49 protein-coding genes and 4 pseudogenes (2 of these 53 running past the window's edge) are annotated in these 56,282 nt (G+C 70.9%); 22 read left to right on the top strand and 31 right to left on the bottom strand.

Annotation, left to right across the window (positions count from 1 at the left end; all coding sequences use genetic code 11):
- Both Aco04nite_RS18430 and Aco04nite_RS49655 read right to left on the bottom strand, forming a co-directional pair.
- Positions 1–93, bottom strand: the 5' portion of a protein-coding gene (locus tag Aco04nite_RS18430; RefSeq protein ID WP_280519354.1) for a siderophore-interacting protein. 306 nt of this gene lie to the left of the window's left edge; the window shows 93 of its 399 coding nt (coding positions 1–93); its start codon is at positions 91–93; its stop codon lies beyond the left edge, outside the window.
- Positions 88–237 (bottom strand): annotated as a pseudogene (locus tag Aco04nite_RS49655) (siderophore-interacting protein); the annotation flags it as partial. The gene Aco04nite_RS18430 and the pseudogene Aco04nite_RS49655, both read right to left, overlap by 6 nt.
- A 148-nt stretch (positions 238–385) precedes the next feature.
- Between Aco04nite_RS49655 and Aco04nite_RS18425 the strand changes: the two are divergent.
- Positions 386–709, top strand: a pseudogene (locus tag Aco04nite_RS18425) (TetR-like C-terminal domain-containing protein); the annotation flags it as partial.
- On the opposite strand, the gene Aco04nite_RS18420 reads toward Aco04nite_RS18425, so the two are convergent.
- Entirely contained in the window at positions 706–1,389 is a 684-nt protein-coding gene (locus Aco04nite_RS18420; protein ID WP_212998448.1) for a response regulator, read from the bottom strand. The pseudogene Aco04nite_RS18425 and the gene Aco04nite_RS18420 sit on opposite strands and share 4 nt — an antisense overlap.
- On the bottom strand, positions 1,386–2,969 hold the full coding sequence (locus tag Aco04nite_RS18415; RefSeq protein ID WP_212998447.1) for a sensor histidine kinase: 1,584 nt from the start codon (positions 2,967–2,969) through the stop codon (positions 1,386–1,388). Before Aco04nite_RS18415 ends, Aco04nite_RS18420 begins: the two co-directional genes overlap by 4 nt.
- Before the next feature lie 180 nt (positions 2,970–3,149).
- On the opposite strand from Aco04nite_RS18415, the gene Aco04nite_RS18410 reads away from it, so the two are divergent.
- Positions 3,150–5,918, top strand: coding sequence for a M14 family zinc carboxypeptidase (locus Aco04nite_RS18410; RefSeq protein WP_244876091.1), 2,769 nt, complete (start codon positions 3,150–3,152; stop codon positions 5,916–5,918).
- Positions 5,919–6,010: 92 nt separating this feature from the next.
- On the top strand, positions 6,011–7,378 hold the full coding sequence (locus Aco04nite_RS18405; protein WP_212998446.1) for a cation:dicarboxylate symporter family transporter: 1,368 nt from the start codon (positions 6,011–6,013) through the stop codon (positions 7,376–7,378).
- A gap of 93 nt (positions 7,379–7,471) precedes the next feature.
- Here Aco04nite_RS18405 and Aco04nite_RS18400 read toward each other — a convergent pair whose 3' ends face one another.
- Positions 7,472–8,035: an adenylyl-sulfate kinase gene (locus tag Aco04nite_RS18400; protein ID WP_212998445.1), complete on the bottom strand. Its 564-nt coding sequence runs from the start codon at positions 8,033–8,035 to the stop codon at positions 7,472–7,474.
- A gap of 140 nt (positions 8,036–8,175) precedes the next feature.
- Between Aco04nite_RS18400 and Aco04nite_RS18395 the strand changes: the two genes are divergently transcribed.
- From Aco04nite_RS18395 to Aco04nite_RS18380, 4 genes and pseudogenes are all read left to right on the top strand, one after another.
- Positions 8,176–8,811 carry a TetR/AcrR family transcriptional regulator gene (locus tag Aco04nite_RS18395; protein WP_212998444.1) on the top strand — a complete coding sequence of 212 codons (636 nt, stop codon included), beginning with the start codon at positions 8,176–8,178 and terminating at the stop codon, positions 8,809–8,811.
- 110 nt (positions 8,812–8,921) lie between these two features.
- The gene (locus Aco04nite_RS18390) at positions 8,922–10,112 is read left to right on the top strand and encodes a cytochrome P450 (RefSeq protein WP_212998443.1); all 1,191 of its coding nucleotides are present in this window, start codon (positions 8,922–8,924) and stop codon (positions 10,110–10,112) included.
- On the top strand, positions 10,109–10,309 hold the full coding sequence (locus Aco04nite_RS18385) for a ferredoxin (protein WP_212998442.1): 201 nt from the start codon (positions 10,109–10,111) through the stop codon (positions 10,307–10,309). The genes Aco04nite_RS18390 and Aco04nite_RS18385 overlap by 4 nt, the downstream gene beginning before the upstream one ends.
- Before the next feature lie 123 nt (positions 10,310–10,432).
- Positions 10,433–11,175, top strand: a pseudogene (locus Aco04nite_RS18380) (SDR family NAD(P)-dependent oxidoreductase).
- A gap of 247 nt (positions 11,176–11,422) precedes the next feature.
- On the opposite strand, the gene ligA reads toward Aco04nite_RS18380, so the two are convergent.
- Positions 11,423–13,582, bottom strand: a complete 2,160-nt coding sequence (gene ligA / locus Aco04nite_RS18375) for an NAD-dependent DNA ligase LigA (RefSeq protein WP_212998441.1) — start codon at positions 13,580–13,582, stop codon at positions 11,423–11,425.
- 64 nt (positions 13,583–13,646) lie between these two features.
- Positions 13,647–14,192 carry a hypothetical protein gene (locus Aco04nite_RS18370; protein ID WP_212998440.1) on the bottom strand — a complete coding sequence of 182 codons (546 nt, stop codon included), beginning with the start codon at positions 14,190–14,192 and terminating at the stop codon, positions 13,647–13,649.
- A gap of 141 nt (positions 14,193–14,333) precedes the next feature.
- Between Aco04nite_RS18370 and Aco04nite_RS18365 the strand changes: the two genes are divergently transcribed.
- Positions 14,334–14,882: a pyridoxamine 5'-phosphate oxidase family protein gene (locus Aco04nite_RS18365; protein WP_212998439.1), complete on the top strand. Its 549-nt coding sequence runs from the start codon at positions 14,334–14,336 to the stop codon at positions 14,880–14,882.
- 9 nt (positions 14,883–14,891) lie between these two features.
- Here Aco04nite_RS18365 and Aco04nite_RS18360 read toward each other — a convergent pair whose 3' ends face one another.
- From Aco04nite_RS18360 to Aco04nite_RS18340, 5 genes are all read right to left on the bottom strand, one after another.
- Entirely contained in the window at positions 14,892–15,698 is an 807-nt protein-coding gene (locus Aco04nite_RS18360) for a M15 family metallopeptidase (RefSeq protein WP_212998438.1), read from the bottom strand.
- Positions 15,699–15,738: 40 nt separating this feature from the next.
- Positions 15,739–16,617 (bottom strand): carbohydrate ABC transporter permease, encoded by an 879-nt coding sequence (locus Aco04nite_RS18355; protein ID WP_212998437.1) that lies wholly within the window; start codon positions 16,615–16,617, stop codon positions 15,739–15,741.
- 11 nt (positions 16,618–16,628) lie between these two features.
- Positions 16,629–17,555: a carbohydrate ABC transporter permease gene (locus Aco04nite_RS18350; protein ID WP_212998436.1), complete on the bottom strand. Its 927-nt coding sequence runs from the start codon at positions 17,553–17,555 to the stop codon at positions 16,629–16,631.
- Positions 17,552–18,889 carry an extracellular solute-binding protein gene (locus Aco04nite_RS18345; RefSeq protein ID WP_212998435.1) on the bottom strand — a complete coding sequence of 446 codons (1,338 nt, stop codon included), beginning with the start codon at positions 18,887–18,889 and terminating at the stop codon, positions 17,552–17,554. The genes Aco04nite_RS18350 and Aco04nite_RS18345 overlap by 4 nt, the downstream gene beginning before the upstream one ends.
- 247 nt (positions 18,890–19,136) lie before the next feature.
- Positions 19,137–20,123, bottom strand: a complete 987-nt coding sequence (locus Aco04nite_RS18340; protein ID WP_212998584.1) for a LacI family DNA-binding transcriptional regulator — start codon at positions 20,121–20,123, stop codon at positions 19,137–19,139.
- 244 nt (positions 20,124–20,367) lie between these two features.
- On the opposite strand from Aco04nite_RS18340, the gene Aco04nite_RS18335 reads away from it, so the two are divergent.
- Entirely contained in the window at positions 20,368–21,420 is a 1,053-nt protein-coding gene (locus Aco04nite_RS18335) for a hypothetical protein (RefSeq protein WP_212998434.1), read from the top strand.
- On the opposite strand, the gene Aco04nite_RS18330 is transcribed toward Aco04nite_RS18335, so the two are convergent.
- The 7 genes and pseudogenes from Aco04nite_RS18330 to Aco04nite_RS18300 form a co-directional block, all read right to left on the bottom strand.
- Positions 21,417–22,415, bottom strand: coding sequence for a LacI family DNA-binding transcriptional regulator (locus Aco04nite_RS18330; RefSeq protein WP_212998433.1), 999 nt, complete (start codon positions 22,413–22,415; stop codon positions 21,417–21,419). The two genes, Aco04nite_RS18335 and Aco04nite_RS18330, sit on opposite strands and share 4 nt — an antisense overlap.
- Before the next feature lie 91 nt (positions 22,416–22,506).
- On the bottom strand, positions 22,507–24,264 hold the full coding sequence (locus tag Aco04nite_RS18325) for a hypothetical protein (RefSeq protein ID WP_212998432.1): 1,758 nt from the start codon (positions 24,262–24,264) through the stop codon (positions 22,507–22,509).
- Positions 24,261–24,773 (bottom strand): GNAT family N-acetyltransferase, encoded by a 513-nt coding sequence (locus tag Aco04nite_RS18320; RefSeq protein WP_212998431.1) that lies wholly within the window; start codon positions 24,771–24,773, stop codon positions 24,261–24,263. The genes Aco04nite_RS18325 and Aco04nite_RS18320 overlap by 4 nt, the downstream gene beginning before the upstream one ends.
- Before the next feature lie 64 nt (positions 24,774–24,837).
- Entirely contained in the window at positions 24,838–25,659 is an 822-nt protein-coding gene (locus Aco04nite_RS18315) for an intradiol ring-cleavage dioxygenase (RefSeq protein WP_203835941.1), read from the bottom strand.
- A 174-nt stretch (positions 25,660–25,833) separates the two neighbouring features.
- Entirely contained in the window at positions 25,834–26,988 is a 1,155-nt protein-coding gene (locus tag Aco04nite_RS18310) for a HEAT repeat domain-containing protein (RefSeq protein ID WP_244876090.1), read from the bottom strand.
- A gap of 80 nt (positions 26,989–27,068) precedes the next feature.
- A pseudogene (locus Aco04nite_RS49650) lies at positions 27,069–27,191 on the bottom strand (MmyB family transcriptional regulator); the annotation flags it as partial.
- A 532-nt stretch (positions 27,192–27,723) separates the two neighbouring features.
- The gene (locus tag Aco04nite_RS18300; RefSeq protein ID WP_244876089.1) at positions 27,724–29,280 is read right to left on the bottom strand and encodes a DHA2 family efflux MFS transporter permease subunit; all 1,557 of its coding nucleotides are present in this window, start codon (positions 29,278–29,280) and stop codon (positions 27,724–27,726) included.
- Between the two features lie 96 nt (positions 29,281–29,376).
- Here Aco04nite_RS18300 and Aco04nite_RS18295 point away from each other — a divergent pair, with 96 nt between their 5' ends.
- The gene (locus tag Aco04nite_RS18295) at positions 29,377–29,925 is read left to right on the top strand and encodes a TetR/AcrR family transcriptional regulator (RefSeq protein ID WP_212998428.1); all 549 of its coding nucleotides are present in this window, start codon (positions 29,377–29,379) and stop codon (positions 29,923–29,925) included.
- Between the two features lie 41 nt (positions 29,926–29,966).
- Here Aco04nite_RS18295 and folP read toward each other — a convergent pair whose 3' ends face one another.
- Positions 29,967–30,848 (bottom strand): dihydropteroate synthase, encoded by an 882-nt coding sequence (gene folP / locus Aco04nite_RS18290; RefSeq protein WP_244876088.1) that lies wholly within the window; start codon positions 30,846–30,848, stop codon positions 29,967–29,969.
- Between the two features lie 120 nt (positions 30,849–30,968).
- On the opposite strand from folP, the gene Aco04nite_RS18285 reads away from it, so the two are divergent.
- Entirely contained in the window at positions 30,969–32,624 is a 1,656-nt protein-coding gene (locus Aco04nite_RS18285) for an ABC transporter transmembrane domain-containing protein (RefSeq protein WP_244876108.1), read from the top strand.
- Positions 32,621–34,351 (top strand): ABC transporter ATP-binding protein, encoded by a 1,731-nt coding sequence (locus Aco04nite_RS18280; protein WP_212998427.1) that lies wholly within the window; start codon positions 32,621–32,623, stop codon positions 34,349–34,351. Before Aco04nite_RS18285 ends, Aco04nite_RS18280 begins: the two co-directional genes overlap by 4 nt.
- Before the next feature lie 2 nt (positions 34,352–34,353).
- On the opposite strand, the gene Aco04nite_RS18275 is transcribed toward Aco04nite_RS18280, so the two are convergent.
- A complete protein-coding gene (locus tag Aco04nite_RS18275) occupies positions 34,354–34,908 on the bottom strand; it encodes a hypothetical protein (protein WP_212998426.1) in 555 nt (184 codons plus the stop codon).
- Positions 34,909–34,993: 85 nt separating this feature from the next.
- Between Aco04nite_RS18275 and Aco04nite_RS18270 the strand changes: the two genes are divergently transcribed.
- The 3 genes from Aco04nite_RS18270 (at position 34,994) to Aco04nite_RS18260 (ending at position 38,926) form a co-directional block, all read left to right on the top strand.
- The gene (locus tag Aco04nite_RS18270; protein WP_212998425.1) at positions 34,994–37,657 is read left to right on the top strand and encodes an AfsR/SARP family transcriptional regulator; all 2,664 of its coding nucleotides are present in this window, start codon (positions 34,994–34,996) and stop codon (positions 37,655–37,657) included.
- Between the two features lie 33 nt (positions 37,658–37,690).
- Positions 37,691–38,251, top strand: a complete 561-nt coding sequence (locus Aco04nite_RS18265; protein WP_212998424.1) for a hypothetical protein — start codon at positions 37,691–37,693, stop codon at positions 38,249–38,251.
- Positions 38,252–38,431: 180 nt separating this feature from the next.
- On the top strand, positions 38,432–38,926 hold the full coding sequence (locus tag Aco04nite_RS18260; protein WP_212998423.1) for a hypothetical protein: 495 nt from the start codon (positions 38,432–38,434) through the stop codon (positions 38,924–38,926).
- A 467-nt stretch (positions 38,927–39,393) separates the two neighbouring features.
- On the opposite strand, the gene Aco04nite_RS18255 is transcribed toward Aco04nite_RS18260, so the two are convergent.
- A complete protein-coding gene (locus Aco04nite_RS18255; protein WP_212998422.1) occupies positions 39,394–40,911 on the bottom strand; it encodes an MFS transporter in 1,518 nt (505 codons plus the stop codon).
- Between the two features lie 77 nt (positions 40,912–40,988).
- The gene (locus tag Aco04nite_RS18250) at positions 40,989–42,659 is read right to left on the bottom strand and encodes a flippase-like domain-containing protein (RefSeq protein ID WP_212998421.1); all 1,671 of its coding nucleotides are present in this window, start codon (positions 42,657–42,659) and stop codon (positions 40,989–40,991) included.
- A 123-nt stretch (positions 42,660–42,782) separates the two neighbouring features.
- Between Aco04nite_RS18250 and Aco04nite_RS18245 the strand changes: the two genes are divergently transcribed.
- The 4 genes from Aco04nite_RS18245 to Aco04nite_RS18230 all read left to right on the top strand — a co-directional run bounded on the left by Aco04nite_RS18245 (position 42,783) and on the right by Aco04nite_RS18230 (position 46,156).
- A complete protein-coding gene (locus Aco04nite_RS18245; protein WP_244876087.1) occupies positions 42,783–43,421 on the top strand; it encodes a TetR/AcrR family transcriptional regulator in 639 nt (212 codons plus the stop codon).
- Positions 43,422–43,498: 77 nt separating this feature from the next.
- Positions 43,499–44,092: a hypothetical protein gene (locus tag Aco04nite_RS18240; RefSeq protein WP_212998420.1), complete on the top strand. Its 594-nt coding sequence runs from the start codon at positions 43,499–43,501 to the stop codon at positions 44,090–44,092.
- On the top strand, positions 44,089–45,372 hold the full coding sequence (locus tag Aco04nite_RS18235) for a VWA domain-containing protein (protein WP_212998419.1): 1,284 nt from the start codon (positions 44,089–44,091) through the stop codon (positions 45,370–45,372). Before Aco04nite_RS18240 ends, Aco04nite_RS18235 begins: the two co-directional genes overlap by 4 nt.
- Position 45,373: 1 nt before the next feature.
- Positions 45,374–46,156, top strand: a complete 783-nt coding sequence (locus Aco04nite_RS18230) for a peptidase (protein WP_212998418.1) — start codon at positions 45,374–45,376, stop codon at positions 46,154–46,156.
- Here the strand turns inward: Aco04nite_RS18230 and Aco04nite_RS18225 are convergent.
- The 3 genes from Aco04nite_RS18225 to Aco04nite_RS18215 all read right to left on the bottom strand — a co-directional run bounded on the left by Aco04nite_RS18225 (position 46,143) and on the right by Aco04nite_RS18215 (position 49,217).
- Positions 46,143–46,874 (bottom strand): DUF899 domain-containing protein, encoded by a 732-nt coding sequence (locus Aco04nite_RS18225; protein ID WP_212998417.1) that lies wholly within the window; start codon positions 46,872–46,874, stop codon positions 46,143–46,145. The genes Aco04nite_RS18230 and Aco04nite_RS18225 overlap by 14 nt on opposite strands.
- A gap of 34 nt (positions 46,875–46,908) precedes the next feature.
- Entirely contained in the window at positions 46,909–47,466 is a 558-nt protein-coding gene (locus Aco04nite_RS18220; RefSeq protein WP_212998416.1) for an NADPH-dependent F420 reductase, read from the bottom strand.
- 197 nt (positions 47,467–47,663) lie between these two features.
- On the bottom strand, positions 47,664–49,217 hold the full coding sequence (locus tag Aco04nite_RS18215) for a tetratricopeptide repeat-containing diguanylate cyclase (protein ID WP_212998415.1): 1,554 nt from the start codon (positions 49,215–49,217) through the stop codon (positions 47,664–47,666).
- A 78-nt stretch (positions 49,218–49,295) separates the two neighbouring features.
- Here Aco04nite_RS18215 and Aco04nite_RS18210 point away from each other — a divergent pair, with 78 nt between their 5' ends.
- Positions 49,296–49,916: a TetR/AcrR family transcriptional regulator gene (locus tag Aco04nite_RS18210; protein WP_212998414.1), complete on the top strand. Its 621-nt coding sequence runs from the start codon at positions 49,296–49,298 to the stop codon at positions 49,914–49,916.
- On the opposite strand, the gene Aco04nite_RS18205 is transcribed toward Aco04nite_RS18210, so the two are convergent.
- From Aco04nite_RS18205 to Aco04nite_RS18195, 3 genes are all read right to left on the bottom strand, one after another.
- Positions 49,903–50,931, bottom strand: coding sequence for an LLM class flavin-dependent oxidoreductase (locus Aco04nite_RS18205; RefSeq protein WP_244876086.1), 1,029 nt, complete (start codon positions 50,929–50,931; stop codon positions 49,903–49,905). The two genes, Aco04nite_RS18210 and Aco04nite_RS18205, sit on opposite strands and share 14 nt — an antisense overlap.
- A gap of 35 nt (positions 50,932–50,966) precedes the next feature.
- Positions 50,967–51,995, bottom strand: coding sequence for an LLM class flavin-dependent oxidoreductase (locus Aco04nite_RS18200; protein ID WP_212998413.1), 1,029 nt, complete (start codon positions 51,993–51,995; stop codon positions 50,967–50,969).
- A 69-nt stretch (positions 51,996–52,064) separates the two neighbouring features.
- Entirely contained in the window at positions 52,065–52,700 is a 636-nt protein-coding gene (locus tag Aco04nite_RS18195; RefSeq protein ID WP_212998412.1) for a winged helix-turn-helix domain-containing protein, read from the bottom strand.
- Positions 52,701–52,863: 163 nt separating this feature from the next.
- Between Aco04nite_RS18195 and Aco04nite_RS18190 the strand changes: the two genes are divergently transcribed.
- On the top strand, positions 52,864–53,052 hold the full coding sequence (locus Aco04nite_RS18190; protein ID WP_212998411.1) for a hypothetical protein: 189 nt from the start codon (positions 52,864–52,866) through the stop codon (positions 53,050–53,052).
- Between the two features lie 25 nt (positions 53,053–53,077).
- Positions 53,078–54,382: a radical SAM/SPASM domain-containing protein gene (locus Aco04nite_RS18185; RefSeq protein ID WP_244876085.1), complete on the top strand. Its 1,305-nt coding sequence runs from the start codon at positions 53,078–53,080 to the stop codon at positions 54,380–54,382.
- A gap of 8 nt (positions 54,383–54,390) precedes the next feature.
- On the opposite strand, the gene Aco04nite_RS18180 is transcribed toward Aco04nite_RS18185, so the two are convergent.
- Positions 54,391–55,665: a helix-turn-helix domain-containing protein gene (locus Aco04nite_RS18180; protein WP_212998410.1), complete on the bottom strand. Its 1,275-nt coding sequence runs from the start codon at positions 55,663–55,665 to the stop codon at positions 54,391–54,393.
- A 317-nt stretch (positions 55,666–55,982) separates the two neighbouring features.
- A protein-coding gene (locus Aco04nite_RS18175; protein ID WP_244876084.1) for a GAF domain-containing protein crosses the window boundary here: on the bottom strand, positions 55,983–56,282 show its final stretch. The gene runs 333 nt beyond the window's last position; 300 of the gene's 633 nt are visible here — the last part of the coding sequence; its start codon lies beyond the right edge, outside the window — the gene reads right to left on this strand; the stop codon is at positions 55,983–55,985.

Here is a 56,282-nt window from a genome sequence, read left to right as displayed (position 1 = left end):
GATCATCGCACCGAACGCGACCGAGGCCGTCTCGTCCCCGGCGAACAGGTGGTACCCGCTGGGCCGGCAGACGAAATCGCCCTGCGGCTTCATCAGGTGCACGACGTCACCGGCCCTGGCCTCGCGGGCCCACCGCGCACCGGGGCCGTCGCCGTGGTCGAAGACGCGCAACTCCATGCTCTCCCGTCGTATTCCCAGATCGAGTACGTCCGCAGCATCCCGCCGAGGCGGTCGACGACCCGGTTGGGGGCGGGCACCTGGATCCGTACCTGTTGACCGGGCCTGGCGCTCAGCCCCGCGAGAGCGGGACCGCCCAGGGTGACCGCCCGCATCCGGCCCCCGAGCGGGCCGGCCCGCGCTCCCGCCGGTCGACGACCCGCTCGAGGACGTGACCCGCTACCTCGAGGCGCTGTACCACTTCCTGACCCGCTCGCACGCCGGGGCCGCCTACCGGGCGCTGCTCGGCGAGGCGCAGCACGACCCGGAGATCGCCGCGCTGCTCGCCGGCCGCGACATCCTCGGCGACACCGCGCGGGCCGTCGTCTCCCGGGTCGCTCCGGGTGCCGATCCCGACCGGGCGACCGGGCTGCTGATCGGGCCGATGTTCTTCTGGGTGCTCAGCGGGCGCGACCCGGCCCGGCTCGACCCGCCCGACCTGGCCCGCATTTTCCTGGCGGAGGTCAGCCCGGGAAAGACAGCCTGCGGCTAAGCGGGCCGGTATTCGACTTCGGGGCGTCCTGGGCTGCCGTAGCGCGGATTTCTGATCACCTGGCCGGCGTCGGCCAGGTGCTCGAGGTAGCGCCGCGCGGTGACCCGGGACGCGCCGATCCGGGCGGCGACCTCGGCGGCGGAGAGTCCGGCCGGAGCGGCGAGATCCCGCAGGACACCGAGCACCAGATCGAGGGTGTGCTCGTCGAGGCCTTTCGGCAGGCTGTCGTGCGGGGATCCGCGCAGGGTCGCGAACGCCCGGTCGATCTCGTGCTGCGCGGCGACCTCGCCCGTGCCGGGGAGCTGGCTGCGGTAGCGGGCGTAGCGGTCGAGCTTGTCGCGGAACGCCGCGAACGTGAATGGTTTCAGCAGGTAGTGGGTCACGCCGAGGGCGACTGCCTGGCGGACCGTCGCGACGTCCCGGGCGGAGGTCACGGCGAGCACGTCGGTGCCGCTGCCCGCCGCCCGTAACGCGCGGGCGACCTCCAGGCCGTGCTTGTCCGGCAGGTTCAGGTCCAGCAGCACCAGGTCGACCGGCCCGGCCCGGAGTGCGGCCATGGCGTCCCGCGCGGTGTGCGCCACCCCGACAACCTCAAAGCCGGGCACCTTCTCCGTGTACGCCCGGTGCGCCTCGGCGATCAGCGGCTCGTCATCGACCACGAGGACCCGGATCGCCGTCACGGGGTGCGCACCGGGAGGCGTACGGTCAGAATCGCCCCGTGGTCGTCGGTGCCGGACGTGATCGCGTAGCTGCCGCCGTACCTTTCAGCGACCTGCCGGACCAGTGACAGGCCGACGCCGCGTCCCGCACCCGGTTTGGTCGACCACCCGCGCCGGAAGGCGGCAGCCGCCTGATCGGGCGTCAGCCCGGGGCCCGTGTCACTCACCCGCACCAGCACCTCGTCCTGCTCCTGCCGCACCAGAACCCGCACCCTGCGCGGCGGATCGGCCAGCGCGACCGCTTCGAGGGCGTTGTCGACGAGGTTGCCGACGACCGTGAGCAGGTCCCGGCTGGGCAGCATGTGCTCGCCCGCGAGCCGGGAGTCGTCGGAGACGGTCAGCTCCACGCCGCGCTCGCTGGCCTGCGCCGACTTGCCGAGCAGCAGCGCCGCGAGCGCCGGTTCGTCGAGGGCGCCGACGACCTGGTCGGTGAGCTGCTGCGCCAGGGCCAGCTCGGCGGTGGCCAGCTCGATCGCCTCGTCGGCGCGCCCCAGCTCCACCATGGTCAGGACGGTGTGCAGCCGGTTCGCCGCCTCGTGGGCCTGCGCCTGCAGGGCGGCGGTGAGCCCGCGTACCGAGTCGAGCTCGCCGGTCAGCTCCCGCAGCTCGGTGTGGTCGCGCAGCGTGAGGACCGTGCCCAGGGTCCGTCCCTCGAACCGGGTCTCGCTCTGGCTGGCCACCAGGACGCGGTCGCCGGCCAGGACCGGCTCGTCCACGGTGGGGCGGCGCGAGGCGATCAGCTCCGCGGCCTCCGTGGGCAGGTCCAGCTCCGCGACGGGCCGGTCGACCCGAGAATCGTCGGGTACGCCGAGAAGTCGTCTTCCCTCGTCATTGATGAGCGCCACGCGTCCGTCGCGATCGACGACCACCAGGCCCTCGCGGACGGAGTGCAGCACCGCGTCGTAGTACTCGTACATCCGGGTCATCTCCGCCGGTCCGAGCCCGTGGGTCTGGCGGCGCAACCGGCGGCTCAGCAGCCAGGCGCCCGCCCCGGCGAGCAGCAGCGCGACCGCCGTGCTCCCGGCCACCGCCGGCACCTGGCGCAGCAGCCCCCGGTTGATCGCCTCGGTGGTGATGCCGACCGACACCAGCCCGATGATCGCGCCGTCCGGCTCGCGCACCGGCACCACCGTGCGCACCGAGTCGCCGAGGCTGCCCCTGTACTGCTGGATCACGGTGCCCCCGCGCAGCGCGGCGTCGACGTCCCCGGCGAACTTCTGCCCGATCAGCGACACGGTCGGGTGCGTGTACCGGGTGCGGTCCGGGGCCATCACCACGATGAAGTCGGTGCCGGTCGCGAGGCGGGTCGATTCGGCGTACGGCTGCAGCTCGGCGGTGGGGTTCCCCGTCCGCAGCGCCTCGGCGACACCGGGGGAGCGGGCGATCGCCTCGGCCACCGCCGTCACCTCCCCGACCGCCGCGTTGTGCGCGTCGCTGCGGGCGAGCAGGAACGCGCCCGCCGTACCGATCGCCACCAGCAACGTCACGACGAGCACCTGCAGCGCGAACAACTGCCCGGCGATACTCCAGCGTGGCGACATCACTACCTTCGGTTTCCTTGTTTCCCCGGCGAGAGCACCGTGTTTCGGCCCGGTGCCGGGAGTGTCGCCTGCCCCCCGTCGCGAGTCAACCGCAGCCACCCGTCACGCATTGACCATCCTGAATTAAAGGCCATAGGCTGCCGATGATCGGTACGGATGGCAGGGACGGGAAACGGGGACATGATGCGAGTTCCGAAGCTCGTGACCGGTGCTCTGGCGGTCGCGCTGATCGCCGCCCTGAACCCCCTGATCAGCGGGCCGCCCGCGAGTGCCACGTCCCGCGCAGGGTCGTGCGCCGGTGATCCTGCGGCCCACCTGGGCGGCGTACCCACTCCTGAGAAGTTTCTGGGCTTTCCGCTCGGCATCGGCCAGCAGCGCGTGGTCACGAACACGGAGATCAGCGGCTACCTCAGCGCGGTGGACAGGGCGTCCGACCGGGTGGTGAGCGGTGTCATGGGGACCAGCGTGCTGGGGCAGCCCCTGCCGTACGCCGTGGTGTCCAGCGGGCGCCAGGCCGACCGCCGCACCCTGGACGAGATCGCCGGCGAGATCCGCGGCCTGCGCGACCCGCGGACGCTGAGTGCCGCCAGGGCGCGCCGGATCGCCGCGGACCGCCCGGCCATCGTGTGGATCGCCGGGAACGTGCACGGCGGCGAGACCAGCGGCGCCGACGCGGCCCTCAAAACCCTCTACGAGCTGGCCGCGGGCGCCTCCTGCGCGGCGCGGGAGCGTACCGACAACCTGATCACGGTGATCCTGCCGACGCAGAACCCGGACGGACGTGACGCCGTCCGGCGGCAGAACGAGTACGGCTTCGACCTCAACCGGGACTGGTTCGCGCGGACCCAGCCGGAGACCGACAGCAAGGTCGAGCTGATCCGCAGGTTCCCGCCGCAGGTGTTCATCGACGCCCACGAGATGGGCGGTCAGCAGTACTTCTTCCCGCCGAACGCCGACCCGATCCACCACGAGATCGCCGCCGAACCGGTCGACTGGATCAACCGGATCGGGGCGGCGAACCAGGCCGCGTTCGGCTACAACGGCGCCTGCACCGCCACCGTGACGAGCGAGTGCTACTTCAACTACGACACGTACGACCTGTTCTACATGGGATACGGCGACACCGTGCCGTCCACGGGGTTCGGCGCGGCCGGGATGACGTACGAGAAGGGCAGCGCCTCAGCCGTCCAGGACCGGGTGCAGCAGCAGTTCACCACGCAGTGGACGACCCTCGGCTGGGCCGCCGCCCACAAGCGCGAGGTGCTGACGAGCTACTACAAGATCTGGACGGACGCGCTCGCCGAGGGCCGGGCCGGTGCGCTGGAACCCAACGAGGTCGTCCAGCCCGAGAACACCGTCCAGTTCCCGGTGCCGGACGTCACGATCAAGTCGTACTTCCTCATGCCCGGGCGCCAGCTCGCCGACGTGCGCCGGCTGGTCGAGCGGCTGCGGCGGATGGACGTCGAGGTCTATGAGATCAAAAAGCCGTTGACCGTACGCCATGCGCGTATCTTCGGCGGCCGGACGGGATCGAATGTCACCGTGCCGGCGGGGGCGTACTGGATCCCGATGGAGCAGCCGCAGAAGCATTGGATCCAGGCGACGCTGGGCGAGGACCCGTACGCCCCGTTCCCGTACTTCTATGACGTCTCGTCCTGGAGCAACCCGCTGCTGATGGGCGTCGATACGATCTACACCGGCGACGACGTGCGCCCGCGTGCCGAGCAGGTCGAGCGGATCGAGGGCGGCAGGTCCTCGGCGGCACCGCGCAACGGCTCCTACTCGTTCCGCGGCGACTCCGCCTCGGCGGCCCAGCTGACCTTCCAACTGCTCGGTCAGGGCGTTCCCGCCGTACGCGACGGCGTCCTGGTCCGGCTTCCGGCGGCCCGAGTGACGCCGGCGGTCGACCGGCTCGCCCGGTCCCTCGGTGTCACCCTGACCCCGAGCCGGAGTCCCGCCCGGGGGACCGCGATCGTGCTGCCCGACGTCGGGCTGTTCCGCGGCACCGGCATCACCACCACGTCCGGTTCCTACGGCGAGGCCCGCTACGTCCTGGGTGCGCGGTGGGGTCTCGACCTCACCCCGGTGACCACGGCGGACATCAACGACAACACGGCGGCGTTCACCGGGCGTACGGTGCTGATGGTTCCCGACGGCAGCAGCGCGACCGGCGGCCTCACCGCGGCCGGGCAGGCCAACCTGCGGAACTGGATCGCCCAGGGCCACACCTACGTCGGGTTGCGCAACGAGGGTACGAGGGTTGCCCGAGCTGCCGGCCTGACGTCCACCACCGAGAAGGCGAAGCCCGCCGACTACCTGGTGATCGGCTCGCACCTGCGGGTGGACGTCGACGGGAGCAGCCCGGTCGCGCTGGGCCGGCCGGCCGAGGACTTCGAGTTCAACAACGGCGACGCGATCCTCACGCCGAGCACCACCGGCGTCAACGTCCTGACCTATCCGGGCGGCGACACGTTCTGGTACAACGGCTACACCGTGCACGCCGACGCCCTGAAGGGCACTGCGGTGGTGGTGGACGAGCCGACCGGCGCGGGGCGGGCGGTGCTGTTCGCGTTCGATCCGCTGTTCCGGGCGTACAACGAGAGCGGTCTGCAGCTGGTGGCCAACACGCTGCTCTACCCGGCCTCGGCAACCCGGGCCCCGCTGGTCGCTCAGCCGGCGCGGGACGCGGCGGCAGCTCAGCCCGCCCCGGCAAACCTCGGCGGCGAATGGCGCCCGGGCCGCATCGAGGTGGCCACCGCCGATCTCGCCCGCACCCGGCTCGTGGTCGGCCGCTACACGAGCACCGCCACCGTGTCGACGGCGGGCGGTTCGGCGTACCTGACGATCCCCAACCCTGCCGGGCTCCCGTTCGACGAGCACCCGTTCCTGCGGAACCTGATCGCCGACCTGCGCGCCGCCGGCATCCCGCTGCGCTCGGTGGTCGGCTGAACGTTGCACCCGTGCTTCGGCCGCGAGTCGGGCCGGTGAACAGAATGAACGCAATGGTGCCCTGAGGTGAGACGCAGACCACAGTCTGCGGCATGGCAATCGAGACCACCGCTCCGGCCAGGCGGGACCGCACGCACTTCCTCTATCTGGCGGTGATCGCTGCCGTCCTGCTCGGCATCGCCGTCGGATTCCTCTTCCCCGACTTCGCCAAGGAGCTCAAGCCGATCGGCACGGGCTTCGTCAACTTGATCAAAATGATGATCGCCCCGGTCATCTTCTGCACCATCGTCCTGGGCGTCGGCTCGATCCGCCAGGCCGCCCGGGTCGGCAAGGTCGGCGGGCTCGCGCTCGGCTACTTCCTGCTGATGTCCACGGTGGCGCTGGCGATCGGCCTGGTCGTCGGCAACCTCATCCACCCCGGCTCGGGCCTGCACCTCACCCCCGACGCGGCAGCGGCCGGTCAGAAGGCCGTCGGCACCACCGGCGGCGAGGGCACGGCGGACTTCCTGCTCGGCATCATCCCCACCACCCTGGTGTCGTCGCTGACCGAGGGATCGGTCCTGCAGGCACTGCTGGTCGCGCTTCTCGTGGGCTTCGCCATTCAGGCCCTGGGTACGCGTGGAGAAGCCGTCCTGCACGCCGTCGGCACGTTCCAGCGCCTCGTGTTCAAGGTCCTGTCCATGATCATGTGGCTGGCCCCGATCGGCGCGTTCGGCGCGATCGCGGCGGTGGTCGGCGAGACGGGCATCGACGCCCTCAAGAGCCTCGCGCAGATCATGCTGGGCTTCTACCTCACCTGCGCGATCTTCGTCTTCGTCATCCTGGGCACGCTGCTCTGGCTGGTCGCCCGGATCAACCTGTTCGGGCTGCTGCGCTATCTCGGCCGCGAGTTCCTGCTGATCCTGTCGACCTCCTCCTCGGAATCGGCGCTGCCCCGCGTCATCGCCAAGATGGAACACTTCGGCGTCAGCAAACCGGTCGTCGGCATCACGATCCCGACCGGCTACTCCTTCAACCTGGACGGCACGGCCATCTACCTGACGATGGCCTCGCTCTTCATCGCCCAGGCCATGGACAAGCCCCTCTCCGTCGGCGAACAGATCTCCCTGCTCCTGTTCATGATCATCGCCTCGAAGGGCGCCGCCGGCGTCACCGGAGCAGGCCTCGCCACCCTCGCCGGCGGTCTCCAGAGCCACCGCCCCGAACTCCTCGACGGCGTAGGCCTCATCGTCGGCATCGACCGCTTCATGTCCGAAGCCCGAGCCCTCACCAACTTCGCCGGCAACGCCGTCGCCACCGTCCTCATCGGCACCTGGACCGGCGAATTCGACCGCGACCGAGCCCACCGCGTCATGAGCGGCCAAGAACCCTTCGACGAATCCACCATGGTCGACGAGGACCACCACGACGCCCCTGCCCCGGTCCCGGCCGCAGCCACCACCGACAAACCCGCCCCCTGAGACCACCACCCCGCCGCGCGTTCCCAACGCCCCCGCGCGGCGGGGTGGGCCCCTCAGCAGATCGACCGGCGATCCTCTGCTCGGTGCTCACCCTCACCGCGGCAAGCCGCGCAGACGAGGACCCGATGACCATTGAGCGACAACGATGACGCCTGCGGCGACCTCGGCGACGGCACGGCCGTCCGTACGAACCCTCACCACCCACGAGGGCGCGGAGGCCTCCAGCCGCCGGGACATCTCTGCACCACGGATCAGGTGCGCGTCGAGTTGGGTGCCGATCTCCCGCGCCTGCAACCGGCCCCGGGCCGTGGAGTCGTCGGCCGTCAGGAGCGCAGCGGTGATGCGTGGAGTGCCACCCACGGCCCTGCTGATCATGTCGGCCTCCAGAACGGAGACCGTGTTGGTGTAGACCAGTCTGCGATAGCCGAGCGCAGCGTAGTTGTGCCAGATCGCGGTCAGATTCGACTCCGTCAGCTTCCTGCGGGTGGGGTCGCCGGGCGGCGCAGGGTATGCCTGGTCGAGGTTGTCTCCCTCGACAAGACAGTGAGCGATCCCGGCGGCCTGCAGCTGTGCCGAGATCTCCCACCCGACGGTGGTCTTCCCGGCCCCGGCCCGGCCCGCGATGAGCAGGACCTCGGGCGGCACGATCTGCGTCATGGGGCCTCCTCGTCGGTGACGCGCTGGGACAATCGTGACCTGGTTGCCCGCAGCGTGCCTGTACGTTGTGATTCGCAGCCTCACCTGGGGTGACGGACCCGGCGGCGCCGGATAATCTTCCGGGAACCCGGGAGGAACCGATGGCCGAAACGACACGACTGCGGGCCGACGCTCAGCGCAACCGCGACCAGATCGTGGCCGTCGCCCGGATCGTGTTCGCCGAGGTCGGGCCCGGGGCGCCGATGGACGAGATCGCGCGGCGGGCCGGGGTCGGTGTCGGGACGCTCTACCGGCGGTTCCCCGACCGGGGGTCGTTGCTGCGGGCCGTGGCGCTGGAAAGCCTCTCGGTGATCCTAACCGACGCCCACGCCGCGATCGGTGAGGAGCCGACCGCCTGGGACGCGCTGGCGCGGATCGTCCGTCGGGCCGTGGGCCTGCGGTTCAGTACGCACATGACCATGATGGACGAGCACACGCGGCGGGCCTTCAAGGAGGCGCCCGACTTCCGGCGGACCCGCGCCGCGGTGATCGGCGTGGTCGAGCAGCTCGTCGAGCGGGCTCAGGCCGAGGGTTCGATGCGCTCCGACGTCGGCGCCGGTGATGTCTTCGCGGTGGTGTCGTTCCTGCTCAAGCCGCCGCCGAGCCGGTCCGCGGAGCTTTCCGACCTGCTGATGCGGCGCTGCCTGGCGCTCATTCTGGACGGTCTGCACTCCGGCGGGCGCAGCGTGCTCCCCGGCGAGCCGGTCAGCGTCGCCGATCTCCACCTGGATTCCTGAGAACCGGCACCGTCGACTCTGGACGAATGTCCGTATTGGGGGTTAGTGTCGGCGAGGAAACGGAAGGTTTTATTCCGTTTGTAATCGATCTTCAGCGATGGAGGCCCTCGATGACCGCTCCCGCCCTGCAGACCACCCGCCAATGCCCGTACGCGCCGCCAGAGGAGCACACCCGCATCCGGGACACCGACTCCGGGATCTCCCGGGTGACCCTGCCCAGCGGCCAGGTCGCCTGGGCCCTGAGCCGGCTCGAGCACATCCGGGCCATGCTCACGGACCCTCGGTTCAGCTCCGACCGCCGGGATCCGAACTTCCCCCGGTTCACCCGCGAGCAGCCCTCCTTCGACATCATGCGCCGGTCGATCATCCAGATGGACCCGCCCGAGCACGGTCCCGCCCGCAAGGCCGTGGTCGGCGAGTTCACCGTGCGCCGCATGGCCGGGCTGCGCCCGCGCATCCAGGAGATCGTCGACGAGCACATCGACGCGATGCTGGCCGGGCCGCGCCCCGCCGACCTCGTCCAGGCACTCTCCCTGCCGGTGCCGTCCCTGGTCATCTGCGAGCAGCTCGGCGTGCCGTACCACGATCATGATTTCTTCCAGGTCCGTAGCTCAGCCCTGCTGAGCCGCGCCACCACCGCCGAGGGCAGGAGGCAGGCGGTCACGGAGCTGTGCGACTACCTCAAGGACCTCATCGCCAAGAAGGCCGCCGAGCCGACCGACGACCTGCTGGGCCGTCAGCTCGCCCAGGGCAACGACCCCGAGGACGTCCTGTCGCTGGCCTTCCTGCTGCTGATCGCAGGGCACGAGACAACCGCCAACATGATCTCGCTCGGCGTCGTGACGCTGCTGGAACGCCCGGAGGAACTGGCGGCACTGCGTGCGGATCCTGCGCGTACGCTGCCCGCGATCGAGGAACTGCTGAGGGTCTACACCATCGCGGAGTTCGCCAACTCCCGCGTCGCCGTCGAGGACGTGGAGATCGGCGGCGTGACCATCCGCGCCGGCGACCCCGTCCTGGCCATGAGCAACGCGGCGAACCACGACCCCGCGGCCTTCGACGACGCGGACGAAATCAAGCTCGACCGGGGCGCCCGCAACCACGTCGCCTTCGGCTTCGGCATCCACCAGTGCCTCGGGCAGAACCTGGCCCGGATGGAGCTGCAGATCGTCTTCGACACGCTCCTGCGTCGGATCCCGGGGCTGCGGCTTGCCACGCCCGCCGACAAGCTGTCGTACAAGGATGATGTCCTGATCTATGGCATCCACGAGGTGCCCGTGACGTGGGAGGACCCGGCATGACCGCGATCGTGGCGGATGTCGGCCGCTGCGTCGGAGCGGGCCAGTGCGTCCTGACCGACCCCGACGCGTTCGACCAGAGCGAGGAGGACGGCACGGTCATCGTTCTCCAGGACAGCCCATCGGATGACGAGGCGCTGAAACGTGCCCAGGTCGCCGTCGACATCTGCCCGAGCCGCGCCCTGTCCCTGACGCAGTAGCCGTCCGCTCGGCCACTGTGGCTTTTGTCCGCTCTTATCGGCGGCCCGGATCAACGCGGCAGCAGAACGTCACGTCCGATCACCGCCAGACATGCGATACCCCGGCGCCGCAGGATTTGCGTCATGAGCAACGCACTTGAGGGCAAGGCAGCGCTGGTCACCGGTGGGAGCCGGGGTATCGGTGCGGCGGTGGCGGTGCGGCTGGCCCGGGACGGCGCCGACGTGATGCTGACGTACCGCGAGGACACCGCGAGCGCGGAAGCGGTCGCGGAGCAGATCCGCGCCATGGGCCGCAGTGCCGTGGTGGCGCAGGCCGACAGCGGTGATCCGGGGGCGGTGGTCGCCGCCGTGAACCGGGCCGCCGGAGAGTTCGGCCGGCTCGACATCGTGGTGAACAACGCGGGGGCGTTCCTGCTCGGCGCGCTGGAGGATCTGGGTCCGGAACAGTTCGAGCGGACCGTCGCGGTCAACATCCGGCGCCGTTCGTGGCCTCGCAGGCGGCGGTCCGCCATCTACCCGCCGGTGGGCGGATCATCACCATCGGCAGCAACGTGGCCGAGCGCACGGTCTTCCCGGGCTTCACTCTGTACGCGACGAGCAAGGCCGCGCTCACCGGCATGACCAAGGCCCTCGGCCGTGAGCTCGGCCCCCGCGCCATCACCGTCAACCTGGTCAACCCCGGCCCCACCGACACGGACGCCAACCCTGCCCACGGCCAGGACGCCGCGGCCATCAGCGCGCTCACCGCCCTCGGCCACTACGCCGACCCGGGTGACATCGCGGCAACCGTGGCATTCCTCGCCGGCCCGGAAGCCCGCTACATCACCGGCGCCACCGTCAATGTCGACGGCGGCTTCACCATCTGACGCCCTCGACCCCCGTCCCCGGCGGCCCGATCACCCAACCCACCCAGGCGGACGGCAGTCCGCCCCAATCAGCCGCCGCCCGCCCGGGAAAGCGCCCGCCCGGGAAGGTGCCCGCCCGGGAAGGTGCCCGCCCGGGAAGGTGCCCGCCCGGGAAAGCGGCCACCGGCTCACATCAGTGCAGCCCCGCCCGGAAGCGCCGCGGTCCGCCGGCCCGGGGAAGCGGAGGCCGGGCGGGCCCCCACAGTCGTTACGGCAGGAAGTCGGCGAGGGTGGGGTGGTCGCCGTTGGTGTGGGCGGTCAGGAGGGCGGCGAAGCGGTCGGCGGGCATGATGGTCAGGCCGAGTTCCTCGGCCTTGGCGGCCTTGGTGCCGGCGCCGTCGCCGACCACGACGAGGGCGGTGCGTTTGGAGACCGAGCCGGAGGATTTGCCGCCGAGGTGTTCGACGGCCTCGTTGCCCTCGTTGCGGGTGAGGCCCGGGACCGAGCCGGTGACCACGACGGTCATCGGGGTGCCGTCCTCGTTCTGGAGCGGCAGGCGGGGCCCGGCTGCCGCAGCGCCGGCTCCGTCGTCGGAAGCAGCGGCGGCTGCTGCGGCGGCGACTCGCTCCGCGTAGGGGGTGACGCCGGGCTCGGTCGTGGTGACACCGCGGGCGATCAGTTTGTCGATCACGGGGCCGAGGTCGGCGAGCTCGGCGTGGATCGTCGCGGCTCGTTCGGGGCCGACCGCCTCGACCTCCTGGAGCTGCTCGACGGTTGCGGCGCGCAGGTCCTGCATCGAGGCGAAGTGGCGGGCGAGGCGGCGGGACATGGAGCGGCCGGTCATCCGGACGCCGAGGCCGGTCAGGACGCGGGACAGGGGCTGGGTGCGGCTGGCATCGATGGCAGTGACCAGTTTCGTGGCGGAGGTGCGGCCGAGGCGGTCGAGCTGCTCCAGGGTTTCGACGTCCAGGTCGTAGAGGTCCGCGGGGTCGGTGACGTGGCCGGCGGCGACCAGGGCGCGGATCACCTTGTCGCCGAGGCCCTCGATGTCCATGGAGTCGCGGGCGGTGAAGTAGGCGAGGGACTCGACGGCACCGCAGGCCCGGCCCTGCACGCAACGCCAGCGTTTCTGCGACCGGTCGATGTCGCCGCCGCAGCGGGGGCAGACCTCGGGAGGGGTGAACGGCTCGGCGCCGTCGGGACGCACGTCGAGCTTGGCACCGGTGATCTCGGGGATGACCTCACCGGCTCGGCGCACGAAGACGGTGTCGCCGACGCGGACGTCACGGCGTACGAGATCGTCGAAGTTGTGCAGGGTGGCCGAGGTGACCACGACACCGCCCACCTGGACCGGCTCGAGCACCGCGACCGGGGTGATCACGCCGGTCCGGCCGACCTGGACCTCGATGCCCAGCAGCTTGCCGGTACGGGTGTCGGCGGGGAACTTGTGCGCGATCGCCCAGCGCGGCGCCCGGCTGGAGGAGCCCGCCGCGTCCCGGTCGGCCGGGTCGTCGGCCTTGATCACGGCGCCGTCGATGTCGAAGCCGAGCGTGCCACGGGCCGCCCCGAGCGCGGCGATGGCGGCGAGCAGCTCGTCAACCGTCGAGCACAGCGGCATCCCCGTGGGCGAACCCGCGGTCGTCGCCACACCGAGCTCCGCGACGGCCGCCATCGCCGCCGAGTGGAAGAGCCCCTCACCACCCGGCAGGTCGTGCACGCCGTACGCGAGGAACGACAGCGGCGCCACATACGCCCGGTCCTGCGCGCGCAGCGTCCCCGCGGCGGCGTTGCGCGGGTTGGCGAACGGCTGGCCGCCGTGCGCCGTACGCAACTCGTTGGCCCTGGTGAAGTCCGCGTCGGTCATGAAGACCTCGCCGCGCACCTCGACGGTCACCGCCCGGGCCAGCTCCCCGGGCAGCCCGGCCACCGCCGCGGCCTGACCCGTCACGTCCTCCCCGGCCCGCCCGTCACCACGCGTGGCGACCTGCACCAGCCGCCCGTCGACGTACCGTGCGGCGATCGCCATGCCGTCGATCTTCGGCTCGACCGTGTAACCCCGCGCGGGCCGGCCCAGCACCCGCTCCAGCCGCGCCGCCCAGGCGTGCAGCTCATCGGCGTCGAACACGTTGGCCAGGCTCAGCATCGGCGTGCTGTGCTCGACGTCCCCGCCGGCCACCGCCCCGGCGGCGACCACCTCGGTGGGGGAGCCGGCGACGGTCCACCCGGGCTCGGCCACCTCGGTCGCGGCCACCCGCGCCAGCAGCGCGTCATAGGTCGCGTCATCCATCGCGAGATCCTCACCCGCGTAGTACGACGCGGCCGCCGCCCGGATCTCCGCGATCGCGGCGTGATACTCCTCGGCGCCCGTGAACGGCGCTGCATGCGCGGCATCGACGACGGGGGAGACCGCCGGGGTGGTCGTGGACATGCGCACTCGTTTCCTCGATCTTGCGGGACCTGTCCTTTCTACGCCACGGGTACGACAGAACCGCTCAGCGCCGCCAGATCCGCGCCCACTGCGACGCCGCGCCCGGATCGCCTCGCCAGGTGCCGGGCCCACCCGCTTGCACGCCGCAAACGGCACACGCCCGGCCCAGCCGCCCGCCCACCGTCCCGCACGCCACACATTGCCCGTCCGGGTCGGCAGCGAGAACCCGGCGCACGACGGTCGCGAGCGGTGCCGTGGGATGACGCTCGGGATCGGGGCAGTACGCGATCGCCTGCCCGTCCGACAAATTCCGGGACCGGGGGACGCGCCGACCGGTCGCTTTCTCCCGGCGTCTTTCCTGCTCGTACGCCAGCCGCGCAGCAACCAGCACGTCCCGCGCCGCGCTCAGCTCGTCGATCGCGCGCTCCAGGGAAACGGGATCGTCCTCGAGCCGCCGCGGGATCCGGGCCGAGACAACAAGGTGATGCCACGTGGCACGGAATCCGTACGGCGCGAAGTGCAGGGTGCACTCCCGCAACGCGTGCAGCCTCCGTAGCGGCGCCGGCCCCGGATCGCGTACCCGTCGGGCCTGTGAAGGAAAGCTGGTCACCGAGCAACCGTGCCCGGATCCGTTGCCTGGCGCCAGCGGATTGCGATCGTCGTGACCGGGAGTGTGGTCCGCGTCCTGCCGGTGCCTGTCTTACCCGTGGGACCATCCGGTGGTTGCGGGCCATCGCCCGCTGTTGGGGGGATGAGTGCTGTGAAGTTGCATGACGCGATCACCGGGCGGCTGCGGGAGTTCATCGACGCGCAGCCGATGTTCTTCGTCGCGACCGCGCCGGCCGGGCCGCAGGGCCACGTGAACGTCTCGCCGAAGGGGATGACCGGGACGTTCGTGGTGCTGGGCGAGCACCGGGTGGCGTACCTCGACTATCACGGCAGCGGGGCCGAGACCATCGCGCACCTGCGGGAGAACGGCCGGATCACGATCATGTTCTGCGCCTTCCAGGGCGCGCCGAACATCGTCCGGCTGTACGGCACGGGCCGCGTGGAAGAGGCCACCGCCGAGAAGCTGGCCCTGTTCCCGGAGTCGCCGGACCAGCGCGCCGTGCGAGCGGTCATCGAGATCGACGTGCACCGGATCAGCGACTCGTGCGGCTATTCCGTGCCGTTCATGTCCTACGACGGTGACCGGGACACGCTCCTGCGCTGGAGCGAGCGCAAGAGCGACGACGACCTTGCCGACTACCGGCGCAAGAAGAACAGCACCAGCATCGACGGGCTCCCGGCGATGAGCTGAGGCAGGGCCTCAATGCGCGACCGGGAAATCGAAGTAGGTGTCCGGGTAGGGCTCGCCGGCGAGGGTGTAGTGCCACCACTCGAGGTCGAAGTTGGTGAAGCCGGCGTTGGTCATGGCCTGCTTGAGTGTGAGGCGGTTGGCGAGTGGGGCGCCGGTGATGCGGGGGTCGAGGGTGTTGGCGAGGGTGTCGAAGCAGTCGTAGCCCGTACCCATGTTGATGGAATTGTCGGGGAAGCGGGCGCTCACGGGGTTGGTGCAGGGCTGGAGCGGCTCGCCGGGGAGGTATGGGCGCTGCGGCTTCGGGGGGAGTTTGACCAGGGTGAGGTCGAGGGTGCTGCCGCGGCTGTGGCCGGAGCGTTCGGCGATGTAGCCCAGGTCGAACAGGACCGACTTGTCGAGCGTCGGGTAGAACTCCGCCTTTGTGAGGGTGTCGTCTAGGTCCTCGGCCCAGGCGATGAAGTCGTTGACCGCGCGTTGCGGGCGGTAGCAGTCGTAGACCTTGAGGGTGTAGCCCTGACGGCGTACCTCTCGCTGGGCCTTGATCAGAGCTGTGGCGGCCTCGCGGGTGAGGACGCAGAGGGGTTCCTGGTATCCCGCGACGGGGCGGCCGAGGAAGTTGTGGGCCGTGGCGTAGCGGATGTCGTGCAGGATCGACGGATCGCGCTGCGAGACCACCACGAAACCGGGTGGGAGCGACGACGGCCGGATCGATGACAGGCGGAGCGACGACGGGAGGGGAGCCGCACTGGCCGTGCTCACCGGGGCGAGCACGGCCAGGGCTAGGAGAACGGCTGCGGCGACGCGTTGGAGCCTCATGCGGACAGTTATACCGGAGATCGTCCGCTGTGGATGGTGGCTACTTGCTGAAGCCCGCGGTCAGGCCGCTGAGGAGCTGGCGGCGGCCGATGGCATAGAGGATGAGGATGGGCAGGGTGGTGAGGACGACCGAGGCGGCCACGGCGGGGACGTTGACGCCGTACTGACCCTGGAAGTCCCAGAGGGCGAGGGGCATGGTGCGCTGGTCGGCCGACTGGGTGAGGATCAGCGGCAGCAGGAAGCCGTTCCAGATGCCGAGCCCGTTGTAGATCGTGACGGTGACCAGGGCGGGGCGGGTCAGCGGGAACGCCAGGTGCCACAGCGTGCCCCATTCGGTCGCGCCGTCCATGCGCATGCTCTCGAACAGTTCTCGGGGCACGTCGCGGATGAAGTTCGACAGCACCAGGACCGACAGCGGGATGGAGAACGCGATCGAGGGCAGGATGATCGCGAGCAGGGTGTCGTACATCTGCAGCCGGATGATGATCAGGTAGACCGGGATGATCACCGCCTGCAGCGGGATCGCCAGGCCCATCAGGAACAGCGAGTTGGTCAGCCTGAGGAAGCGGCTGCGGCGCCCGGCGCGGATGATCGCGTACGCCGCCATGAAGCTGATCAGCACCGCCGGCAGCACCGCGCCGATCGTGACGATGACGCTGTTGACGAAGTACCGGGCGAAGTCCGACTCGATGACCAGCCGGTAGTTGGACAGGGTCGCCTCGGACGGCGGCGCCAGCGGATTCTGCACGTAGTAGTTGCTCTGTTGCTTGAAGCTGGTGATGACGATCCAGTAGACCGGCAGCATCACGACGAACAACCAGAGCCAGGACAGCGAGCCGCCGAGCCAGTTGAGGTTACGCGACCGGCGGCGCTGGGGCGCTGCGGTCTTCTTGTGCTGCGTGGGAACGACCGTGGTCATGGTGGCCAACGTCAGGCTCCTTCGAGCTGGCTGTCGTCGCCGCTGCCCCCGCCGAGGCGGCGCAGCACGAGGGCGAGGACGAGACCGGTCAGGACGAGGATCACCGCGATCACGCTGGCGGGACCCATCAGGCTGGCCTGGAAGCCGCGCTGGTACATGTCGAGCGCCAGCACCGAGGTGGCGTCGGCGGGCCCGCCTGAGGTCAGGATGAAGATGAGGTCGAAGAAGGTCAGCGAGCCGACCACCATCAGCGTGGACGAGGTGATGATCGTGTATTTGAGCTGGGGCAGCGTGATGCTGAGGAACTGGCGGAACCGGCCGGCACCGTCGATCTGCGCCGCCTCGTAGAGCGAGGCCGGGATCTGCCGCACGCCGCCCTGGTAGATCAGCGAGTGGAACGGGATGAACTGCCAGGAGACCACGAAGACGACGACACCGACCGCGAGTTTGCTGTCACCGAGCCAGTCCTGGGCCAGGATCGGCAGCCCGAGGCCGGCGCCGATCCCGAAGTTGGGGTCGAGCAGCGCCTTGAAGGTGATGGCGATGGCGGCGGAGCTGAGCAGCAGCGGGATGAAGTAGAGGACGGCGAGGAACTCCCGGTAGCGCTGGTGACCGGCGAGGAATACCCCGATCAGCAGGCTGAGCGGGGTCTGGAAGATCCAGGACAGTCCCATGATCAGGAAAGTGACGCCGATGGTGTGCAGCAGGCCGGGGTCTGCCAGCACCGCGCGCCAGCTGGTCAGCCCGCTCGGGTGCACGGCGCCGAGGCCGTCCCACGTGGTGAAGCTGAGGGCGAGCACGCCGAGCAGCGGCACCACGGCGAACGCGAGGAACATCAGCAGGGCGGGAACGGCCATCCAGGTGACGCGGCCGCTGCGCCCCCCGGTGTCGGTGGAGGGCGCAACCACCCGCACAGGGGGCGCAGCGAGCGACGTCATTTCCCGATGACCCCGTTCATGGTGGTGATGAACTGGTCGGGGCCGATGTTGAGCTGGAAGAACTTGGCGATGGTGTCCAGCAGCGTCTCGGCGGCGGTCGGGCTCAGCGCCTGGTCCCAGGACTGCGCGAAGACCTTCGCGTTGACCGAGGTGTCGTAGACGAACTTGAGGAACTCGGGGTCCTTCGACGCGGCGATCTGCGTCTCGGTGCCCTTGACGATCGGCACGGAGCCGGTGTCGAGGAACGACTTGATCTCGGTGTCGTCGAGCACAGCGCTCTGGAAGAACTTCTTGGCTACGTCCTTCTGCTCCGCGGTGGCCTTGGAGGAGATGGCGAGATACTGCCCGGGGTTGCCGACGGTGTCGCTCGGGTCGCCCTTGCCGCCCTCGACCGCGGGGAAGTTCATGTAGCCGAGCTTGCCGCTCTTGACGAAGTCGCCGCCGTCGGAGGCCATGCTGCCGTAGGTCCAGGTGCCGTGCAGCATCATCGCGGCCTTGCCGGTGTAGAGCAGCGCCTGGTCGGCGTTGGCGTCCGCGGCGATCGAGGAGAAGCCCTTGATGAAGCCGTCGGCCTTGATCAGCTCCTGCATCTTGGTGAGCGCGAGCTTGGCGGACGGGTTCGACCAGGCGTCCTTCTCACCCTCGAAGACGGCCTGGAAGACCTCGCTGCCGCCGATGCGGTCGAAGAGGAACTCCAGCCACATCATGTTGGTCCAGCGGGACTGCCCGGCCAGCGAGAACGGCGCGACCTTCTTGGCCTTGAAGACCTCGACGAGGTTCATGATGTCGGCCCACGACTGGGGCGGCTGCGCTCCGGCCTTCTCGAAGACCTCTTTGTTGTAGAACAGGACGATCGGCGCGACCGTCTCGGCGGGCATCGCGTAGATCTTGTTGTTGATCGTGGCGGCACCGAACGAGGTCGGGAACAGCCGGTCCTTGACCGCGGCGTTCTCGGTGAACCACGAGGTGAGGTCCTCGACCTGGCCGGCCTCGACCCAGCTCTTCAGGCCGCCGCCGCCCCAGCCCCAGATCAGGGTCGGTGCCTGGCCGGCGCCGAGGGCCGTCTTGATCTTCTGCTTGTACGCGTCGTTGGCGAAGGCGTTCGGAGCGATCTTGGTGTCGGGGTTGGCCTTGTTGAACCGCTCGACGGTCGCGGTGCGGATGCCCTCGTTGGGCTGACCGGTGAGGTACCAGTAGCTCGCCGCACCCTTGCTGTCACCGCCGCCGCCACCGGTGCTCGGACCGGAGCTGCCGCAGGCCGCCAGGGTGGCGGCAGCGCTGGTGCCTGCTACCAGGGTGAGGAAGTTACGCCGGGAATATGAGTTGCCTGCCACGTTGGTCTCCATGCTCTTTAGCCGCGGTAGTGCGGCGAAACTGGCACCGGAAGTTTCGAAATGAGGCCGTAAGTTATCGAGAGATTTCGTTAACGTAGGGTTTCGGCGCGAGTGTGTCAAGGGTCTCAACGGCCTTCGTGCCGACACACGAAAAGCCGACTTCGCGACCGGTGGGACCGCTCCCATGGAAGGGCCGAAGTTGATCACGCAGATGTTTCCGGATCACCGAGAATGCATCCCGGAAGTTTCAGATTCGGGCAGTCGTCCCACGCCTGATCAGCGAGGTCGGAAGCTCCATGCCGTGTACGGGCACCACGCCGTCGTCCCCTGCCAGGCGCAACACCGTCCGGGCGGCCAGCCCGCCCATCTCGAGCAGCGGCTGGCGCACCGTGGTCAGCGGGGGTGAGGACCACCGCGCCTCGGGCACGTCGTCGAAGCCGACCACGCTCACGTCGGCGGGCACCCGCAGGCCCCGCCGTCGCACGGCCTCGCAGGCACCGAGCGCCATCTGATCACTCGCGACGAAGAGCGCCGTCGGCGGGCGCGCCTGGGCCAGCAGTTCGGTGGCCGCGGAGAATCCGGACTCATGGTAGAAATCGCCTTCCCGGATCAGGGCGGGATCTGCCTCGAGCCCCGCGGCCTCGAGCCCGGCCCGGTACCCGTCGAACCGCGCCCGGCTGCACAGCACGTGCGCCGGCCCGCCGATGAAACCGATCCGCCGATGTCCAAGTTCGATCAGGTGTTCCGTGGCGCCCAGCGCGCCGGCCCAGTTCGTCGCGCCGATCGCCGGCACGCCCGCCCCGGCCGGGGTCACCGGATCGACCAGCACGAGCGGGACGCGCAGCCGCGACAGCTCGGCCAGGACCTCGACGCTGAGCACGGCGTTGGCGGCGATCACCCCGGCCGCCGACCGGGTCCGCAGGTTGCCCAGCCAGCGCTGCCACGCGATCGGGGCACGATGCACCGCCGAGACCACCGTGCCGATCCCGGCGGCCCGCGTCACGTCCTCGATGCCCCGGATAACCTCGACCGCCCACGGGCAATAAAGATCATCAAAGACCACATCGACCAGGAGGGTACGCCCGGAGCGCCGCGCCGCCCGCCGCCGGTAACCGTTCTCCCGCAACGCGGCCTCGACCCGGATCCGGGTCGGCGCCGACACGTCCGGGTGCCCGTTGAGCACCCGCGACACGGTGGGAACCGACACCCCGGCCGCGCGGGCGACAGCCGACATGGTGACGCGCCGCCCATCGTCCACTGTGCTCACCCGGGTTCCGGAAGTTGCGGTTCACCAGCTTTCCTTCCGGAAGGTATTGAACGAATCGATTGCAGTCAACCTGTTCACGTGCCACCGAAACTTCCGGCCGATCGTCCGGTCAGGTTCCATCCATGGATTCTTCGCCCGCCGGACACGCCACGGACCCGCTCGATCTCTTAGATTGCCATCGATCTATCTCTTCGATCCCGTGGGAGAACGCATGTCCGTCAAGGGCAGGATCGCCGCAGCCCTGGCCACCGCCGTGACCGTCGCGCTCGGGGGTGCGGGTCTGCTCGGGCCGGCCCCGGCACACGCCGCGGTCAGCCGCGCCGCGCTCGCACTGCGCTGGGCGCCCATCCACTACCAGGACGTGGACGCCACCGGCAGCCATGCGCTGGCCGGCAGGTCCGACTACCTCACCAAGGTCGACTACGACGGCGACCTGAACGGGCGCAACAACTGGGACCGCGCCGCGGACTCCGACGTGTCCTTCGCCGCCAACGTCTACTACTCCGTCGTGGAGACGAGCAGCCACTGGTTCGTCACGTACTTCTTCTTCCACCCACGGGACTGGGTCGACCACCCGTTCTTCGAGACGGAGCACGAGAACGACGGCGAGGGCCTGATGCTCTCGATCGAGAAGGACGGCACCGACTACGGCGTGCTGCGCGCGATGGTCACCGTGGCGCACAGCGACTTCTACTCGTACACCCCGTCAGGAAGCTCGTGGACCAACGGCCGGGAGACGATCGACGGCACCGTGCAGCTGCAGTCCTCACCGCACGACGCGTTCCAGCACCCGGTGACCGCCCAGGAGGTGCAGGGCCACGGCCTCAAGGCCTGGCCGCAGTACGACATCAACGGCGACGGCATCGTCTACTACCCGTCGGGCACGGCGGAGACCCCGAGCAGCACCAACGACCGCGACGTCCGGTACGCCCTGATCGACATCTTCGCCGACGGCGGCCTCTGGGCGCAGCGCGCCAACAGCAGCCTCTTCGCGTCGCTCGGCACCTTCGCCGGTGACACCTCGGGCGACTGCGGCGTGGGAACCTTCTCCTGCGGCACCAACTCCGCGAACGCCCCGTGGGGCTGGGACGACGGCAACGACCTGCCCGGCCGCGGCGAGATCGCCACCGACCCGGCGAAACTGTCGGCGGAGTACTACACGATCCCGGGCACACTGTCGCGGGCGTACGCGTACAACCCGTACGGCAGCGCGGCAGAGGCCCTGAAGAAGGCCGCCGAAACGCTGCCCCGCACGATCGACTAAACGGTTTTCGGTGGGGCTGTGCTGTCGCGGACGACGAGTTCGGTGGCCAGCTCCACCCGCGGGGTCTCGATGTCACCGCCCTGCGCGAGCCGCAGGGCGGTGCGGGCCGCGAGCCCGCCCATCTCGGCCAGGGGCTGGCGGACGGTGGTCAGCGGGGGAGAGGCCCAGCGCGCCTCCGGCAGGTCGTCGAAGCCGATGACACTCAGGTCGTCCGGCACCCGCAGACCCCGGTGCCGCGCCGCCTCGTAGACGCCGAGCGCCATGGTGTCGCTGGACGCGAACACCGCGGTGGGTGGCTCCGGCATCTCCAGCAGCGACATGCCGCTGGTGAAGCCCGACTCGTAGAGGAAATCGCCCTGCCGGATCAGGCTCTCGTCGGAGTGCTCGAGCCCCGCCCGGTACCCGTCGAGGCGCGCCCGGCTGCACAGCAGCTCCTTGGGGCCGGCGATGAACCCGATCCGGCGATGCCCGAGCGCGGTCAGATGCCGCGTCGCGGACAGCCCCCCGGCCCAGTTCGTCGCCCCGATCGTCGGGATGTCGAGCGGCGCGCCACCGGCCGGATCGACCACCACCACCGGGATGTTGAGCCGTTGCAGCTCGGCGTACACCGGGGTGGTCAGGTCGGAGGTCACGAAGATCACGCCGTCGGACTGCCGCGCGTACAGATTCTGCAGCCACTGCCGCGTCGCCGCCGACTTGCGGTGCACCGCCGACACGACCGTCCCCACCCCGGACGCGTGCATGACATCCTCGACCCCGCGGATCAGCTCCACCGCCCACGGACTGTCCAGGTCGTTGAACACCAGGTCGACCAGCGCGGCCCGCCCCGGCTGCTGACGAGACGCCCGCCGCCGGTACCCGTGCTGTTTCAGCAACTTCTCCACAAGCTCCCGGGTCTGCGGGGCGACGTCCGCCCGCCCGTTCAGCACCCGGGACACGGTCGGCACAGAGACGCCGGCCTCACTTGCGATCGCGGCGATGGTCACGCGGGCCACGGGCCCCTCCTCGTAACTTTCGGAACCGAGGACCGGAAGTATTCCACAGGTTGCGCCCCATGTCCGATCCCAGTTTCGGGCACTCACCGATTCACCCGGTGATCCGCTTCCGGCTGGCGGTCATCGCGGCGTGCACCCTCTCATCCGTACGCATCGCAGCATCGGCATCCCCGATATGGAACCCGGCCCGACGCCGCCCCGCCACCCACCGATCCAGCCGGTCGAGGACGGGCCGCGCGTACGGTTCCATCTCCGCGAACACCCGCAGCACCTCGGGCGCGTACACGTCGTCGGACAGGTATTCCGGCAGGACCTCCAGCAGTTCAGCGGCAACCCCGGGACCCTCGTGCATCCACAGTGCGCGGGCCGACTCCACCTGCCCGGCCCCGGGAACGCCGAACAAGCTCCGCAGCTGCCGGTGCTGGCGAGCGGTGAGCCCGGCGTGCCCGTGCTCGGCGATCCAGGTCAGCATCGCCGAGGCGGCCCGGCCACGGTGAGGCTGCTCCGGGCGCGCGGCGAGGTACCGGTCGGCCACCTCGCGGTCCGACGTGATGGTGAGCAGCGCGAACACCGCGCTTTGAATCGGATACCGCAGCAGCTCGGGAACGGCCGCCGCGGCACCCGGGCCGATCCGTCGCAGGACGTGGATCGCCCAGTCCGGGGTGTCGTTCTCCGCTCCCTGAAGCCTGGCGATGAGCTCCGGCACCGCGGCGGCCGAGCCCGGACCGAACGCGGCCAGCACCCGCATCGGCATTTCCGGCGCGCACGATGCCGGAAGCGCGGCGAGGATCTGCCGAACGGCTGCCACCGGTTCCCGCGGGTCGGCGCCGGCGGCGGCAACCGCCCGGAACGCTTCCAGCAGCCGGGGGTCGTCGCTGCCGGCGACCATCAGCCGTACCAGCTGGGGTAGCGCTCGGTGGTCGCCGATGCTGCCCAGCGCGACAGCGGCCACCGTGCCGAGCTGCGGGTCGTCCAGCGTCGCCACGAGGTCGTCGGCGGCCAGCCGGGACGCGGTCAACGATGCCGCCAGGGCGTGCAGAGCCGCCGGCCGTACGTCCTCCGCGTTCAGGAGACCGGTCAGCGTCGGCGTCAGCCGGTCCGGCGCGGCGCGCCACTGCCGCATCGCCTCGACCGCCATCCGTACGCCTTCGACCCTCATCGGGGTCCTCTCGGCCGGGCTCGTCAGACGTCCCACCCAGGCGTAACAGTCCTCCTCCCGGTCGAGGCCGTTCAGCGCCCGCGCCCAGCGCTGCCCCGGCGTCAGCGCGAGGCGCGATCCCGGCGCGTCCAGAACTCCGGCGCAGACCTCGAGGTCTGCGCGGACCGAGGCATCCAGCGCCGCCGAATCCTTGCCCATCATGGCGAGGGTGGCGAGCAGCCGGACACCCGGAACAGGATCCGACCGCAGGCGTTCCAGGACGTCGTGCCCCTGCGGGACGTCGTCCCAAGCAATGGCGTCCACGAGAGCGATCCGGACATCGGGGTCGGTCGAGGAGTGCAACGCTGCCATGGCTCGCGCGGGTTCGGCGGTACGCGCCGGTAACGTCGCTGCGGTACGGCGTACGGGTGGATCCACGTCTTTCAAAGCAAGCGCGACGTTGTCTGCCACCACGGGCCAGCCGGGTTCCTGGAAGGACAACTCATCCAGCAACGTCAGCGCGGTCCGGCGTACTGATGCGCGGTGGTGGGTGGTGAAGGTCAGCAGGCGATCGGTCAGCGGGCCGTTCCGGTCGGCCCGGATGAAGTGGAAGATGTGGGACCGCGACTCGCTGCCGGGGAGCAGGACCTCGCCCGAGGTGATGGCCGCTTCCAGCCATTCCCATTTCGTCGGCGATGCCGGCCGCGTCACGAAGGCTGCCGGGTCAGGCTGAACAGTTCGCAGGTCATCGAGTAGTAGCGGTCCGTCCGGCCCTGCCCGGTCATCCCGAGGCGGCGGCAGACGGCCTGCGAGGCCTCGTTGCCGGGGTGGGTGACGGCGAAGGTCTCCTCGAGGCCCGCCTCGAACGCGTAGCGCAGGACCGTCTGCGCCGCTTCGCCCGCGTAGCCGTTGCCCCACGCGTCGGGGTGGAAGAACCAGCCGATCTCGGTGTCGCCGGTGCCGTCCAGCTCCACGAGCAGCAGGGCGCCGAGCAACTGCCCACCCTCGAGACTCTCCACAGCCCAGACGCCGCGTACGCCGTCAGCGCGCCCCCGCCAGCGCCCGATCTGCGCCCGGGCCTCGTCGAGGTCGGCGAGCACCCGCGGCTCGGGTCCGATGTAGCGCTGGACCTCCCACCGTGAGCACATGTCGAGGACAAAAGGGGCGTCGTCGTCGTGCCATTCGCGCAGGAGCAGGCGCTTCGAGCTCAGGGGAAGCATCGACGAAGAGTATTGGGACGCGCGGCCCGTCACAGGACGGGCCGCGCCGTGGGTGTTCCAGGTTTCAACCGTTGACCGTGATGGTCAGCGCCGCCGTGTAGCCGGCAGTGGTCGAGCCGCTGACCGTGGCCATCTCGCGGGCCGCGAGGTCGTCGCCGAAGACCATGTCGGACGCGAGGGTGATCCGGCTGAGGTTCGTCACGCTGGCGCTGTACCCGGTGGTCTGGTAGACCGCCGCCGACACGTCGCGGGGCAGGGCGATCTGCGAGGTCTTGACGATCGGGCCGCTACCGCTGGTGGCCGCCGTCAGTGACGAGTAGACCTCGAAGTGGATGTGCGGCCACCGCCCCGAGTAGCAGCCGGGGTAGATGCTGGTGAAGCTGACCTTGCCGGTCGCGTCGGTGGCCTGGATGCCGCGCAGATAGTTCTGGTTGGTGACGCCGCTGGAGTACATCGAGTAGCGGCCCTCCCGGTCGCAGTGCCACGCGTAGACGGCGGCACCGACCAGCGGCGCGCAGCTGAGCTTGAGCACGGTGAGCGAGAACGTGAGCGGGATGCCCCCGGCCACGCCGCTGGCGGTGCCGAACGACGAGCGGATGTCGCTGCGCACGACACCGGAGACGGTCCGGATCTGCGGGCCGTTGCTGCCGTCCGCGGGGTACGGCCCGGCGGTCTCCGACTCGACCTCGGCCGCGCACGCCGCCTCGGCCGGGGACTGGTCGAGCAGCAGCCTGCCGCCGACCGCCGTCAGCACCCCGGCGCCCCCGAGCGCCGTCAGCATTCTGCGCCGCGACATCGTCCGCAGATCGAACTGCAGACCCTTGTCGTGTACTTCCCGGACGTACGCGTCGTTGTCGATCGTGGCTTCGGTGGGTTCCTCGATCATCGTCGTTTCTCCTGTTCGCCGTGGTTCCGGAACGAAGCAGGCAGTGAAACATCGAAATCTATGAATGGACTATGAATCGGGTGTCCCAGGCCACTTCTGGCAGATCCGGCACGTTTCAGGGGTGGCCGGCTCTTTTCAGGAGTGACCGGTTCTTTCGGGATTGACCGGCTCTTTTCAGGAGTGGGCGGTGGACAACTCCGACCAGACCGCCAGGGCGACCTCCTCGTGGGGCAGGTTGATGCCGGCGAAGGCGCTCGGCATCGGGTCCTCGACGAGCAGGTGGTGCCGCACCGCCAGCTCGACCAGCTCCTGCTGCTCCGGGGTCAGGGCGGCGAACCGGGCGTCGTCGCCCAGCGGGCCCTGCGGGAAGAGCGTGCCGATCAGCAGCTCGACGACGTTGTAGTAGAAGCCCTCCGCGCGGTGGTGGCGGAGCTGGTCGAGCAGGATGCCGGGCAGGGCGGGGTTGTCGGCCGGGGCGAGGGTCTCCAGGGACCAGCAGGCGCCGGCGGACGGCCGGCCGTGGAAGGGCCAGTCCTCGATCGGGTCGTCGGGCTCGACCAGGCAGACCGCGAGCTCGGTGAGCAGGGCGTGGTCGGGGGCATCGGTGAGCTGGGCGATCGCCATCAGGGCCGCGAGGTGGGCCAGGCGGTGCGGGGCGTCGCGCCACAGGGTCAGGGCGCTGAGCAGGGCCGGGTCGCCGGTCTCGCCGCACTGACCGGCCGCGACGCACAGCGAGGCCGCGACCATGGGGCTGGTCTCGGTGGTCAGCCGCGCGACCAGGGCGGGCACGGCCCCCGGCGCCGGGTGGGCGGCGATCAGGTGCGCCGCGCCGATCCGCAGGCGCGGGTCAGGATCATCAAGAAGCTTCACGTACGCCGTGAGCCCCGCCCCGACCGCCTCGTATGCCCGCAGCTGCCACCGCCGTCCATCGGTCTCCGGGGCGACGATCTCGCCGAACTGCCACGGATAACGCTCGGCCGGGTCGGCGGGCCGCCGGGTCAGCCGCCACTCGAAACGCTCCCGGGTCAGCTCGACCAGCGACGGCCCGGCGGCGCGCGTGCGGTGCCGGGGCAACTCGTCGTTGTCGGAGATGAGGGCGAGCAACTCGTACGCCTCGTGCCGCCCGGTTGTCTCCGTGTCTGCCAGGATCTCGATCAGGAACGGGACCGCCGCCGCGCTGGCATCGTATTTCGAGCCCTGATGGGCGAGCATGTGCCCGAGCTCGGACCGGGCGAACCCCCGCCGCGCCACGTCGGGCGAGCGCAGCGCCGCCAGCAGCTCGGGAACCTCGGTCGCAGGACCATACGCGCACATGAGCGAATCGAACACCGCGTGAACCTAACAGCCGGGTCCGACAGAAACCCGGCGCAGCGGACGACCACGGGCGACCACGAAGCGAGCAGCCCGAGCGCCTCGGCGCTCGGCGAGCCGGGCTCAGCCGTATAGATGGTCAGCATGAGCCCCGGCTCGGAGCGCAGATCGAGGCTCTCCCATGCAAGGGCCAGGTCTCCGACGACGCGGTGATGGGACACATGGCCAGTTCAGGACCTGCCCGCCCGCCTCAGAGCAGGCGGCCCGTTCAACATCCGCGACTTCACCTCAGCCTACGGCGGCGACCACCACGGCTACGCCGGCTACCCCACCCTCCCGTAACGGCTCACCCCGCGTGCCGTAACCGCTTTCGCCGCCCGCTGTGACCCGGTCATCCCGCTCCGCAGCGATCGGGCTTCGACTCTGCCATGACCGTTCGCCCGGTCTGCTGCGATCGGGCTTCGGCCCTGCCATGACCGTTCGCCCGCTCTGCTGCGACTGGGCTTCGGCCCTGCTGCAATCTGTGCGTCCTGCTCTGCCGTGAGCGGTTGGCCCGCGCTGCTATGGGGGGCATTCTCGCTCGGCCGTGGCTGGTCATCCCGCCCTGGTCGGACCTGCCATTCCACGTTGCCGTGACAAAGCCCCCGGCGGTCCAGTCCGTATGGGCCGCCGGGGTTGACGATGTTGATCCGGGTTGACTTGATGGGTTGACTCGATGGGTTGATTAGGTGGACCGCATTGACGTCCAGGGGTTCAGTCGCGCTGCTGACCCGTGCCGGTCGTGCCGGTCGAGTTGACCGTGCCGGTCGTGCCGGCCGAGGCGACCGTTGCGACCTCGGCGTTCGTGCTGGCCGCGGCGACCGGGGTGGCCGTGGCGACCGGGGTGGCTGTGGCGGTCTGGGCGGTGTTGCGGCCGGGGAGGAAGAGGGCGACCACAGCGCCCACGGCGATGACTGCGCCGCCGACGAGGACCGCGGGGACGAGGCCGTCCACGAAGGACTGCGGGCTGGAGTAGCCGCCGGCGGAGCTGAAGACCGAGGCCAGGACCGCGACGCCGATGGCCACGCCGGCCTGGCGGATGGTGTTGTTGGTGCCTGAGGCGACGCCTCGTTGGTCGGCGGGGGCGCTGGACAGGGCGAGGGCGCTGATCGGGGCGAAGCTGAGGCCCATGCCGATGCCGGCCAGGATGAAGCCGGTGACCATGTGGGGGTAGGTGACCGTGGTGGTCGTGGCGAGGGCCAGCCAGAGGACGCCCGCGGCGAGGAGGACCTGGCCGGCGACGATCAGGTTGCGTACGCCCAGGCGGTCGGCGTAGATGCCGGCGACGGGGGCGACGAGCATCGGGGCGGCGGTCCAGGCCAGGGTGCGTACGCCGGCTTCCAGGGGGGTGAGGCCCTGGACGACCTGGAAGAACTGGGCCAGGAGGAAGACGGCGCCGAACGCTCCGGCGGAGAATGTCAGGCTGACGACGCTGACCAGGCTGAACGCGCGGTTGCGGAACAGGATCAGCGGCAGCATCGGGGTGCTGTTGCGACGCTGCCAGACCACGAACGCGGTGAGCAGGGCTACGCCGCCGGCGAGCATGCCGAGCACTCGGGCCGAGGTCCAGCCGTGGTCGGGGCCGTCGGCGACCCCCCAGACGAGCAGGAGCATGCCGGCTGCTGACAGGACGAGGCCGAGGGGGTCGAGGCGGCGGGCGCCGCCGCGGGATTCGTCGAGGACGGTGGCCGCGAGGATGACCGCGATGACGCCGACGGGGACGTTGAGCCAGAAGATGAACGACCAGTCGAGGCCTTCGATGACCGCGCCGCCGACCACCGGGCCGATCGCGACGCCGAGGCCGCTGATGCCGCCCCAGATGCCGACGGAGGCGTTGCGCAGGCGGTCGGGGACCGCCTGGGCGAGCAGGGTCAGTGACAGCGGGGTCACCGCCGCACCGCCGATGCCCTGGATCGCGCGGGCGGCGGTGAGCTGCCAGGGCTCGGTGGCCAGGGCCGCCGCCGCGGAGGCGAGCGTGAAGAGCACGATCCCGCCGAGATACATCCGCCGCCGGCCGAGGCGGTCACCGAGGGCCGCAGCGGTGAGCAGGAAGGCCGCGAAGGGCAGGGTGTACGCGTTGACGAACCACTGCAGATCGGTGATCGAGGCGCCGATGTCCGCCTTGATCACGGGCAGCGCCGTGGTCACCACGAGGTTGTCGAGCGTGACCATGAACGTCGGGATGCCGACGGCGGCGATCACGGCTGCGAGAGGCCGGTTTCGGCGTGGTGCCGCGGCTGCGGCGGGTGCCGGTGAGGCGAGGGCGGTCATCGTGGCTCCCAGTTGTTATCGACTGATAACTAGCAAGGTAGTTATCCGCTGATAACTTGTCAATGCCGATTGGTCATCAGCTGATAACATGGGAGTATGACCAGGTCACGACTCACTGCCGAGGAGCGCCAGGACCAATTGGTCCGGGCCGCAGTCACCGCCTTCGCGACCGGTGGGTACGCCGGAACGACCACGGATCAGGTCGCGGGTCTCGCCGGGGTGTCGCAGCCGTACGTGATCCGGCTCTTCGGCAGCAAGCAGCAGCTCTTCATCGCGGCGGTCACCCACGCGGCCGCCCGGATCGAGGACCACTTCCGTGAGGCGGCGAAGGCCGAGCCGACCCTGGCCTCCCTCGGCTCAGCCTACGAGGAGCTGCTCGCCGAGCGGGAGCTGATCACCTGTCTGCTGCACGGCTACACCGCGAGCGCCGACCCGGCAATCGGCCCCGTCGTCCGCGACTGCTTCGGCACGATCTACCGGACGATCCGCGAACTCACCGGTGCCGGCGTCAAGGAAACGCGCCAGTTCCTCGCCATGGGCATGCTGATGACGGTCCTCGGCGCCATGCGCGTCCTCGGCCCCGACGCCGTCCCGCGCGACCCGTGGATGACCGAACTCATCGACTTCGACGACGAGGAAAGCTGATGCCGCCGGGTTCGTAGCGGAACTGCTGCGGCTCTGGCCGGTCAGATGTTGTGGCTCAGGTAGGCCGGGGCGCGGAGGCCGAGGAGGGCTTCGGTCATGTGGACGGCGTCGACGGCTGCCTTGACGTCGTGGACCCGGACGATGCGGGCGCCGTGGAGGATGGTGAAGACGAGGGCGGCGAGGGTGCCGGCGAGGCGTTCGTGCTGGGGGGCGTCGAGGGTTTCGCCGATGAAGTCCTTGTTGCTGACCGCGGCGAGCAGGGGGTGGCCGAGGTCGGCGATCTCGCGCAGGCGGCGGGTGAGTTCGAGGGTGTGCAGGGTGTTCTTGTTCAGGTCGTGACCGGGGTCGATGACGATCTGCTCCGGGCGTACGCCATGGGCCAGAGCGGTCTCCACCCGGGAGCGCAGGAAATCGGCGATCTCCTTCGCGACGTCCTGGTACTGCGGGCTGGGGTGCAGGGTGCGGGGCGCGGCCAGGCTGTGGGTGATCACCAGGGTGGCGTCGGAATCCGCCACGATCTCGGCCATCCGGACGTCGCGCAGGCCCGAGGTGTCGTTGATGACGCCCGCGCCGGCCTTGATCACGGCCTCGGCGACCTCGGGGCGGAACGTGTCCACCGAGACCACCGCGAGGCCCTGGGCGGCCTCGACCACCGGGAGCACCCGGTCCAGCTCCTCGGCGGCGGAGACCTCCGGGCCGGGAGCGAACGGTACGCCGCCGATGTCGATCCAGTCAGCACCCGCGCCCGCCGCTTTCCGCACCGCCTCGGTGGCTTTCTCGAGGGCGAACGTGCGGCCACGGTCGTGGAAGGAGTCCGGCGTGCGGTTGACGATGGCCATCACCACGACGCGCCGGGAGAAGTCGTACGACCGCCCGCCGATGAGCCGTTGCGCGCTGATCAGCGGGGGTGCGTAATCACTCACGTCGCGAGACTACCTGGGCCCTGAGGTGCGGTATTGGGGGGTTACCTCAGATGATCGGCGCGCAATAAGGTGCAAGGCGTGACGGAGACGGGACTCGCAGTTGCCGACTTACGAGGCCCGATGTGGTATCTGTGGTGGCTCGTGCGGCACCAGAAGTGGCGCATCGCCGTCGGCGGGCTGGTCGGGTCGGCGTGGATGGCCGGGCTGACGCTGCCGCCGTACCTGTTGTCCCAGGCTGTTGACCGGGGGTTGCAGCGGCGGGACCTGCCGGTGCTGGCCGTGTGGGTGGCCGCGCTGCTGGTAGCCGGGGTGGCCAATGCCGCGCTGGCGGTCCTGCGGCACCGGACGATGACGAAGATCAGGCTCGATGCGGGGTTCCGGACCGTGCGGGTGGTGCTCACCCATGCGGCGAGTCTCGGGTCGGCGCTGCCCCGGCGGGTGGGTGCGGGGGAGGTCGTCACCATCGGCGTGGCGGATGTGTGGGTGCTCGCTCAGGCGCTGACCGTGACCGGGCCGGGGTTCGGGGCGGCCGTGGCGTACGCGATAGTCGCCGTCCTGCTGCTGCACATCTCGCCGCTGCTGGCGGTGGTGGTGCTGGCGGGCGTACCCGTGCTGGCCCTTGTCGTCGGGCCGATGCTGCGCAGCCTGCAGCGGGCCGGGCTGAGTTACCGCGAGCGGCAAGGTGCGCTCGCCGACCGGCTCGCCGATGTGGTCGGTGGGTTGCAGGTGCTGAACGGGCTCGGTGGCAAGGACGGGTTCGCGCGGCGCTATCACCGCGAGTCGCAGGCGGTGGCGCGGGAGGGTTACCGGGTCGGTGCCGTGACCAGCTGGATCCAGGCGCTCGGGGTGGGCCTGCCCGCGTTGTTCCTGGCCGTGGTGATCTGGCTCGCCGCCCGGATGGCCGCCGCGGGTGCCATCACCGCGGGTGAGCTGGTCGCGGTCTGGGGGTACGCGGCGATGCTCGTCGTCCCGGTCGCGTTCCTGATCGAGGGCGGGTTCGACATCGGGCACGCCCTGGTCGCCGGGCGGCGGGTGCTGGGGTTCCTGCGGCTCCCCGTCCCGCCGGCGCAGCTGATGTGGTTCCCGTGCGCCCCGGCCGAGCTGAGCGATCCGCAGTCCGGGGTGGTGGTCGTGCCCGGCCGGTTCGCGGTACTCGCGACCGCGCGCGCCGCCGACGCCGCGGCCGTGGTGGACCGGCTCGGCGGGTACGGGCCCACCGAGGCGACCTGGGGCGGCGTACGCGTCGACACGCTCGCCGTCCGGGAGCGGATCCTGGTCGCCGACAACGAGTCGTACCTGTTCGCCGGGACCCTCGCCGAGGCCGTCGCCGGGCGGGCCGACCGGGGGCACGGCGAGATCGCCTACGCCCTGGCGGCCGCGGCGGCGACGGACCTGTCCGGCCGGCAACCCGTCGAGGACCGGGGGCGCAACCTCTCCGGCGGGCAGCGCCAGCGGGTACGCCTGGCCCGCGCGCTGCTGCACGACCCCGAGATCCTGCTCGCCGTCGAGCCGACCTCCGCGGTCGACGCGCACACCGAGGCCACCGTCGCCGAACGGCTCAAAGCGGTCCGGGCCGGGCAGACGACGCTGATCACGACCACGTCACCGGCGTTGCTGGAGCGGGCCGACTGTGTGATCTACCTGGTCGGCGGCCGGGTAGCCGCCACCGGGACGCACCGCGAGCTGCTGCGCACCCAGCCCGGATACCGCGCCCTGGTGACCCGGACAGCGGGAGAGACCGCGGGAGAGGACGCGGCCACCGGGGCGGTCCGGTGATCCGGCTGCCGATCGCGGACCGGGCCGGGGTCCGCCGCGCGGCGCTGGACCTGATCCGGGCCGACAAACGGGCCGTGGTGGCGATGGTCGCGCTGAACGCCGTCGCCGCCGTCGCCGGGCTGACGGGGCCGTGGCTGCTCGGGCACATCGTCGACGCGGTCGCCGAGAACAGGGCGTCAGTGCACCTGGTCGACCGGCTCGCGCTCGGCATCCTGCTCTGCACGCTCACCCAGATCCTGCTGGGCCGTTCGGCGATGGCGATCGGGTACCGGTTCGGGGAGCGTACGGCGGCCCGGATCCGGGAGAGCTATCTGGACCGGGTGCTCGCCCTGCCGCCGGCGCTCGCCGAGCGGGTGCCGGCCGGGGACCTCACCGCCCGCGGGACGGCCGACGTCAACGCGGTCGCCACCACCCTGCGCGACGCGGTGCCGGAGGTGCTGATCGCCGCGGCCCAGGCCGTGTTCGTGCTGGTCGCGGTGTTCTTCCTGGACCCGGTTCTCGGCGGGGTCGCGGTGCTCGGGCTGTCCGGGATCGCGGTGGCGACCAGGTGGTACCTGCGGCGGGCGCGGACGGCGTACCTTGACGAGGGGGCGGCCGGGTCGGCGCTGGCGGACGAGCTGACGGCGGCGGTCGCCGGTGCGCGTACCGTCGAGGCCCTGGGTCTGCTGGAACGCCGCGCCGAGCATGCCCGGCAGGTGCTCGCCGGGGCCCGGCGCACCCGCCTGCGGACCCTGTTCCTGCGCACGGTCTTCTACCCGTCGGTGGACGTGTCCTATGTGATCCCGGTCGTGTCGGTGCTGTTGATCGGCGGCGCGCTCTACACCCACGGTCTGCTCACCCTGGGCGAGGTCGCGGCGGCGGCGCTGTATCTGCGGCAGCTGGCGGTGCCGCTCGACGCGATCCTGATCTGGCTGGAGCAACTGCAGAGCAGCGGCGCGTCGTTCGCCCGCCTTGAGGGCCTCGCGGCCCTGCCCACCGCCTTCCCAGGCGGAAAACTCCCGGTCGGGGACCGGATCGAGGTTCATGACGTGCGATACGCGTACGCCGGAGCCGCCGACGTTCTCCGGGGAGTCGACCTGACCGTACGCCCGGGGGAGCGCCTCGCCCTGGTCGGCCCGTCGGGTGCGGGCAAGTCGACGCTGGGCCGCCTGCTCGCCGGCGTGGACCGGCCGCGCACGGGCACGGTGACCACCGGCGGGGTGCCGGTCGCCGAGCTGCCCCCGGATCTGTTGCGCCGCCAGGTCGTGCTGGTCACCCAGGAGCACCACGTGTTCCGGGAGACGCTGCGCGCCAACCTGACCCTGGCCGCGCCGGACGCGACGGACGAGGACCTGCACGCCGCGCTCGCCGTCGTCGGCGCGGACTGGGCCCGGGAACTGCCCGACGGCCTCGGCACGGTGCTGGGCGGCGCCGGGTACGCCCTCGACGGCGCCGCCGCCCAGCAGATCGCGCTCGCCCGGGTGGTGCTCGCGGACCCGCACACCGTGATCCTCGACGAGGCCACCGCGCTGCTCGACCCGGCGACGGCCCGCGCGGCGGAACGGGCGCTCGCCGCCGTGCTGCACTCGCGGACGGTCATCGCGATCGCCCACCGGCTGCAGACGGCCCACGACGCCGACCGGGTCGCGGTCATGGAGGCGGGCCGCCTGGTCGAGCTCGGCACCCACGACGACCTGGTCGCGGCCGGGGGGACGTACGCCGCGCTCTGGCGCACCTGGCACGGCTGAGGTCAGTCCGCGCAGGTCCAGGTGACGCTGCCGGAGACCTCGGGGCCGCCGCCCTCGGTGCCGTCGGGGTTCTTTACCGACAGACCGGTGAAGACCCACGACCCACCGCCCTTGCCGTCGGTGGTCACCGTGCTGGCGGAGCCCTCCTGCGTGTAGTAGAGGTCCCCGCCGAAGCTCACCCCGGGCGGGCTGCCGGTATCGGTCAAGGTCTTCTTCTCGTACGTTCCCGCCCCGTGGTAGTCCTTCACCATCGCGCCGATGTAGACGGTTTTGCCCTCGATCGGGTCGACGGGCATCTGCGGCACGAGGAACCACGTGTGGCCCTTGTCGTCCTGCTCACCGCCGCCGTACTGATCACAGGACCTGTAGTCGACGCCGTTGTTCGTCGGCATCGGCGCGTTACTGCTGCCCTTCACCGTGACGTCCCCGGTGATGTCCACGGTGACCTCGGTGTGCACGTCTCCCGTGGAAGAAGTGCCCGCGGTGGCACCTCCGCAACCCGTCGTCAATGCCAGCAAACCGCCCGCGAGCAGTGCCGCAACCCCCCGAGTGACCATGCTTTTGCCGCCCCTTCGCCCGCAGAGAATGATGCATCGCGCCGTTAGCGTGGAAGGACGCGCTGAAGAAACGGTTAAGACATCTATGCGGTACGAGGTACTCGGCCCGGTCCGGGCGGTCACCGGCGACGGCACCGCCACTCCGCTGCCACCCCGGATGCGCGCCCTGCTCGCGGCGCTGCTCGCCGCCGGTGGCCGTCCCGTCTCCCCGGAACGGCTGATCGCCGAGCTGTGGCCGGCCGACGTGCCGCCCACCGCCGCGGGGGCGCTGCAGGTGCACGTCTCCGGCCTGCGCAAGATCGTGGGGGCCGCGCTGTCCACGACGCCCGGCGGGTACGTCCTCGCCGCCACGTCCGACGCGGACGAGTTCACCGAGCTCGTGGGTGCCGAGGCGTGGGACGAGGCGCTCGCGTTGTGGCACGGGCCCGCGTACGAGGGTGGTGGCACCGGGCCGATGGTCGCTGCGGCCGCCGCCCGCCTGGAGGAGTCGCTGCTCGCCGCCCGCCAGCGCTGGGTGGATCGGGAGATGGCTCTCGGGCACCCCGTCCTCGCCGAGCTGAGTGCCTGGGTCGCCGCCGAGCCGGTCACCGAACCCCTGGTCGAACGGCTGATGCTGGCCCTGCACCGCGACGGGCGAACGGCAGACGCCCTGGACCTTTTCGACCGTACGACGATGGCGCTCGCGGAGTACGAGACGCAGCCGCGCGCCGCGATGGCCGCACTCGCCGAGGCCGTCCGCCGCCGCGACCCCGCTCTCGACCGGCCCCCGGCGGGACTGCCCGGCAGCCGCAGCCGGTTCATCGGGCGGCGCGCCGAGCTCGACAGGGTGATCGGGCTGCTCGGGCGCAGCCGGCTGCTCACCATCGCCGGGCCGGGCGGCTGCGGCAAGACCCGGCTGTCACTGGAACTCGCCCGCGAGGTCGCCGCCGACCACGACGCGGTGATCGTGGCCGAGCTGGCCGGGCACACCACGGGGCTGCTCGTCGAACGGGTCGCTGCCGCCGCCGGGGTACGCGAGGAGCCCGGCGTCCCCGTGCTCGACCTCCTCGCCCGGCACCTCGGCGGGCGGGCACTGCTCGTGCTGGACAACTGCGAGCACCTGCGCGCCGACGTGGCCGAGCTCGTGCACGACCTGCTCGGTGCCGCGCCGGGCGTACGGGTGGTCGCCACGAGCCGCGAACCTCTGGGCGTACCCGGAGAAGTCGTCTTTGTCCTCACCGGCCTGACCACCCCCGCACCCGGCGCCGACCCCGCCCGCTCGGACGCCGTCCGGTTGCTCGCCGACCGCGTCGCCGCGGCCCGGGGCGGCACCACCCTGCGCGCCGACGAACTGCCTGTCGCCGCCGAACTGTGCCGCCGGCTCGACGGGCTCCCGCTCGCCCTGGAGCTGGCCGCCGCCCGGCTCGGCGCCCTGGCCCTGACCGAGATCATGTCCCGTCTCGACCGCCGCCTCGATCTGCTCGTCGGCACCTCCCCGGTCGCCCGGCACCAGACCATGCGCGCGGCCATCGACTGGGGTTACGAGCTGCTCGACGTTCCCCAGCGGGAACTGCTGCCCCGCCTCGGCGTGTTCGCCACCGGCTTCGACCTGGCCGCGGCCTCGGCGGTCGCCGGCACCGACGCCCTGAACCCGCTCACCCAGCTCGCCGCCCGCTCCATGGTGGAACACGCCGACGGCCGCTACCGGCTGATCGAGACCATCCGCGAGTACGCCGCCGAGCGCCTCCCCGCCGATGACCCCGCGCACCGGCGGCACGCGCAGCTGTGGGCCGACCGGCTCGCCGAGCCCCCGCCCGCCGACGGGCCCGAGCACAGCCGCTGGCTGGCCGTGACGGGACAGGACTACGACAACATCCAGGCCGCGCTGACCTGGTCCCTGACCGGCGATCCCGGGCTCGGCCTGGACATTGCCGCCGGGATGTGGTGGTACTGGTGGATCACCGGCCGGATGGCCGAGGGTCTGTCCTGGCTCGGTCGCGCGCTCGACGCCGCACCGGCCACCGCGACCCCGCTGCGCGGCCGGGCCCTGCGCGCCGCCGCGGCCCTGGCCCGCAACTCCGGCGACCTGAGCGCCGCCCGTGACCTCGGGGAACAGGCCCTGACGACGTTCCGCGACCTCGCCGACCGGCCCGGGATGATCGCCTCGCTCAACAACCTGTCGATCACCGCTCAGGGCCAGCAGGACTACGAGGCCTCCCTGGCGTACGGCTACGAGAGCCTCGACCTCGCCCGTCAGCAGGGCAACGCCCGGGCGATCGCGGCGGCGCTCAACAACACCGCCGGCACCCTGCGCTGCATGGACCGCCTCGACGAGGCCGAACCCCTCTTCGAGCAGGCGCTGACCGGTTTCCGGGAAGCGGGGGAGCAGCGCGGCGAGGCAGCCGCCCTGACCAACCTCGGCATCGTGACCCGCCGCCGGGGCCGGCTCGCGGAGTCCGGCGAGCACATGCGCCGCTCGCTGCGCATCTACACCGACCTGGCGATCCCCGAGGGCCAGCTCGACACGATCGAGGGCCTCGCCCAGGTGGCGATCCTCGGCGACGACCCGGCCCGCGGCCTCACGCTGCTGGTGATCGCCGAACGGGAACGCACCGCCATCGGCGCGCCGCTGTTCACACCGGACGAGGTGGCCGATCGCGACACCGCTGAAGCCCTCGCCCGTTCGTCGCTCGCGGCTGATGAGGTGGGCAAGGCGTACCGCACGGCCTCGGAGACGACCCTCGGCGCGGCCGTCGCCTCACTTCTTTAGCGTTTCTTAATTCCGGGCACTCACGCTGCCGTCATGACCTCACGCATTCCGCTGCTCCTGCTGGGAACCCTCACCCTTTCCGCATGTACGCCCATAGTGCAGGCCTCCCCCTCCTCGTCCTCGTCTCCCTCCGCTCACACGTCCACCTCTCCTTCTGCGTCGCCGTCGCGCACTCACTCGACTAAGGCGTCCCACAAGGCGTCCCACAAGCCGTCGCACTCCCCGTCCCCGTCGCACTCCACGGTGTCCGGTCCCCGGATCGTCTCCTTCAAGGTGATCCAGAAGCCGAAATGCGCCGAGGGAACCGCCGTCTTCCGCGCCCCCGCCGTCGACCTGATCATCGCCTGGAAGATCACCGGCGCGGACAGCGGCGCCCTCTCGGTCGACGACCCCACCCACACCCCGGGCACCTACCGCATGGTGGGCACCGAGGGCACGGAATCATTCGGCTTCTCCTGCGGCGGCGAGGTGGGCTCGGTCGAGACCCACAAGTACGACATCTACTCCGTCGGCGGCGGTACCCAGAAATCCAGGTCGCTCACCGTCTCCGCCAAGGTCCTCGACACCGGCCGGGAGACCGTCGCCCCGAAGTGACGGGCGCCCTCACCCGGCATTGCTGACCCGGCATTGCTCACCCGGCATTGCTGACCCGGCATTGCTCACCCGGCATTGCTGACCCGGCATTGCTCACCCGGCAGGGCTAACCTGATCGTTTCCGGTCTCTGCCGGAAAAGCCGATCGTCCATGGTGAATGTAAGCGGCACGCTGTCCCGCGTGACCGCGCCAAACCAGCCCGCCCGCTCCACCTCTCTGAAGGTCGCCCTCGCCACCGGGGTGGCGTTCCTGCTGCTCTGCTGCGGCGGCATCACCGCGATCAAGGCCTTCACCGGCGGCGGCAACCCATCCTCCGCCCCGCAGTTCATCGCGCCGTCGCTCGCGTCCCCGCCCCCGATGGAGTCCACGTCGTCCCCGTCGCCGTCACGCTCCCGGCCGTCCTCACCGTCCCCTTCGTCCTCGTCCTCCCGCACCAAGGTCCCACCGATCAAGAAGCCGGTCCCCGCCCGGACCGCCCCCGAGCCGTCCCCCTCGAAGACCACGAAGAAGCCGAGCCCGAAGCCCACCACCACCGCACCTCCCGCGGTCCCCGCCGTGGTCAGGCCGGGCGCGTTCTGCTCACCCGAGGGCGCCACCGGCGTCACGAGGAAGGGCACCCCGATGATCTGCACCCGCAAGCCCGGCGAGGAGCGCGCCCGCTGGCGCAAGGCCTGACCCGTGGGCGGACGGCCTTCATCGGACCCACACACTCGCGCGAGCCCTGATCCGCGCGCGAGCCCTGATCCGCGCGCGAGCCCTGATCCGCGCGCGAGCCCTGATCCGCGCGCGAGCCCTGATCCGCGTGAGGCCTGACCCGCGTGAGGCCTGACCCGCGTGAGGTCTGACCCGCGCGTGAGGCCTCACGCGGGGGCGCAAGGTCTGACCCGCGAGCGCTGCGCCTGAAAGCGCAGGTAGGCAAGCATAAGAACGGCCCCGCCACATCGAAGAGATGTGGCGGAGCCGTTCTCGTTAGTGCGTTAGGTTGTGCACAATTTAATTGTGCACAACCTAAATCGCCGTGCGAAGCCGTGCCGTCCGGCGGTCAGGCGGTGCGACAGCCAGGCGGTGCGACCGGTCAGGCCGTGCGACCGGTCAGGCCGTGCGACCGGTCAGGCGGTGCGACCGGTCAGGCCTTGTGGCGGTCAGGCCTTGTGGGAGGCGTGCGGGAGGTGCAGCTCCTCCGGCTCCGGCGGGACGTCCGAGACGCCGGTGGCGACGGCCTGCTCGTGGCGGCGGCGGGCGGACGGCAGGGCGAGGGCGGCGCCGATGCCCAGGACCGCAACCGCGGCGCAGACCCAGAAGCCGATGGTGAAGGCGTCGTCGCTGGGCAGGCCGCGGGCGTCGGCGTGGGAGGTGATGACCGCGGCGATGACGGCTGTGCCGATGCTGCTGCCGATGGTGCGGGCGATCGTGTTGACGCTGGTGGCCTCGCCGGTCTGGCTGGCGGGGACCGCTTCGATGATGGCGTTGCTCATGGCGGCGAACGCGAAGCCGATGCCGGCGCCGGTGAGGACGCCCGAGGCGAGGACCTGCCAGATCGCGCCGTGGGCGAGGGCGGGCAGGATGAACGCGGCGGTGACCAGGGCCGTGCCGAGGAACATCGGGAGCTTGGGGCCGTACTTACGGTTGAGGATGCCGGCGATCGGGCCGAAGACGACCATCATGACGACGGTCGGCAGGAGGAACAGCCCGGCCTGCGACACCGACTTGCCGAAGCCGTAACCGGTCGCGGCGGGCAGCTGGAGCAGCGTCGGGACCAGGACGAACGTGCCGAACATCGCGAAGCCGAGGATCAGGGCGACCAGGTCGGTGGCCCACACGCCGCGCAGCTTCATCAGGTGCATGTCGATGAGCGGCTCGGCGACCTTGAACTCGACCGGGATGAAGACGGCCAGCGCGATGACGCCGACGGCGAGCAGGCCGATGGTCTTCGGGTCGCCCCAGCCCCACGACTGGCCCTTGCTGATGGCGAGCAGCAGGGTCACCAGCGCCACCGACAGGATGCCCGCGCCGAGGTAGTCGAGGCGGCCCGGGGTGCGTACCGGGGACTCCTTCATGCCGAAGATCGCACCCACCAGGGCGATGACGACCAGGACGAGCGGCAGCCAGAACAGCCAGTGCCAGGAGAGGTGCTCGACGATCGGGCCGGCCGCGACGATGCCGATGCCGGCGCCGATGCCGAAGATCGCGGAGATGAGGCCGACGGTGACGCTGACCTTCTCGCGGGGCAGCTCGTCGCGGATCATGCCGATCGACAGCGGCAGGATGGCACCGGCGGCGCCCTGCAGCGCGCGGGCGACGATCAGCACCGCGAGGTTGGGGGCGAGGGCGGCGAGCAGGGTGCCCGCGGCGAGCGCGATCAGGACCCCGATGAGGACCTTGCGCTTGCCGGCCATGTCGCCGAGGCGGCCCAGGATCGGCGTGAGCACCGAGGCGGAGAGCAGGTACGCCGTGATCACCCAGCTGGCGTCGCTGGTCGACGCCCCGAGGTCGCGGCCGATGGTGCCCAGGGCGGGGGCGACCAGCGACTGGAGCACGGCGAACGCGAGGCCACCGAGCGACAGGTAGAGCACCAGCATCGTGCCGCTGGAGCCGCTTCCCCCGTCCGTGCCGGTGCCGGTGGAGCCGGGAGCGCCGGGCTCCTCGATGGTCTGGGTCATGACGTCCCCGAAGATAGAAGTAAACGTGTGCTTACTTATTATCGGGTCAGGGCGGCGTAAGTCAACATCCGTTTACGTCACACCGCGACTACCGCCGGGTCGGCCGTCCGGTTCAGGCGCAGGTACGCGAGCAGCCCCGCCGGCAGCACGAGCCAGAACGAGATGAGCCGGTAACCGAGCACGACGGCGGTGGCGCTCGCGTACGGCGCACCCGCCGCCACCAGGCCGGCGAGCAGACTGGCCTCGATCAGCCCGATACCACCGGGCGTCACGGGGATCTGCCGCACGACCTGCACGGCCAGATAGGCGGTGGCCAGCTGGAACGCGCTCAGCGGCAGCCCGCAGGCGTGCGCGACGGCGATCAGGCAGCAGAGATCGGCGAGCCAGTTGAGTACGGCGTAGGTGATCGTCACCGCCCAGTGCCGGGCCCGCACCGACCGCGCCTCGGCGATGATGCCGCGCAGCTGGTCGAGTGCCCGGCCGGCCCAGCGCCACGTGGGCTGCCACGCGAACGACCGCCCCCGCAACAGTACGAAAAGCCCGGTCAGGGTGGCCGCCGCGAGGGCGAGCACCAGGATCGTGTGCAGCCCCGCGGTGCCCGCGTAGAGCACCGCCAGCCCGATGATCGAGGCGAGCCCGGACAGCACCATCACGGTCGCCGCCACGGAGACGCTCGCGCCGCGCCGCCGGTACTGCCGCAGCGCGAATGCCGCGGACATCGCCGCCCCGGCCGGCAGCACCATGCTGATCGCCGAGCGGGTGTAGGTGATGGCCAGCGCGGAGCCCCGGGAGATGACGACGTCGAGGGCCGTCAGCAGGGCGCGCTGCTGCCGCGCGAAGGCCACCTGTGAGAGGAACTGCACGAGCACCGCCACGGCCAGCCAGCGCACATCGGCGTCGGCCAGGACGGCGATGACGTCGCCCGGATCCGGGACGCGCCCGCGCATCGCCACCACCACGGCGACCCCGGCGACGGCTACGGCGAGGACGCGCAGCGCGTACCTGCGTGTCTGGGGGCGGGTGGCAGCGACCGCCTGCCGCAGGGTGCCGAGGCCGAGGACGGGGATGGCGACCAGGGCCAGCAGGGCGACCGCCACGATCGCGTCCAGCCAGTAGTGGTTGCCGGTGCCCACCACCACGAGCAGGGTGATCAGCGGGTGCGCGAACCAGAGCCACCGCCACCGGTTGCGGGTCGCCGCGAACAGCGCACCGGCGACGACCACCGCCCACCCGACGTGCAGCGAGGGCATGGCGGCGTACTGGTTGCTGAGCGCGTCGGTGTCCGGCGGGCCGTAGACGGCCGGGCCGTACAGCGTGCCGGTGTCGAGCAGGCCGGTGCCCGGCGTGAGCCGCGGCGGGGCGAGCGGGAACCACATCTGCGCGGCGAAGGCCGTCGCGGTGAGAAGAGCGAGAATCCGACGGGTACGCAGATAGAGCCCCGGCCGTCGCATGTACAGCCAGATCAGCGTCACGGCGGTCGCGGGGAAGTGCACGTACGCGTAGTAGTGGTTCGCCGCGAGCAGCAACCAGTGCCAGTCCACGAGCGCGTTCTGCACCGCGAGCTCGCTCGGCAGATGCAGCAGCCGTTCCAGGTGCCACACCTTCGCCGCGTTCGCCGTCGCCACGTCGGCGTGACCGGCGGTGAGGATGCGGCCCGCCTTGTAGGCCAGGAAGAGCGCCGCGACCAGACCGAGCTCACCGAGCCAGGCCGGCCACCGCCGCCCGGTGACCTCCCTGAGTGCTGACACTCCGCGCCCCCGACTACTAGTAAACACCCGCTGACTTATGCGACGCTCATCATGCGCCGCCCCGGCGAACGGTTACCAGCAGGTGAGCGGACCATCACATCGCCATGACGGGAGGGCAGCCACATGGGCACAGCTCCAGGCCCGGTCATGCCCGTCGCCCCAGGTCGTGCCACGATCCCCGGAACCCGCCGCCCCCGCGACGCGGAACGCACCCGGGCCCAGCTGCTCGCGGTGGCAACGGGCCGTTTCGCCCGCAACGGGTACGCCACCACCACGGTCCGCGACATCGCCGACGACGCGGGCGTCAACGTGGCCCTGATCAGCCGCTACTTCACGTCCAAGGAAGGCCTGTTCGAGGCGTGCCTGGCCGAGGCGGTCACCGAGGTCAGACGCGACTCCGACGACACCCCGCTCGACCGGATCGCGGCCGCCCTGGCCCACAAGATCGCCGGCCCGGACCGGGAGGACCGCCTGCCCGAGCGTTTCCTGCTGCTGCTGCGCTCCTCAGGCGACCAGCACGCCGAGGACATGCGCCTCGGCGTCCTCCGCACGATCAGCGAACGCATGGCCTCCGCCGCCGCCGGCCACGACGACGGCTCCGCCTTGTTGCGCGCCCAGATCGTACTGTCCGCGGCCCTGGGCATCATCCTGATGCGCGGCTCCCTGGGCCTGCAGCCCCTCGCCGGCGCCACCGAACAGGACCTCGCCGCCCCACTCGCCGATCTGGTAAACGCGCTGTGCGCAAAGGATCGCACCTCGTAGAGTCCCGCGAAGTCATCAGCCGCGCCGCCGACCTGGTCCTCCCCACCCTCGAGAAGGAGGAGGCCTACCATCGCGCAGTGACGATCCCCCCGGACAACCTGGACCCCGCCACGGCCTGGGCCCGGATCGGCCCCGACCCGTCCGCGGACCTCCTGCCCTGGCTGGCCCGCACCTGCGCCTCCCTCGCCGCCGACGACCGCGAAAGATTCCTGGCCACGGCCGGCTTCATCGCGGTGGACGCAAGCGACGACGAGCGGACCAGGTACGCCGAGGAGATCGCGACCCTCCGCAACCTCGCGCTGCAGGGCCTGCCCGCCGCCTCCACCGACGCCATGTACGTCCACCTCCAGCAGGCCATCCTCGGCCTCGACGGCGACGAGCTCTGGGGCCACGAACTCGACCACGTCAACGACGGCGAGGCCGACATCGAATGGCGATGTAGCCGTGGTGGGGACCGTCTCGCAGATCCAGACAAAGGACCTTGCCGGTATGGTCCTCCCCGATCGGCAGGAAGGGCGGATGGGGCTTGCCACGGTGTCATTCACACTCTGATCGTGCCGCCCGGGGGCGGGGCTCCTGAGGGGGAATCGGGCCGTAATGGCCGTCGGATGACCGGACCCCGGGCCGGGTCGGTGGGGTGGGGCCGGTACCCTTATGATCTTGCCGCGTGATCCACAAAAGACTGTCCATAGTGGGTATAACCGGATTGATCGGTTTATCTAGTCTTCTCGGTGCGGGGCCGGCGCAGGCGAGAGAGCCCGGTGAGCAGGCCGAACCGCCTCGCGTAGAGCTGGTGCTCGATGTCAGCGGGTCGATGCGGGCGGCTGACATCGATGGGGAGACCCGGATCGCCGTGGCGAAGCGGGCCTTCAACGAGGTGGTCGACGCGCTGCCGGAGACGACGTATCTCGGGATCCGGGTGCTGGGGGCGACCTATCCCGGGGACAACAAGAAGACGGGGTGCAAGGACACCCAGCAGATCGTCGAGGTCGGGCCGGTTGACCGGAACGCTGCCAAGGATGCGATCGCGGGGCTCAAGCCGACCGGGTTCACGCCGGTCGGGCTCGCGTTGCGGGAGGCCGCCAAGGATCTGGGGGACTCCGGGTCCGTGCGGCGGATCGTTCTGATCACTGATGGCGAGGATACGTGTACGCCGCCAGATCCTTGCGCCGTGGCCAGGGAGCTCGCCGCGCAGGGGACGAAGCTGGTTGTTGACACGCTGGGGCTGGCGCCCGATGAGAAGACGCGTAAGCAGCTGGTCTGCATCTCCACCGCGACCGGGGGGACGTTCACCGCGGCGCAGAGCCAGGAGGAGCTGACCGACCGGGTCAAGCAGCTCGTGGACCGGGCCGCTGTGCCGCCGCCCGTGGCTCCCGCGGCGGTGACCGGGGCTGAGGACTGCCAGAGTGCGCCGTTGCTCGCGCCTGGGGTCTACACCGATCGGGAGAAGATCGGGGAGCACCGGTATTACCGCGTACCCGTGCAGTCGGGTCAGGAATTGCGGGCCTCGGTGAGTGTCGCGCTGGACCGGCAGGTTTCGCGGGATTACGGCGTACTGATGAAAGCGGCGACGGCCGACGGCCGGGAGCTGGTCCGGGGGAGCGACGCGGGCAGTGGGCGGGCCGACGTGCTCTCCGCCGGGCTGCGCTGGTCGGGTGATGAGGAGCCCTCGCCGCAGGCGAGCGACGACGCTGATGACGGCGAACAAAAAGTGACCACCGATGTGTGTCTCATCGTGAGCAACTCGTTCGCGTCGAACACCGCGGCGAGCGCTCCCGGTATGCCCCTCGAGCTGAGCATCGACGTCGTGGACGCCTCGCACACGCCGGACGCTCCGGGGCTCGGGCGGGGCTGGTTGCTGCTGCTCGTGCTCGGGCTGGCGGGGCTCGTCGCCGGGGTACTGGCCGGCTGGCTGACCCGCTGGTGGGTTGCGACCTGGAGGGACAACTGAGATGCGTACCCGACATGTTCTGATCACGGCGGCGCTCGGCGCCATCTTTATCGGTGCGACCGGACAGAGCGCGGCCGCGGTGCCGTCCCCCGCTCCCGGGGTGAGCAGCGCCGGGACCTCGTTCCTGACAGCCGTCGCGGTGACGCCGGGTCAGCAGGTGCACGTCGACGCGGTCACCGGTGACTATCTGTACTGGTCGTTCGGCGCGGAGGCCGGGCAGCGGCCCGACGTGACCGCGACGGTGGCGCTGCCCCCGGCCGGGGACCGTACCGGCGGACAGGCCTGGACCATCGAGGTCTTCGACGGGCTGCGCCGCCGGCAGGCCTGCGTGGCCGGGGAGCAGAGCCCCCTGGCCGACGCGAGCGCGACGCAGATCGCGTTGCGCTGTCAGCTGCGCCAGGTCCGGTCGTGGGCGGAGCCGTGGGACGGTGACCCGCTGCCGGGCACGTACTACGTGCGGCTGTCGAGCACCGAGCTGCCGGAGAAGGATCTGGGCCTGCCGCTGAAGGTGGACCTGCTGCTCGCCGCGCCGAAGGGTGACACCGGCGCCGACCAGGGTGTGCTCGCCGCGCCGCTGGTGGCGAACAATCGGCCGGGCAGCGTGCTGACCGGGGGCACTGCCCCGTCGGCGGCGCCGGTGGACGACGAGGACGGCGGCACCTTCGACTGGGTGCCGGACTTCTCGTCCCGCTGGGTCTGGACCGTGGGCGGCGGCGTCCTTGCCGCGGTCACCGGCCTGATCGGGTTTTCCTGGACCCGCCGCCGCAAGGTCAGGACGGCGTAACGAAGTTGGGGACGGAGGGCCGTGCGGAGGACGCGCGGCCCTTCGGCTCCTCCCACTCCTCCTGGCGGCCCAGGGCGGTGAGATCGAGGAAACCGTACGCCCCGCCGAGGTGATCCACCCCGCGCCCGAACGTCGAATACGTGTGGAACACCGCGTCGTCCACCTTCAGGAAGCAGCTCATGCCGGGCTGTTCCTGGGTGGTGCCGGGCTCGACGGCCCACGGCAGCGGCTGGTAGTTGTAGATCGGCGGATCCTCGTCGGCCGGGTCCATGGTCACGCCGTAGTCGAGGTTGAAGTTCGTGCCGTGCGACGAGTACCACGGGATCGTCCAGCCCTTGCGGGCCTGGTAGCCGGCGAGCTTCGGCTGCGGCGCGCGCGAGATCAGCGCGAACGAGGTGTCGCGGGCGTTGAGGTGCTCGATCAGGCCGGGGGAGAGCTCGTCGACCCCGGCGGTGCAGCTGGGGCACGCGTCGTCCCAGGACGGGTCGAACATGACGTGCTGCACGATGAGTTGCCGGCGCCCGTCGAACAGGTCCGCCAGCCGGGCCGGTCCGTGGGCGCCGTGGAATTCGTAGGGCTCGTTCACGCGTACCATCGGGAGCCGCCGGCGGTCCGCGTTGAGCGCGTCGATCCGCCGGGTCATCTCTTTCTCCCGGCCGAGCAGCTCCACCCGGGCGGCCAGCCAAACCTCACGGTCGACGATCTGCGGAAGCGTCATACCGGATTTTAACCCCGGAACGGGACGATCGGCGTCAGCGCGTCCCGTCGAGCGCGGCGGCCAGGTACGCGGTGGCGTCCCTGATGTCGACCTCGCGCATGTGCAGCGGCCCGGTCTCGGTGATCCACGCCCGGTCGGCGCCGCCCGCGAACATCGGCGCGAGCCCGAGATCGCGTACGAGCTGCGACGCCGTCGCCCGGGCGTCGGCGAAGTCGGTGCACAGGAACTCCGCGAGCATCGGGTCCCGGCCGCGCCGCGCGTCGAGCACCGAGACGGGCAGCGTGTTCAGCGCCTTCACCCAGTGAGCGTCCGGCGACCACAGGGCCAGCTGCTCGAGGCCGCTCTCGCTCGGCGGCGGCTCGGTCGCGTCCAGCACGGGCTTCCCCGCGAGCGCACCACCGGCCAGGTCGAGAGCGTCGTGCGCCGCACCCCACTCCGGCGCGAACAGCACCGCGTCCCCGAACACCGCCGCCTCCTGCACGGTGGCACCCGCGTCCCCGATGCTGGCGACCACCTCGTGCCCGGCCTGCGTCCACCATTGCGCGAGCGCCCCGCCGATCTCGCCCTGCCCCGCGATGACCCCGATCCGCATAGTCCACAGAATGCCTGCTGATCTTCGGTCGCCGTGGGCGAATCAGGTGATCTCGTTGCCCGTGTGGAAGAAGCGGGTGTCGTAGTCCTGCGAGCACAGGGGCTGCTGCGGGCCAGGGCGAACAGTTCGGTGTCCTCGGCGAGCGGGTAGTCGCCGATCAGGAAGGCCTGGGCGGGCCCGGACGGCGTACCAGGTCATCAGGCCGCGGCGGCGAGGCGGTTGCGGCCACCGCGTTTGGCCGCGTAGAGGTTGGCGTCGGCGCGGGTGTAGAGGTCGTCGCCGGTCTCGCCGGGGCGGCAGGTGGCCAGGCCCATGCTCAGGGTGACGCGCAGGCCGGGGGCGATCGTGGACCAGTCGCGGGAGAGGATGACCTGCCGGATCCGCTCGGCGACCTGGCGGGATTCCAGCTCGCCGGTGGACAGGAACAGCGCGAACTCGTCGCCGCCGAAGCGGATCGCCACCTCGTCGTGGCGGCAGTGCGCCCGCAGGACGGCGGCGATCTCGCCGAGGACGCGGTCGCCGACGCCGTGGGAGAACTCGTCGTTGATGGCCTTGAACCGGTCCACGTCGATGAGCAGCAGTGCGCCCGCGCCCGACATCGACGACATGCGGCTGTCGAACATCCGGCGGTTGCCGAGCCCGGTGAGTGCGTCTGAGGTGGCCTGCCGGTCGGCGCTCTTGCGGGCCGCCTCCAGCTCCACCCGCTTGTACGACTGGTGCAGCATCGTGCGCCGGTCCAGCCGCAGCTGCCACAGCATCCGGATGTGCGCGTGCAGCGCCCCCAGCATCGTGCTGCTCGCCTCGCCGGGGGACTGCATCGCGGCGGTGACGGCCAGCTCGAACTGGAAGTTGAGCCGCTGGGCGGGCAGGACGCACAGCTCGTCGCCGGCCAGGAACTCGCGCCGGGCGGCCCGGAGGTCCCCGGCCGCGCGCAGCACCAGGCCGTGCGCCATGTGCAGGGCACGCGTCTCGTGGTTGTGGCCGCCGGCGCGCATGGGCATCAGGTGCTCGTCGACGAGTTCCTGGGCAGCGGTGAGCCGGCCCTGCTTGGCGTAGCCGAGCGCGAGCAGCGCCTCGCCGATGGGGGCGTCGGTGCCGCGGTCCGACCAGTAGGTCAGGATGGTAACGCTCTTGCCGAGGATGACCGCGGCCTCCTCCTCACGCTGCACCTGCTCGAGGCGTAACGCCCATTCGAGCAGGAACTCCGCGTACTGCAGCTCGGCGCCGGAGCGGTAGATGTCGTTCGGTTCCTCGAAGGCGTTGATGGCCTGCAGCATGGCCACCTCGGCCAGCTCGAACAGCTCGGCCTCGCGGGCGGCGTCGGCGAGCGACGCCATCGCGGAGAAGTAGCGCAGGCTCTTGCGGGGCACGACGTCGAGCATCGCCATCGCCCGGGCCACGTAGTGCAGGCCCTCGTCCATCCGCCCGACCTGGATCAGCATCCGGGCGGTGTCGGCGAGGATCTTGGCGTCGGTGGTGCGCGGGCCGGTGGACGGGCCGGTGTCGGCGACCAGCTCCTCGCCGATGCGCAGGGCCTCGTCGGGGCGGCCGAGGGCGCTGAGGGCGTACATGCGCCCGAGGCGGCTGACCCGGTAGGTCCGGCCGTCGCCGAGGATGCGCAGCGCACCCTCGGCCGCGTCGGCGGCGATCAGCGTCTCGCCGTGGTGCCCGCGGATGGTCAGGTCGTGGATGTGCAGGCCGAGGCCGGCGTACGCGCCATAGGGCGAGACGACAGCCGGCAGATTCTCCACGGTTCTAACGTCGGTCGGCTTTTCGGGAAGGTGAGCCTTCCGCTACGATTTGAGCGTACGCTCAACGGGAAGAGGGTCGTGTCCGCTACTCAGCAGAAGTTGATCGAGGGCGCCCTGGCCGCGGTGCGCGAGCACGGCATCGCGGGTGTCTCGGCACGTACCATCGCCGCCGCCGCGGGGGTCAACCAGGCGCTCGTCTTCTACCACTTCGGCACGGTCGACGAGTTGCTCTCGGTCGCGTGCAGGAGCGAGACCGAGACCCGCGTGGCGGTCTACCGGGAGCGCTTCGCCGCCGTGAGCAACCTGCGTGAGCTGCTCGATGTCGGCCGCGCGCTGCACGAGCGGGAGAAGACGGACGGCAACGTCGCGGTCCTCGGGCAGTTGCTCGCCGGGGCGCAGACCGACGAGCGCCTCGCCGCCTCGACGGGAGCGGCCCTGGCCCTCTGGACCGCGGAGATCGAGACGGTGCTGCGCCGGTTGCTGGACGGCTCGCCGCTGGGCATGCTGGCCGACCCGGCGGGCCTGGCGCAGGCGGTGTCGGCGGCGTTCGTCGGCCTGGAGCTGTTCGAGGGTGTCGATCCGGACGGCGCTGCCCAGGCTTTCACCGCACTGGAGCAGCTCGCCGTCCTCGCCGAGGTCGTCGACGACCTCGGGCCGGTGGCACGCCGAGCCCTGAAGATGCGCCTCAGGAAACTGTGACGGGCTTCCAGCCGAGCGCGGGCCCGAGCTTCGTGGCCATGTCGGTCAGGATCTGCACGTAATCGGCGTGCTCGAAACTGAACGGCAGCGCGAACGCCACCTCGTGGATCTCCCGGAACGCGGCGTGCGCGTAGAGCTGCTCGGCGATCTGCTCCGACGAGCCGATCAGGTCGGGCGCGAACATCATCCGCCGAGGTCCGTGCGTGGTCGCGGTGCGGGGAAGACGCTTTTCCACGTACGCCGAATAGCGCGCTTTCTGTTCGTCGGTGGCACTGTCGGTGGGGATCACGACGAGCCCCTGCGACACCCGGGCGTCCTCGCCGCCGGGGTGCGCCGCGCGGAACGCCCGCACCTGCGCGAGCTGGTTCTGCGCGAAGTCCTCCGACCCCTCCGCCTGGATGACGCTGCTGGTCAGGAAGTTCATCCGGTGCTCGCCGGCCCACGTCGCCGAGCGCAGGCTGGCCCCGCCGTACCACATGCGCTCCCGCAGCCCGGCGGCGTGCGGCTCGACCCGGTCGGAGAAGACCTCGACGACGCCCTGCGCCCCGCTGAGGTCACTGGCCTTCTCCCCGGCGACAAAGCTCAGCAGCCGCTCGACCCGCCCGTAGGTGAGGTCCTCCGTGCCGGCGGTGTCCGGGTAGAGCGCGTCGCGGACGTGCTCCCAGTTCATCGGCGGCCCCACGCTGATGCCCGGGTTGAGCCGCCCGCCGGTCAGGATGTCGACGGTCGCGAGGTCCTCGGCGAGCCGCAGCGGGTTCTCCCAGCCCAGCGGGGTGACCGCCGTGCCGAGCTCGATGCGGCTCGTGCGCTGCGACGCGGCGGCGAGCACCGCGATCGGCGACGAGATCCCGAACTGCAGGTGGCGGTGGCGCAGCCAGGCACTGTCGAACCCGAGCTGCTCACCCAGCTGGATGATCGCCAGCGTCGACTCGTGACCCGGCCCGGGATCGGCCCCGTCGAACAGCCCGATCGTCAGAAAGCCCATTTTCCGCAGCGGTGATGAAGGCGTCGGCACGCCCCCGATTCTGCCCGCTCGCGGAAAACTCGTGATCAGCGGGCGGGGGACCAGCCGATCGCGGGCGCGATGTGCTTGGTCAGCGTTTCGAGGATCCGGGCGTTGTACTCGACGCCGAGCTGGTTGGGCACCGTGAACAGGATCGTGTCGGCGGCCTGGACCGCCTCGTCGGCGGCGAGCTCTGCCGCGATACGGTCGGGCTCCCCGGCGTACGTTCGGCCGAAGCGGGAGCGGACGCCCTCGAGCAGCCCGACCTGGTCCTCGTCCTGCTCCTGGTTGCCGAAGTAGATGCGGTCGATGTCCTCGGTGATCGGCAGCACGCTGCGGGAGATCGACACGCGGGCCTCGCGGGTGTGGCCGGCTTCCTTCCAGGCCTGGCGGAACAGCTCGATCTGCTCGGCCTGGAGGCGGTCGAACGGTACGCCGGTGTCCTCGCTCAGCAGCGTCGAGCTCTGCAGGTTGACGCCGATCCCGGCGGCCCACTGCGCGGTGGCGCGGGTGCCGGCGCCCCACCAGATCCGGTCGCGCAGGCCGGGGGACTGCGGCGTGACGGCGAGCCCGCCGCTGACGCCGCCGGTGCGGGCCGGGTCGGTGCGGGCGACCGCGGCACCGTCGATCGCGGCGAGGAAGATCTCGGTCTTGTTGCGGGCATCGTCGCCGGCGGTCGAACCCTCGGCCGGGACGTAGCCGAACGACTCGGCGCCGCGCAGCGCGGTCTCGGGGGATCCGCGGCTCACGCCCAGCTGCAGGCGCCCGCCGCTGATCAGGTCGGCGGCGGCGGCTTCCTCGGCCATGTAGAGGGGATTCTCGTAGCGCATGTCGATCACGCCGGTGCCGATCTCGATCCGGCTGGTCCGCGCGCCGATCGCGGCGAGCAGCGGGAACGGCGAGGCCAGTTGGCGCTCGAAGTGGTGCACGCGCACGAACGCGCCGTCGACGCCGAGCTCCTCGGCGGCCACGGCCAGGTCGATGGTCTGCAGCAGCGCGTCGCCGCCGCTGCGGGTCTGTGACCCGTTGACGTCACGCCAGTGGCCGAACGACAGGAACCCGATCTTCTTCTTCACGCAGGCCCCAACCCCCGTCAGGACCCCGGCATTCCCAACCTATCCTCCTAGGACGCCCAGGAACGTGCCCTACGGTTCGATCTGCGGGGCGATCGACTCCGTCTGCGAGGCGTTCGACTCCGTCTGCGGGGCGATCGACTCTGTCCGCGGGGCAATTGCGATGAGCAGGTCGAACGAGGGCTGCCCGGGAGTCGTGGCGGCGCTGAACTGCTCGACGACCTCCAGCAGCGCCTCGCGGAACCGGCCGGCCTGCTCCGGTGCCATGCCGGCGGACGTGTAGCTGACGACGATGCGCTCGGCGTCGGGGGCGTCCCGGTCGAGCGCGGCCCGGCCCGAGCGCAGGCCCGTCATGATCGTGCCTTTCACCTCGTCGAGGAACGTGCTGACCAGCGCGCCCATCTCCTCGACCGGCTCGCCGGCGCTGCCGCGCTGGAAGACGATGCTCGCCTGGGCGGTGCCGTAGTGCTTCTCGATGATGCCGTTGACCACCTGGGTGCTGCGGATCTCGAGCAGGCCGCGCTGTTCGAGCAGGCCGAGGTGGTAGTAGAGCTTCTTCGGCGGCATCACGATCGCGGTGGCCAGCTCCTTGGCCGTCCAGGAGCGGGCCCGGTCGGCCATCATCAGCTCCACGATCGCCAGGCGTGCCGGATCGGCGAGGGCCTTGAGCGTCTCCACGTCGCGGACGACGCGGGGTTCGGCGGTCATCGATGTATTTCCCTTCAAACGGTGACGTCTCGGAGCATAGTCGCGATATCCAAATCCCCTCGAATGAACCGCCGAAATACGACGCTTGACTTAGCTAGATCATCTAGCAAAACTTGGACGTTCCACGATGATCTGTTTCTCCAGCGGATTCAGGGGTGCACCCATGCTGATCGATTCCTGGCTTCTGCAGCACGCGGCTGAACTGGCCGAACAGGCGGGCACCCAGCTCAGTGCCGCCGCCGGCGTGCTCCACCACGAGGCGCACGTCTTCATGGAGGAGATCACCCAGGCCACCACGACCCTGCACTCCGCGTTCACCGAGACCGTCAACGCCGGCTGTGCCGAGAACTGACCGCCTGCGACCCAGCAGGTATGCGGTGGTCGGCCGGAACGCCTTCCGCCATCCCTCGGGCCGGGTCGTGCGCCCGGTCCTGAACACCGCGACGGCGAAGGTCTACCTGGTCGACCTGGCCACCGCGCAGCGCCTGGAAGCGGGCGTCGCCGAGGGGGACGACGCCCGCCTGGCGCAATCGGGGCTACTGGTCGAAGTGGACCACGACGAGGCGGCCGAGGTCATCGAGGCCTCCCGGGTGGCGGCCCGCGACCGCCGGACCCGCGACTTCGTGGTGATGCCGAGCGCCTACTGCAACATGGGCTGCGGCTACTGCGGGCAGACCCACGAGCGGGTCACGGTCTCGCGGGACCACCGCGCCGCGCTGGCGGAACGCGTCGCCCGGGCGGCCCGCGGCGGCCGGTACGACACGCTCAACGTCCGCTGGTTCGGCGGCGAGCCGCTGATGGGCTATGCCGTGCTGCTCGACCTGTCCCGCCGCTTCACCGCCGCCGCCGACGAGGCCGGCGTCGGGTATGCCGCGAAGATCGTCACCAACGGGTCGCTGCTGGACGCGCGCAAGCTCCGGGCGCTGCACCGGGACGCGCGGATCAGCTCCGTCGAGGTCACCCTCGACGGCCCGGCCGAGGTGCACGACGCGTCGCGGCCGTTGAAGAGCGGCGCCGGCTCGTTCCACAAGATTATCGGGGTCATCGGCGCGGCGTTGCGGGACCCCGAGCTGGACGGGCTGCACTTCACCGTGCGTACCAACATCGGCGTGCACAACGCGGCCCTGGCCGAACCGTTCGCCGCGGAGCTGGCAGCCGCCGGGCTCGCCCACGACCGGGTCGCCTGCTACCCGGCGCCGGTGCACTCGTGGGGCAACGACGTCAGCGACGTGGCCGTGCCGCGCGCGGACCTGGCGGCGGCCGAGATGGCGTGGTTCCTCGCCTACCAGCGCCACGGGCTGCGGTTCCGGTTGCTGCCGGCGGCCCCGCGCCGGGTGGTCTGCGCCGCGACGTCGCGGCACAGCGAGGTGGTCGGCGCCGACGGGCGCGTCTACAGCTGCACCGAGCAGTCGCTCGTGCCCGGCCATCGCGACGAGGACCTCGGGCACGTCGGAAGCCTGGCTGCTGACGAGCTGCGGCCACCGGGGGCCTTCGACGACTGGTACGACACCCTCGACGCCGGTGCGACAGCGTGCCGCGGGTGCGCGATCCTGCCGGTGTGCGGCGGCGCGTGCCCCAAACTCTGGCGGGAGGGCAAACCGCCCTGCCCGTCGCTGCGGGACAACGTCCGCGACCGTCTCGATCTCTACGCTCTGACCGCCGGTTACACCCCCGTCGGCTGAGGTCCGCGTCATCGCAGGACCAGGGTCCGGACCAGGTTGGGCACCCGCAGCTCGGTGCTCACCTCGCTGTGCGAGGCTCGGACCAGCCCGCAGCCGATGAGTACGTCGAGCCCGGCGGCGACCTCGTCGAGCCCGTGCCCCAGGGCGCGCACGACATCGGTCACCGTGCCCGGCCTCGCGGTGCCGGCCAGTTCGCGCAGGATCGTGTGGTGCCACTTGCCCAGCCGCGCGAGGCTGGCGCCGACCACGGCGCCGATGGTCAGGGCCTGGCGGTCGGGGCGGGCCGGGACGGCGAGGTCGAGCAGGTCCGCGGGGGTCACCTCGGCGAGCTGCTGCGGACTGAGCACCCGGCCTCGCTCCGCGACGACCTCCAGGGCGAGCGGCAGCCCGTCGAGCCGCCGGCAGATCTCGGCCGCGGCCAGGGCGTTCGCCGTGCTCAGCCCGAAACCCGGCCGGGCCTGCGCCAGGCGTTCCACGAACAACCGCACGGAGGGTACGCCCGCCAGCTCGGCCGGCGCTTCTGTTCTCATCGACGGCGTGGGCAGCGGCGCGACGACCGCCGGGTGCGCGCCCGCGACGTGCCACGGCCGCCGGGACGTGGTGATCACCCGCAGGCCGGGGCACTGGGCGAGCAGCTCCCGCACGAGCAGCGGCATCGTGGCCTCGGCGAGCCCGTCGAGGACGAGCAGGGCCTCGTGCCGGCCGATCAGCTGACGCACCTGCCCGACCGCGTCCCGGGTTTCGTCGTCGGCGTCGCTCTCGGTCAGGGACTTCAGCGACCGCAGCAGCGGACCGTACGCGGTGCCGTGCCGGTGCAGCGTCCCCATGTCGGTGCCGATCCAGAGCACCGGCCAGTCGTGCCGGGCCCCGGCGCGCGTCGAGACCTCGGCGGCCAGCCGGGTCTTGCCTACCCCGGGCAGCCCGGAGAGCGCGATCATCCGCCGCCCGGAGGCGAGCACCTCGAGCAGGTCGAGGACCTCGCCCTCCCGCCCGATCAGCGCGTCGGGGGCCGTGGGCGCGGCGGTGCAGCAGCCGTTGTCGAACGGGCCGGTGGGACGCCTGGTCAGGCTGGCCGTCACGAACAGGTCGCGCATAGCGCCCTGTAGGTGCAGGCCGTCGGCGAGCAGGTGGATCGTCTGGGTGCGGGCGTTGGCCCGGCCGGCCTCGAGGTCGCGGATCGCCCGGGGGCTGACCGTGGAGAGGTCGGCGAGGGCCCGCTGGGTCAGGCCGGCCCGCACCCGATGGTGGCGCAGGAGTTCCGGGAAAGGGATGGGAGTCGTCACGCTGCCCCCGCTCGATCTAATCTTCAGGAACATCCAAATTATCTTGGACGTCCGAACGGAGTGTCAACCCGGCTGTTCGGTCCCGTTAGGTTGTGCACAATTAAGTTGTACACAACTTAATTGTGCACAACTAAATTGCACGCGACCTAACGGTGCGCGACCGCGCGGCCCGCAACCTAACGGTGTGTCACCAGGCGACCCGCACGTAACGGTGCGCAGCTGGTGGCCCGCACGTAACGGTGCGCAGCCGGCGGCCCGGACCTAACGGTGCGCAGCCGGCGGCCTGCACCTAACGGTGGGCAATCGGCGGCCCGGACTTAACGGTGCGCGACCGTTCGGGTGCGCCGGTCCAGCAGGTCCAGTGAGACGCCGAGCAGAGCGACCGCGAGGGGGTCGGAGGCGTCCGTCGCGGCGTGTTCGGAGAGCCGGGCGAGCAGGTTCCCCAGCGGGGGCGGCGGCGCGGTGCGGTCGGTGCGCCGCAGCAGGGCGAGGCTCAGGGCGGCCTGGGCGGCGATCAGGTCGAGCAGTTCCATGTCGTCGAGTTCGCGGGCGGCGTCGTCGGTGCCCACCCGGCGGTCGAGGACCTCGAGGACGCCGATGCACTCGCCCTCGGCGAC

The sequence above is a fragment of the Winogradskya consettensis genome, assembly GCF_018332715.1.
GTDB lineage: Bacteria > Actinomycetota > Actinomycetes > Mycobacteriales > Micromonosporaceae > Actinoplanes > Actinoplanes consettensis.
This window is presented reverse-complemented; position numbering and strand designations above follow the sequence as displayed.

Bases quoted from the DNA above. Each gene is read 5' to 3' on its own strand.
- Aco04nite_RS18190 (WP_212998411.1), top strand. From the start codon at position 52,864: ATGCTGATCGATTCCTGGCTTCTGCAGCACGCGGCTGAACTGGCCGAA.
- Aco04nite_RS18320 (WP_212998431.1), bottom strand. From the start codon at position 24,773: ATGCTTCCCCTGAGCTCGAAGCGCCTGCTCCTGCGCGAATGGCACGAC.
- Aco04nite_RS18220 (WP_212998416.1), bottom strand. From the start codon at position 47,466: ATGCGGATCGGGGTCATCGCGGGGCAGGGCGAGATCGGCGGGGCGCTC.
- Aco04nite_RS18415 (WP_212998447.1), bottom strand. From the start codon at position 2,969: ATGTCGCCACGCTGGAGTATCGCCGGGCAGTTGTTCGCGCTGCAGGTG.
- Aco04nite_RS18275 (WP_212998426.1), bottom strand. From the start codon at position 34,908: ATGGTCACTCGGGGGGTTGCGGCACTGCTCGCGGGCGGTTTGCTGGCA.
- Aco04nite_RS18360 (WP_212998438.1), bottom strand. From the start codon at position 15,698: ATGAGGCTCCAACGCGTCGCCGCAGCCGTTCTCCTAGCCCTGGCCGTG.
- Aco04nite_RS18400 (WP_212998445.1), bottom strand. From the start codon at position 8,035: ATGACGCAGATCGTGCCGCCCGAGGTCCTGCTCATCGCGGGCCGGGCC.
- Aco04nite_RS18355 (WP_212998437.1), bottom strand. From the start codon at position 16,617: ATGACCACGGTCGTTCCCACGCAGCACAAGAAGACCGCAGCGCCCCAG.
- ligA (WP_212998441.1), bottom strand. From the start codon at position 13,582: ATGTCCACGACCACCCCGGCGGTCTCCCCCGTCGTCGATGCCGCGCAT.
- Aco04nite_RS18270 (WP_212998425.1), top strand. From the start codon at position 34,994: ATGCGGTACGAGGTACTCGGCCCGGTCCGGGCGGTCACCGGCGACGGC.
- Aco04nite_RS18385 (WP_212998442.1), top strand. From the start codon at position 10,109: ATGACCGCGATCGTGGCGGATGTCGGCCGCTGCGTCGGAGCGGGCCAG.
- Aco04nite_RS18405 (WP_212998446.1), top strand. From the start codon at position 6,011: ATGGCAATCGAGACCACCGCTCCGGCCAGGCGGGACCGCACGCACTTC.
- Aco04nite_RS18395 (WP_212998444.1), top strand. From the start codon at position 8,176: ATGGCCGAAACGACACGACTGCGGGCCGACGCTCAGCGCAACCGCGAC.
- Aco04nite_RS18365 (WP_212998439.1), top strand. From the start codon at position 14,334: ATGAGTGCTGTGAAGTTGCATGACGCGATCACCGGGCGGCTGCGGGAG.
- Aco04nite_RS18350 (WP_212998436.1), bottom strand. From the start codon at position 17,555: ATGACGTCGCTCGCTGCGCCCCCTGTGCGGGTGGTTGCGCCCTCCACC.
- Aco04nite_RS18245 (WP_244876087.1), top strand. From the start codon at position 42,783: ATGGGCACAGCTCCAGGCCCGGTCATGCCCGTCGCCCCAGGTCGTGCC.
- Aco04nite_RS18295 (WP_212998428.1), top strand. From the start codon at position 29,377: ATGACCAGGTCACGACTCACTGCCGAGGAGCGCCAGGACCAATTGGTC.
- Aco04nite_RS18390 (WP_212998443.1), top strand. From the start codon at position 8,922: ATGACCGCTCCCGCCCTGCAGACCACCCGCCAATGCCCGTACGCGCCG.
- Aco04nite_RS18300 (WP_244876089.1), bottom strand. From the start codon at position 29,280: ATGACCGCCCTCGCCTCACCGGCACCCGCCGCAGCCGCGGCACCACGC.
- Aco04nite_RS18315 (WP_203835941.1), bottom strand. From the start codon at position 25,659: ATGATCGAGGAACCCACCGAAGCCACGATCGACAACGACGCGTACGTC.
- Aco04nite_RS18195 (WP_212998412.1), bottom strand. From the start codon at position 52,700: ATGACCGCCGAACCCCGCGTCGTCCGCGACGTGGAGACGCTCAAGGCC.
- Aco04nite_RS18230 (WP_212998418.1), top strand. From the start codon at position 45,374: ATGCGTACCCGACATGTTCTGATCACGGCGGCGCTCGGCGCCATCTTT.
- Aco04nite_RS18340 (WP_212998584.1), bottom strand. From the start codon at position 20,123: ATGTCGGCTGTCGCCCGCGCGGCCGGGGTGTCGGTTCCCACCGTGTCG.
- Aco04nite_RS18335 (WP_212998434.1), top strand. From the start codon at position 20,368: ATGTCCGTCAAGGGCAGGATCGCCGCAGCCCTGGCCACCGCCGTGACC.
- Aco04nite_RS18225 (WP_212998417.1), bottom strand. From the start codon at position 46,874: ATGACGCTTCCGCAGATCGTCGACCGTGAGGTTTGGCTGGCCGCCCGG.
- Aco04nite_RS18285 (WP_244876108.1), top strand. From the start codon at position 30,969: ATGTGGTATCTGTGGTGGCTCGTGCGGCACCAGAAGTGGCGCATCGCC.
- Aco04nite_RS18265 (WP_212998424.1), top strand. From the start codon at position 37,691: ATGACCTCACGCATTCCGCTGCTCCTGCTGGGAACCCTCACCCTTTCC.
- Aco04nite_RS18255 (WP_212998422.1), bottom strand. From the start codon at position 40,911: ATGACCCAGACCATCGAGGAGCCCGGCGCTCCCGGCTCCACCGGCACC.
- Aco04nite_RS18410 (WP_244876091.1), top strand. From the start codon at position 3,150: ATGATGCGAGTTCCGAAGCTCGTGACCGGTGCTCTGGCGGTCGCGCTG.